Here is a 57,671-nt window from a genome sequence, read left to right as displayed (position 1 = left end):
GAAGGACTATATACCTGTTCAGGGCGTCTACGCCGCGGGCCGTCTGGACCGCGACAGCGAAGGCCTTCTGGTCTTAACCAACGACGGCGCCTTGCAGGCGAAGCTCACGCAGCCCGGGAAACGCACCGGTAAAATTTACTTCGTACAGGTCGAAGGCGAGCCGGACGAAGAAACGCTGGAAAAATTACGCAGCGGCGTGACGCTGAACGACGGCCCCACCCTGCCCGCAGGTATTGAACGCGTGAATGAACCGGAGTGGCTGTGGCCGCGCAACCCGCCGATTCGCGAACGCAAATCCATTCCGACAAGCTGGCTCAAAATTACCCTTTATGAAGGCCGCAACCGCCAGGTTCGCCGCATGACCGCGCACGTCGGCTTCCCTACCCTGCGTCTGATTCGCTACGCCATGGGCAGCTACACCCTGGAAACGCTGGCAAACGGCGAATGGCGCGACGTCACCCCTTAAGGAGTCACTATGTTTAAACCTCATGTCACGGTTGCCTGCGTGGTCCACGCTAAGGGTAAATTCCTTGTTGTCGAAGAGAGCATTAACGGCAAAGCGCTGTGGAACCAGCCTGCCGGGCATCTTGAAGCCAATGAAACCCTGCTGCAGGCCGCGAAACGCGAGCTGTGGGAAGAGACCGGCATTCACGCTGAACCCCAGCACTTCATCCGTATGCACCAGTGGATCGCGCCCGATCACACTCCGTTCCTGCGCTTTTTATTTGCCGTTGAGCTTAGCGAAACGTGCGCCACAGAGCCGCAGGATGACGATATCGACCGCTGTCTGTGGGTCACTGCCAACGAGATCCTGAACGCGCCAAACCTGCGCTCGCCGCTGGTTGCGGAAAGCATTCGCTGCTGGCAGTCTGCTGGCCGCTTACCGCTGGATGTCATCGGCGCATTTAACTGGCCGTTTACAGAGGGTGCCAATGGTGGGGGGGCGTGATAGAATACGCCGCCTTGAAGTTCAATGTCGTGAGTATTCCATGTCAGATAATAGCCAGAAAAAAGTGATCGTCGGCATGTCCGGCGGTGTCGATTCCTCCGTTTCCGCCTACCTGTTACAGCAACAGGGCTATAAGGTGGAGGGCCTGTTCATGAAGAACTGGGAGGAAGATGATGGCGAGGAATATTGCACTGCCGCTGCGGATCTCGCCGACGCGCAGGCCGTATGCGATAAGCTCGGGATTGAACTGCACACCGTTAACTTTGCCGCAGAATACTGGGACAACGTTTTTGAACTGTTCCTGGAAGAGTACAAAGCGGGCCGCACGCCGAACCCGGATATTCTGTGCAACAAAGAGATCAAATTTAAGGCCTTCCTGGAATTCGCCGCGGAAGATCTGGGCGCAGACTACATCGCGACCGGTCACTACGTGCGTCGTGCAGACGTGAATGGCAAAAGCCAGCTGCTGCGCGGTCTGGACGGCAATAAAGATCAAAGCTATTTCCTCTATACGCTGAGCCACGAGCAAATCGCCCAGAGCCTGTTCCCGGTCGGCGAGCTGGAAAAGCCGCAGGTGCGTAAAATCGCCGAAGAACTGGACCTCATCACCGCGAAGAAAAAAGACTCTACCGGCATCTGCTTCATTGGCGAGCGCAAATTCCGCGATTTCCTGGGACGTTACCTGCCCGCACAGCCGGGTAAAATTGTCACCGTCGACGGTGAAGAGATTGGCCAGCATCAGGGGCTGATGTACCACACGCTCGGCCAGCGTAAAGGCCTGGGTATCGGCGGAACCAAAGAAGGTAGCGAAGATCCGTGGTATGTTGTCGACAAAGACGTCGAAAACAATATTCTGGTTGTTGCCCAGGGTCACGATCATCCGCGTCTGATGTCCGTTGGCCTTATCGCCCAGCAGCTGCACTGGGTCGATCGTGAGCCGTTGAAAGGCACGCTGCGCTGCACGGTGAAAACCCGCTACCGTCAGACCGATATTCCTTGCACCATTACCGCGCTTAATGACGATCGCATTGACGTGCGCTTTGACGAGCCGGTCGCCGCCGTCACCCCGGGTCAGTCTGCTGTCTTCTACAGCGGTGAGATCTGCCTGGGCGGCGGGATCATTGAACAGCGCCTGCCGCTGCCTGCTGTTTAATACGATTGCACACATAAAGGAGACCGTGTGGCGAAGAACTACTATGACATCACCCTGGCACTGGCGGGAATTTGCCAGTCAGCCCGTCTGGTGCAACAGCTGGCGCATCAGGGTCATTGCGATGCTGACGCCCTGCACGTTTCACTCAACAGCGTTATCGATCTCAACCCCGGCTCGACCCTGGGTGTGTTCGGCGGCAGTGAAACCAATCTTCGTCTCGGTCTTGAAACCCTGCTTGGCGTGCTTAACGCCAGCAGCCGTCAGGGATTAAACGCGGAGCTGACCCGCTACACGTTGAGTCTGATGGTGCTGGAGCGTAAGCTGAGCGCAGCAAAAGGCGCGCTCAATACCCTGGGCGATCGTATTGCCGGGTTACAGCGTCAGCTCGACCATTTTGATCTGCAGTCCGACACGCTGCTCAGCGCCATGGCCGGCATTTATGTTGACGTCATCAGCCCGCTGGGCCCGCGTATTCAGGTCACCGGATCCCCTGCCGTGCTGCAAAGTCCGCAGGTACAGGCAAAAGTGCGTGCGTCCCTGCTGGCTGGGATCCGCGCCGCTGTGCTGTGGCACCAGGTTGGCGGTGGCCGCCTGCAGTTAATGTTTTCTCGTAATCGCCTGACCACTCAGGCAAAACAAATTCTTGCTCATTGTTAACCTCCCGGAGTTGCGAATTATGGAATTATCCTCACTGACCGCCGTATCCCCTGTCGATGGACGCTACGGCGATAAAGTCAGCGCGCTGCGCGGGATCTTCAGCGAATATGGTTTGCTGAAGTTCCGTGTTCAGGTTGAAGTACGCTGGCTGCAAAAGCTGGCCGCCCAGGCAGCAATCAAGGAAGTTCCTGCTTTTGACGAAAAGGCAAACGATTACCTTGATAAAATCGTTGCTGAGTTTAGCGAACAAGACGCCGCGCGCATTAAAACCATTGAACGCACCACCAACCACGACGTGAAAGCGGTTGAGTACTTCCTGAAAGAAAAAGTGGAAAGCGTCCCTGCGCTGCATGCCGTGTCTGAGTTCATTCACTTCGCCTGTACCTCTGAAGACATCAACAACCTGTCTCATGCGCTGATGCTCTCCACCGCGCGCAAAGAGGTGGTGCTGCCTTACTGGCGTAAAATCATCGACGCGGTAAAAGCGCTGTCCGTGGAATACCGCGACATTCCGCTGCTATCGCGTACCCACGGCCAGCCAGCCACGCCATCCACGATGGGTAAAGAGATGGCGAACGTCGCGTACCGTATGGAGCGCCAGTACCGTCAGCTGGAGCAGGTTGAGATCCTCGGCAAAATCAACGGCGCGGTCGGTAACTATAACGCCCACATCGCCGCTTACCCGGAAGTGGACTGGCATCAGTTCAGCGAAGAGTTCGTGACCTCTCTGGGCATTCAGTGGAACCCGTACACCACCCAGATTGAGCCGCACGACTATATCGCCGAGCTGTTTGACTGCATCGCGCGCTTCAACACCATCCTGATCGACTTCGATCGTGACGTGTGGGGCTATATCGCCCTGAACCACTTCAAGCAGAAAACCATCGCCGGTGAAATCGGCTCTTCCACCATGCCGCACAAAGTAAACCCAATCGACTTCGAAAACTCCGAAGGCAACCTGGGTCTGGCGAACGCCGTGCTGCAGCATATGGCGAGCAAACTGCCGGTATCCCGCTGGCAGCGCGACCTGACCGACTCCACCGTACTGCGTAACCTGGGCGTGGGCATTGGCTACGCGCTGATCGCGTATCAGTCCACCCTGAAAGGCGTAAGCAAACTGGAAGTAAACCGTGACCGTCTGCTGGACGAGCTGGATCACAACTGGGAAGTGCTGGCGGAGCCAATCCAGACCGTGATGCGCCGTTACGGTATCGAAAAACCGTACGAGAAGCTGAAAGAGCTGACCCGCGGCAAACGCGTTGACGCCGAAGGCATGAAGCAGTTTATCGACGGTCTGGCGCTGCCGGAAGAAGAGAAAACGCGCCTGAAGGCGATGACCCCGGCGAACTACATTGGCCGCGCCATCACCATGGTCGACGAGCTGAAGTAACGCCCCTCTCCCCCTTTTCGCCCGAAAAGGGGGATGCTTTTCCCCGGTTTACTCAATGTTTATCCCCACAACAACATAATCAGCGTTAAACTATTCATACCAATTATTTAGGGAGAAGAGATGATGCGCGTACTGGTTGTTGAGGATAACGCATTGCTACGTCATCACCTGAAGGTTCAGCTTCAGGAGATGGGACATCAGGTGGACGATGCTGAAGATGCAAAAGAAGCCGATTATTATCTCAATGAACACCTGCCGGATATCGCCATTGTCGATTTAGGGTTGCCTGACGAAGACGGTCTGTCGTTAATTCGCCGCTGGCGCAGCCATGATGTTTCTTTGCCGGTCCTGGTGCTGACCGCCCGTGAAGGCTGGCAGGATAAGGTCGAAGTGCTCAGCGCGGGTGCGGATGACTACGTCACCAAGCCGTTCCATATTGAAGAGGTGGCGGCGCGCATGCAGGCGCTGCTTCGTCGCAACAGCGGGCTGGCGTCTCAGGTTATCTCCATCCCGCCTTTCCAGGTCGACCTCTCCCGCCGGGAATTATCCATCAATGATGAAGTGATCAAGCTCACCGCCTTCGAATACACCATCATGGAGACGCTGATCCGTAACAACGGCAAGGTAGTGAGCAAAGACTCCTTGATGCTCCAGCTCTATCCTGATGCTGAGCTGCGCGAGAGCCATACTATTGACGTGTTGATGGGACGTTTACGTAAGAAAATTCAGGCGCAGTATCCACAGGATGTGATTACTACCGTCCGTGGCCAGGGCTACCTGTTCGAATTACGCTAAATGAGACGGATCTTGCGCCATATTTTGCCCCTCTCGCTGCGGGTGCGCTTTTTACTGGCAACGGCAGCCGTCGTGCTGGTGCTGTCGCTCTCCTACGGCATGGTCGCCCTGGTGGGCTACAGCGTCAGCTTTGATAAAACCACCTTTCGCCTGTTGCGTGGCGAAAGCAACCTGTTTTATACCCTGGCGAAGTGGGAAAACAATAAAATCACCGTCGAAATGCCGGAAAACCTCAATCAGCAGAGTCCCACGCTGGCCCTGATTTATAACGAAAAGGGGAAGCTACTGTGGGCGCAGCGGGACATCCCGTGGCTGGTCAAAAGTATTCGTCCGGACTGGCTCAAAACCAACGGTTTTCATGAAATTGAAGCCGATCTCAACACCACCAGCTCGCTGATCCGTGAAGATCGCTCCCTGCAGCAAAAGCTGAACGAGATCCGCGCCGACAACGCCGAAACGGAGATGACGCACTCCGTCGCGATTAACCTCTACCCGGCGACGCTGAACATGCCGCAGCTGACCATCGTGGTGATCGACACCATTCCGGTCGAGCTGAAGCGTTCTTATATGGTCTGGAGCTGGTTCATCTACGTTCTGGCGGCAAATCTGCTGCTGGTGATCCCGCTGCTGTGGGTGGCGGCGTGGTGGAGCTTGCGCCCCATCGAATCACTGGCGAAAGAGGTTCGGGAACTGGAAGAACATCATCGCGAAAAGCTTAACCCGGAAACCACCCGCGAGCTCACCAGCCTGGTGCGTAACCTCAACCGCCTGCTGAAAAGTGAACGCGAACGCTACGATAAATACCGTACCACCCTTACCGACCTGACCCACAGCCTGAAAACCCCGCTGGCCGTGATGCAAAGTACCCTGCGTTCAATGCGCAGTTCGAAGCTGAGCGTTGACGATGCCGAGCCGGTGATGCTGGAACAGATCAGCCGTATTTCACAGCAAATTGGCTATTACCTGCATCGCGCCAGCATGCGTTCAGGAAGCGCACTTCTGAGCCGCGAGCTGCATCCGGTAGCGCCGCTTCTGGATAACCTCACGTCCGCCCTCAACAAGGTGTATCAGCGTAAAGGGGTGAACATCAGCCTCGATATCTCGCCAGAGATAAGCTTTGTGGGTGAAAAAAATGACTTCATGGAAGTCATGGGTAACCTGCTGGATAACGCCTGCAAATACTGTCTGGAGTTCGTGGAAGTGTCTGCACGTCAGACGGAAACCGAGCTGCATATCATCGTTGAGGATGATGGCCCGGGGATCCCGCGCAATAAACGTGACGTGGTGTTCGATCGCGGTCAGCGCGCCGATACGCTACGTCCAGGCCAGGGCGTAGGATTAGCCGTCGCGCGCGAGATTGTCGATCAGTACGACGGAAAAATCGAAACCAGCGAAAGCCTGCTGGGCGGCGCCAGAATGGAGGTCATTTTTGGCCGCCAGCAGCCCACATCGAACGATAGTTAACCCGTTATGTGAAAAATGCGAGGATCTCGCAGCCGGGGGACTGAGCTTCCGTTATAATCCGAGTCAGTAAGAGCCTGCGGAATAAAAAAATTATGGATTATCACTTAACACTTAACTGGCCCGAGTTTATTGAACGTTACTGGCAGAAACGCCCGGTGGTTCTGAAGCGCGGGTTCAGCAACTTTGTCGACCCCATCTCGCCTGACGAACTGGCCGGCCTGGCCATGGAAAACGAAGTCGACAGCCGTCTGGTCAGCCACCAGGACGGGAAATGGCAGGTTAGCCACGGTCCTTTCGAAAGCTACGATCACCTCGGTGAAAACAACTGGTCTCTGCTGGTGCAGGCGGTCAACCACTGGCACGAGCCAACGGCCGCCTTAATGCGTCCGTTCCGCGCCCTGCCCGACTGGCGCATGGACGATCTGATGATCTCCTTCTCCGTTCCTGGCGGTGGCGTCGGTCCGCATCTGGACCAGTACGACGTGTTTATTATTCAGGGTACGGGCCGCCGCCGCTGGCGCGTGGGCGAAAAAGTGCCAATGAAGCAGCACTGCCCGCATCCGGACCTGCTTCAGGTTGACCCGTTTGAAGGGATTATCGACGAAGAGCTGGAGCCGGGTGACATTCTCTACATTCCGCCGGGATTCCCTCACGAGGGCTACTCGCTGGAAAACTCACTCAACTACTCCGTAGGATTCCGCGCGCCAAGCGGCCGCGAGATGATCAGCGGATTTGCCGACTACGTTCTGCAACGCGAGCTGGGCAGCTATCGTTACAGCGACCCTGATGTGCCTGCGCGCGAGCATCCGGCCGATATCCTGCCCGCAGAGCTGGATAAGCTGCGCGGCATGATGCTGGATCTGATTAACGAGCCGGAGCACTTCAAACAGTGGTTTGGCGAGTTTATCAGCCAGTCTCGTCACGAGCTGGACGTTGCGCCGCCGGAGCCGCCGTATCAGGCTGACGAGATTTATGATGCGCTCCAGCAGGGCGATAAGCTGGTACGTCTGGGCGGATTACGCGTGCTGCGCATTGGTGAGGACGTGTTCGTCAACGGCGAGAAGCTGGATTCACCGCACCGTCCGGCGCTGGAAGCCATTGCCAGCCATCTGGTGCTGACTGCCGACACCTTTGGTGATGCGCTGGAAGACCCATCCTTCCTCGCGATGCTTGCCGCGCTGGTCAACAGCGGGTACTGGTTCTTTGAGGACTGAGTCGCTGTAATGCCCGGTGGCGCTTCGCCACCGGGCTTTTTCTTACCGCTTCGCGGTCAACTCCGCTATCCGCACTATCACCTTCACCGCTTTTTCCATTCCTTCCAGCGTCACAAACTCATGCTTCCCATGGTAGTTATAGCCACCGGTAAACAGGTTCGGGCACGGCAGCCCCATAAACGACAGCTGAGAACCGTCGGTGCCGCCGCGAATCGGCTTCAGCTGCGGTTCAATATCGCAGTCGCGCATCGCCTGCTGGGCGATATCGAGAATATGCGGATGCGCCATCACCTTCTCGCGCATGTTGTAATAGCTGTCTTCGATGATGAGTTCAATGTAGCAATCAGGGTGTAATCCTTTACCCACCTTCTTGGCGATCTCCATCATCTTACGCTTGCGCGCCTCAAAGGCTTTGCGGTCGAAATCGCGGATGATGTAGTGCATCTGCGCGCTGTCCACGGTGCCTTTGATGCTGGTCAGGTGATAGAAACCTTCATACCCCTCGGTCTGTTCGGGGCTCTCTTCCACCGGGACTTCCGCATGAATTCGCGATGCCAGCGACAGCGCGTTCACCATGACACCTTTCGCCGAACCGGGGTGAACGTTGTTGCCAACAATTTTGATCGTCACTGAGGCAGCGTTGAAGTTTTCATACTCCAGCTCACCGACGCCGCCGCCGTCAACGGTATAGGCCCACTGCGCGTTAAAGGCCTCCACGTCGAAGTGCTTCGCCCCCTTGCCGACCTCTTCGTCCGGCGTAAAGGCCACGCGGATATCCCCGTGTGGGATGTTTTTATCCTTCAGTACCGCCAGCGCGGTCATGATCTCCGCAATACCCGCTTTGTCATCCGCCCCCAGCAGCGTTTTGCCGTCGGTGGTGATCAGCGTCTGGCCCAGCAGCTGGTGCAGCACCGGGAACATGACTGGCGAGAGCACTTCGTCGCCAATGCCCAGCGCAATGTCGCCGCCGCGGTAGTTTTCCACAATCTGCGGGTTCACATGTTTACCGCTAAAATCCGGAGAGGTGTCGACATGGGAGATAAAGCCAATCGCCGGAATGTCACCCTGGACATTCGCCGGCAGCGTTCCCATCACAGTGCCTTTCTCGCTTAACGTGACGTTGACCAGCCCCATGGCGTCAAGCTGCTCTTTGAGCAGGTTTAATAACTTCCACTGGCCTTCGGTGCTCGGCACCTGGCGAACACCCGGCTTAGATTGGGTATCCAGCGAAACGTACTGTAAAAAACGCTCAAGTAATTTATCCATGCAGTCACCCTCACTTTTTGTGACAACATTATCAATAAGCATCAAAACGCAAATATTGCGTCAGGTCACTTTTATCCCGCAAACGAGAATATTTTCCGTTTATATCGTTATGCGTTAGTAAATGTAGCTTATGAATCAGTGACAAGGATTGGCGATTGCAGGGGATTGCCGTAGAATGTCCGCCCTCATTACGAGTCACCAAGGTGGTTACACACAAACCCCGCTTCAGTCTGCTGCCTGAGGCGTCTATATGGGACAGCGCAAAAATTGAATACACAAACCCGTTCACCGCTGGTGAAACTGGAACGAATTCGTAAAAGTTTTGATGGCAAAGACGTCATTTCCGACCTCACTCTCACCATCAATGACGGTGAGTTTCTGACGCTGCTTGGCCCCTCCGGCTGCGGCAAAACAACCGTACTGCGCCTTATCGCCGGGCTGGAAAGCGTCGATAACGGCCATATCCATCTTGAGAACCAGGACATCACCCGGGTTCCCGCCGAAGATCGCCACGTCAATACTGTCTTTCAGAGCTATGCCCTCTTCCCGCACATGACCGTGTTTGAAAACGTGGCGTTTGGCCTGCGGATGCAAAAAACCCCGGCGAATGAAATCGAACCGCGCGTTACCGAAGCCCTGCGCATGGTGCAGCTTGAGACGTTTGCCCAGCGAAAACCGCATCAGCTTTCCGGCGGCCAGCAGCAGCGCGTGGCCATCGCCCGCGCCGTGGTCAACAAGCCGCGTCTGCTCCTGCTGGATGAATCCCTCTCGGCGCTGGATTACAAGCTGCGCAAGCAGATGCAGAACGAGCTCAAAGCCCTGCAGCGCAAGCTCGGCATTACCTTTGTCTTCGTCACCCACGATCAGGAAGAGGCCCTGACCATGTCCGACCGCATCGTGGTGATGCGTGACGGCAAAATCGAGCAGGACGGCACGCCGCGAGAAATCTACGAAGAGCCGAAGAATCTGTTTGTCGCCAGCTTCATTGGCGAGATCAATATCTTTGACGCCACGGTGATTGAGCGTTTGGACGACCAGCGCGTGCGCGCCAGCGTCGAAGGACGCGAGTGCAATATCACGGTGAATTTCCCCGTCGAAAAGGGACAAAAGCTCAACGTTCTGCTGCGCCCGGAAGATCTGCGCGTCGATGAAATTCACGGCAATACCGAGGCCGAAGGGTTAATCGGCTATATCCGCGAGCGCAACTACAAAGGGATGACGCTGGAGTCTGTCGTCGAGCTGGAGAACGGCAAAATGGTGATGGTCAGCGAATTCTTTAACGAAGACGACCCTGACTTCGACCACTCTCTCGACCAGAAAATGGTTATCAACTGGGTAGAAAGCTGGGAGGTTGTACTGGCTGATGAAGAACACAAGTAAGTTCCAGAATGTGGTGATTGCCACGATCGTCGGTTGGCTTGTGTTGTTTGTCTTTCTCCCCAACCTGATGATCATTGCCACCAGCTTCCTGACCCGCGACGACGCTAGCTTCGTTTCGCTGGTCTTTACGCTGGACAACTACGCGCGCCTGCTCGATCCGCTCTATTTTGACGTGCTGCTGCACTCGCTCAATATGGCGCTGGTTGCCACGATTGCCTGCCTGGTACTGGGATACCCCTTCGCGTGGTTCCTCGCGGGCCTGCCGCAAAAGGTGCGCCCCCTGCTGCTGTTTTTACTGATTGTTCCCTTCTGGACGAACTCGCTCATCCGTATTTATGGTCTGAAGATTTTCCTCAGCACAAAGGGTTACCTGAATGAGTTTCTGCTGTGGCTGGGGGTGATTGATACGCCGATACGCATCATGTTTACCCCGAGCGCGGTGATTGTCGGCCTGGTCTATATCCTGCTGCCGTTTATGGTGATGCCGCTCTACTCCAGCATTGAGAAGCTGGATAAACCGCTGCTGGAAGCGGCAAAAGATCTGGGCGCCAGTAAGCTGCAGACCTTTATCCGTATCATTGTTCCGCTGACGATGCCCGGTATTATTGCGGGCTGTCTGCTGGTGATGCTCCCGGCGATGGGCTTGTTCTACGTTTCTGATCTGATGGGTGGGGCGAAAAATCTGCTGATCGGTAACGTGATCAAGAGCCAGTTCCTGAACATTCGCGACTGGCCGTTCGGGTCCGCCACCAGCATCACGCTGACGGTGGTGATGGGTCTGATGCTGCTGGTCTACTGGCGCGCCTCACGGCTGCTGAACAAGAAGGTGGAACTCGAATGATCGGTCGACTGCTTCGCGGCGGTTTTATGACCGCCATTTACGCTTACCTGTATATCCCGATCGTTATTTTGATCGTGAACTCGTTTAACAGCTCGCGCTTTGGGATTAACTGGCAGGGCTTTACCACCGACTGGTACAGCCTGCTGATGAACAATGACAGCCTGCTGCAGGCCGCTCAGCACTCGCTGACGATGGCGATCTTCTCCGCCACCTTCGCCACGCTGATTGGCTCCCTGACCGCCGTGGCGCTCTACCGCTATCGCTTTCGCGGTAAGCCGTTCGTCAGCGGCATGCTGTTTGTGGTGATGATGTCGCCGGACATCGTGATGGCGATTTCGCTGCTGGTGCTGTTTATGCTGCTGGGCGTACAGCTTGGCTTCTGGTCGCTGCTGTTTTCCCATATCACCTTCTGCCTGCCGTTTGTGGTGGTGACCGTCTTTGCGCGCCTGAAAGGGTTCGACGTGCGCATGCTGGAGGCGGCGAAAGATCTGGGCGCCAGCGAGATGACCATCCTGCGCAAAATCATCCTGCCGCTGGCGATGCCCGCCGTGGCGGCCGGATGGCTGCTGAGCTTTACCCTGTCGATGGATGACGTGGTCGTCTCCTCCTTCGTGACCGGGCCGAGCTATGAAATTCTGCCGTTGAAAATCTATTCGATGGTGAAAGTCGGCGTTTCACCTGAGGTGAACGCGCTGGCGACCATTCTGCTGGTGTTTTCGCTGGTTCTGGTGATCGCCAGCCAGGTTATTGCTCGTGATAAAACAAAATCTCAGGGGACAATGAAATGAAAAAAATGCTCGCCGCTGCGGCGCTGGTGCTTGGCATGGGTGCCGCGCACGCTGATGACAGCAAAACGCTCTACTTCTACAACTGGACCGAGTATGTGCCGCCGGGCCTGCTGGAACAGTTCACCAAAGAGACGGGCATCAAGGTGATCTACTCGACCTACGAGTCGAATGAAACCATGTACGCCAAGCTCAAAACCTACAAAGACGGCGCGTACGATCTGGTGGTTCCTTCCACCTACTTTGTCGACAAAATGCGCAAAGAGGGCATGATCCAGAAGATCGATAAAACAAAGCTAACTCATTTTTCAAACCTCGATCCGGAGATGCTCAACAAGCCGTTCGACCCGAATAACGACTACTCCATTCCGTATATCTGGGGGGCAACCGCGATTGGCGTTAACAGCGAGGCCGTCGATCCGAAAACGGTGACGAGCTGGGCCGACCTGTGGAAACCGGAGTACAAAGGCAGCCTGTTGTTAACCGACGACGCGCGTGAAGTGTTCCAGGTGGCGCTGCGCAAGCTGGGCTACTCGGGCAACACGACGGATCCAAAAGAGATTGAAGCGGCGTATACCGAGCTGAAAAAGCTGATGCCTAATGTGGCGGCGTTCAACTCTGATAACCCGGCTAACCCGTATATGGAAGGCGAAGTGAATCTGGGGATGGTGTGGAACGGCTCCGCGTATGTGGCCCGCCAGGCCGGTACGCCGCTTGAGGTGGTCTGGCCGAAAGAAGGCGGGATCTTCTGGATGGATAGTCTGTCGATTCCGGCCAACGCGAAAAACGTTGAAGGGGCGCTGAAGCTGATTAACTTCCTGCTGCGCCCGGACGTAGCGAAACAGGTTGCCGAGACAATTGGCTACCCGACACCAAACCTCGCGGCACGCAAGCTGCTGAAGCCTGAAGTGGCTAACGATAAATCGCTCTACCCGGATGCCGAAACCATCAGCAAAGGTGAATGGCAGAACGATGTCGGCGACGCCAGCCGCCTCTACGAAGAGTATTACCAGAAGTTAAAAGCGGGCCGCTAACCGGTATCGCGCCCCTCCTCACGCCGCATGTACGGCGTGAGGAGGAATTAACTGACCGCATTCTCTCCTGCCCAGATCGTCGCCTTTCTCATCGCCTCCACCACCTCCTCATCCGACAGACCCAGCGCCTGACGAACCCGGGCCGCCTCGTCCCACTGCTGCTGTTCATAGTAACGGCAAAGGCTCACCATATCGGCTAGCCGTCCCTCCTGGTCGCACAGCGCGTTGCTCACGCTCTGCGGCACCGCAATTTGCTTCATTAACTCCGCCATCGGCAGCTCAAGGAGGGTATCGAGCAGAGAAAACAGGCCGCACATGAACGCATTTTCAGCCAGCGCCGGTTCTTTCATCGTCTCAGCTATCAGTTCACAGAACTTACCGCGCATCATACTCAACGGGTAAAGCTCGCTGACGGTATCATTGCCGGCACTGGCGAGGACCACGACGGCAACAAACCGCCTCAACTGGTTTTCCCCGAGGTATCTGAGCACCTCACTCAGGGTTAACTTGCTGAAATTACAGGCGCCCACATGCTTAAACGCCGTATGCTTCATGTAGCGCATGATTTTATAAGAGAGCGTGAGATCGGTTTTTATCAACGACTCGACGATCCGAAAATCAGGCTTATTGCGTCCGACCTCCATTTGCAGCCTAAAAATCGCCAGCTGATTTTGCGACAGCCGTTTATATTTGATGACCTCCGGACGGCAGAAAAAATAGCCCTGAAACAGCGAGAATCCCTCCTCCTTGTATTGGTTGAATTCCTCTTTAGTCTCAATTTTTTCAGCAAGATATTTAATATGTCCGGTCAGGTGTTTACGCGCTTTCAGATACGCTTTAATTTGCGCTAAGGTGTAATTTCTGACGTCGAATTTCAGGATTGAAATATAGGGTAAAAATGCATCCCATTCTGGTGCAAGGGTAAAATCATCAAGCGCAAACTGATAGCCATGCGCATTCATCTCCCTGACGGCCTGCAGCAGCTCGGCCCCTGGCACAGCATCTTCAAGGATCTCAATGACCACGCTCTCTTTATCCAGCGCTTCACCACTGCGGTCAATGACCATTCGCGACGGGAAATTAATAAACGACGTATGCGCCCCGGCGATGCGCTGGGACGGCACGCATAAAAACTGATCGGATATCATTCTGGACGTGGCATATTCCGCCGACACATCCGGAAAACGATTTGTCATCCCGTCTCTGAAGAGCAGCTCATAGGCCACCGTATTCATTTCAGGGTTAAAAATGGGTTGTCGCGCAATAAATCCGTACATATCCCATCCTCCTCTACCACTTTATATTTATTAGCATCCTCTTTCTACACGACGATAACGAGCATTATCGAGCACTATTTTGATTGAATGCACAAAATAAAAGCATCCACACTAATTAACGGGATTTACTATTCTGGAATTTAAATTAAATATACCCGGCCCTCTACAGAAAGAAGGAAATATATCCGATAAGGAATATGTGCCTGCCCGACACGCACAACATTACGGGAGATGAGAATGAAAGACGCCATGGTCCGAAGATCTAAAATAAGAGTCAAGACGTTGATGCTATTGTCCATTTTCCTCACCGTGACGGTGGGCTTTACGGCAACGATCGGGTTTATGATGTGGCAGTGGATGGCGCAGCAGGAGGTGCTGGCCAAAAAACATATCCGCCAGATTGCCGAGGTGCAAGCTTTACAGGTCAGCAAACAGCTGGATTCTGCCCTGACTGCCGCCCGGGACATGGGCAACAGCGCGCTGGCGCTGCGCGAGGCGGGGGTATTCGATCGCCAGAGCCTGAACCAGCTGCTCATCCACTATCTGTCGGCTCATCCCCAGTTTCTCTCTATGTCGATGGCCTTTGAGCCCAACGCGTTTGACGATAAAGATGCCGCCTTTGCCGGTCAGAGCGGTGAAGATCCTGCCGGACGCTACGCCCGCTACGTCGACCGCGACGCTACCGGCAAACCGGCCTTACACCTGCTGACGGACATCGAAACGCCCGGCAGCGGTGATTATTATCTGCTGCCGAAACAGCGGCATAAAGATGTGATCATCGAACCCTATATTTACCCCTACAACGGCGTGGACGTGATGCTCACCTCGATTGCCGCCCCCATCATGCGTGACGGTCAGTTTCTGGGCTCGGTCACCTCTGACTTCTCACTCGCCACGCTGCAATCGACGATCGGCGCGATTAAACCGTGGAACGGCACAGGCTACGCCCTGCTCCTCTCCGCGGGTAATAACGTGGTGTCCAGCCCGGACAAGCGCGCGGCAGGCAAGCCTTACGCCGGTCAGATTGCCGGTCATGACGTCACCCGGATAAACGATCCGCTGCTGAAGGAAGATGTGTTTATCACCTGGCAGGACATCGCCGTCGGCAACAGCCAGACGCCGTGGAAGCTCGCCATTATCACCCCGGTCAGCGAAGTGATGGCCGAAGCGCGCGCATTTTTGCTGAAAGCCATCATCCTGATGGTGTTAAGCATCATGGCGGTTAGCCTGGTGATGGCGCAGGTCTTTACCCGCAAAGTTGACCGTCCGGTGGGGGGAGAACCTTCGGAAGCCGCCGGGATCGCCCTGGCCGTCGCCCGGGGGGAGTTGAACAACACCATTCCGGTGCGCTCCGGAGATACCCACAGCATTTTTTATGCCCTGCACACCATGCAGATGCAGCTCAAGCGCATCGTCGATAATATCAGCGAAGCCAGCCATTCCGTGCACGGCGGGACCAGCGAAATTTCGGCGGGCAACCTTGATCTCGCCTCGCGAACCGAAGAACAGGCGGCGGCGATTGTTGAAACGGCAGCCAGCATGGAAGAGATTTCGGTCACGGTGAAGAATAACGCCGACAACGCCCACAAGGCGACGACGCTGACCGATCGCGCCGCGAGCCTCGCCGGGCATGGCGAAACGCTGGTGAACGACGTAGTCGTGGTGATTGGGGAGATTGACGAGAGCGCGCGTAAGATCGGTGAGATTAACAGCATCGTCGATGGCATCGCCTTCCAGACCAATATCCTGGCGCTAAATGCGGCCGTTGAAGCGGCGCGTGCCGGCGAACAGGGGCGCGGTTTCGCGGTAGTCGCAGGTGAAGTGCGCAATCTTGCCCAGCGAAGCGCTAACGCGGCCAAAGAAATTTCCCAGCTGATTGCCGAGTCCTCAGGCCGCGTCAGCAAAGGCGTTGAGCTGGTCAATGAGACCGGCGTAATGATGAAACAGGTGATTGAGGCGGTGTCGCACGTGCATCTGGTCATCAACGACATTGTTCAGGCGCTGGACGAGCAGAACCGCGGGATTAGCCAGGTCAGCACTGCCGTTAACCAGATGGACAGCACCACCCAGCAGAACGCCTCTCTGGTTCAGCAGATCTCAGCGGCGGCGCTCTCGCTGGACGAGCAGGCTAAATCGCTGGAGAAGACGCTGGCGTTCTTTCATTCTTAAATAAAAAGGCACCCGTCCAGCGGGTGCCTTTTCACGCGATTCGCGTTACAGACCTTTCAGCAGCTTGTCGACAAATTCCGGAACAACCGTGCTGGCCAGACCGTAGTGTTTCTCTTCAAACTCGCTGCCCACCTGGCTTGGCTCAAGGTTGAGTTCAACCGTATGCGCACCGTGCAGTCGCGCTTCGTGGACAAACCCCGCCGCCGGATAAACGTGGCCGGATGTGCCGATGGCGATAAACACGTCGGCCATCGCCAGCGCGCTGTAGATCTCATCCATTCCCAGCGGCATTTCGCCGAACCAGACCACGTGCGGTCGCAGGCGCGACGGGAACTGGCAGCAGTGGCACTTATCCTCCGGCAGCACGTCTTCTTTCCAGTCAAGCACCTGACCGCTCCAGGCGCAGCGAACCTTGAGCAGCTCACCGTGCATATGGATGATGTTCTTGTTGCCGGCCCGCTCGTGCAGGTTGTCGATATTCTGCGTTACCAGCAGAAAACGATCGCCCAGCGCCTCTTCCAGCTTCGCCAGCGCCAGATGCGCCGCATTAGGCGCAACGTCAGGCTGCTGAAGCTGACGACGGCGGGCGTTGTAAAACGCCTGCACGAGATCCGGGTCGCGGGCAAAACCTTCCGGCGTGGCGACATCCTCCACGCGGTGCTCTTCCCACAGCCCGTCCGCCGCGCGGAAGGTTCGAATTCCTGACTCGGCGGAGATCCCCGCCCCGGTCAGCACCACCACTCTGGGTTTATCCATCGCTTCTGGCATTATTCTGTCTCTGAAAAAGATCCGCTGGCGCAAGCGCTCACGCAAGCGGCGTTTGTTTTTGCGAAAACGGCTGAGTCGACCCTGGCGACGCGACAGCATAGAAACCTCGTAAACTAATCGGTGAGATGAAGGAATGCGGCTCCGCGCATCCCTCCTGCGTCCCCGTGTCGCGCGCGTTCAATACGCGGCACGCGGGCAACCGGCAATAAGTGTCGGGGCAAACGCCCGGACAACCGTTCCGTAATCGCGGTAAAGTTTGAGAGCCCTCCCCCGATCACCAGCAGATCCGGGTCGACGATGGTGAGAATATTTCCCAGACACACCGCCAGCAGATCCAGATAGCGCTCGACGTGCTCACGCGCCTGCGCATCCCCTTGCTCCCACAGGGTAATGATTTGAGGGGCCTCAAGTTTCTGATGATAGAAGTGTTCGTAAAGCCATGCAAACCCGCGGCCGGAAAGGTAGTTCTCAATACAGCCGTGCTGGCCACAGCCGCAGCGGGTCAGCGGGAAATCACGCCCCACCACCTCGAGAGCATCCACCGGCAGGCGGATATGGCCAAACTCACCGGTGATGTAGCTGCGGCCGGTGATGGGCTTACCGTTGACGACGATTCCTCCGCCGACGCCGGTACCGAGGATCAGTCCCATCACCAGCGGATAGCGACGGAATTCATCATCCCAGGCTTCAGAGAGCGCAAAGCAGTTGGCATCATTGTCTAAACGCACGTCGCGTTCAAGGAGAGCAGAGAGATCGGCGCGCAGCGGTTTACCGCTGGCGGCAGGCACGTTGGCCGCGTAAAGCGTACCGTCGTCGGTTTCGGGCATGCCCGGAATACCGATGCCGACGCTGCCTTTCACGCCGAAACGTTCATCCGCCTGCGCCACCAGCGAGGCAATGGCGGTTAAAAAATCGTCGTAGCTTTCGCGCGGCGTGGGAACGCGGGTTTCCCACTGCAGCTTGAGGTCTTTATCAAACGCGCCGAGCGCAATCTTGGTGCCGCCAATATCAAATCCATAATACATAACGCATTCCTCTTTCGATCTGGCGACCCGAAAGCCGCTAGATCATGACGTAATTACTGGCCACTTAATACCCTCGCCGGATCAATTCGGCTTGCGCGACGCGCCGGATACCAGCTTGCCAGCAGACTCAGTAAAAGTGCTGTAAGCAGCACATAAAAAACGTCCAGCCAGTGCAGTTCAGACGGCAGGAAGTCAATAAAATAGATATCACCCGACAGGAACTGGTGACCAATAAGTTTTTCAATCCCGTTGATAATCGGCGTCAGCTGCAGGGAAACCACCACGCCAATCACCACGCCGCACAGGCTGCCAAACAGCCCCGCCAGCAAACCGTACCAGACGAAGATGGCGCGAATAAGACCGTCTTTCGCCCCCAGCGTACGCAACACGGCGATGTCGCCGCTCTTGTCCTTGACCGCCATCACCAGCGTCGAGACGATATTAAAGCACGCCACACCAATCACCAGCACCATCGCCAGATACATAATGGCGCGGATCATCTGGATATCACGGTACATATACCCGTAAGTGCCGATCCAGCTTTTGATGTAGACATAGTTATTGGTCACGCTGCCCGCGTCGCGTACCAGCTTGTTGGCGTTAAAGACGTCGTTCACCTTAATGGCAATGCCCGTCACGCTGTCGCCCATGTCGAGATACTGGCGCGCATCTTCCATCGGCACCATCGCAAAGCTGTGGTCAAGCTGGCCGCTCAGCTGAAGAATACCGGTAACGTGCAGGCGCACGCGCTTAGGCTGCTGCAGTTTGTGGTCGGCGCTGGCGTTGGGGATCATGATTGACACCCAGTCGCCCTGCTTCACCTTCAGGGCATCGGCCACGCCTTTACCCATGATGATCTGCTGCTCGCCCGCCCTGAAGTTGGCCCACGCGCCGTTCTGCACATAGTTCGGCAGCGCGCTGAGACGCCCTTCCTGGACGGGGTTGACTCCTTTCACCTGAATGGCGCGCAGGTTTACCCCGCTCTCCACCAGCCCGGTAAAGTTAATATAGGGCGCGGCCGCGGCGATGCCCGGCACTTTTTCAACTTTGGCGAGCGCATCGCTCCAGTTCGTCCATGGCTGGTTAACCGGTTCGATCTCCCCGTGCGGCACCACCGCCAGAATGCGGTTATTCAGCTCGCGCTCGAAACCGTTCATCGCGCTTAAGCCGACAATCAGCACCGCCACGCCCAGCGCAATACCGATGGTCGAGATGACGGAGATCAGCGACACCATGCCGCCGCGACGGCGGCCGCGGCTAAAACGTAAACCGATGAGTAACGATAACGGTGACGCCATTACTCTGCTCCCATCAGGGTCAGTTCCGCGTTCAGATGACCGTCGCGCATCTCAAGCTGGCGCCCCATGCGTTTTGCCAGCTGCAGATCGTGGGTCACCACCAGAAACGCGGTACCCTGTGAAGCGTTTAGCTCGCCCAGAAGCTGGAAAATACTGTCAGCATTGCGGGCGTCCAGGTTACCGGTAGGCTCATCCGCCAGCACCAGACGCGGGTTGTTGACCAGCGCACGGGCAATCGCCACGCGCTGACGCTCGCCGCCGGAAAGCTCAGAGGGACGATGGTTGCCGCGATGACCCAGCCCTACCGCTTTCAGCATGTCGCTGGCGCGAGCGTTAATTTCTGCCGGTTTCTTTTTGCCAATCAGCAGCGGCATCGCCACGTTTTCCAGCGCCGTGAAATCCGGCAGCAGGTGGTGAAACTGGTAGATAAAGCCCAGCTCGCGGTTGCGCAGCTCGGCCTTCGCCGCGGAGGACATTTTGCTCATCGGCTGGCCGGAGAAAATCACGTCGCCTTCGGTTGGGGTATCCAGCCCGCCCAGCAGATGCAGCAGCGTACTTTTGCCCGAGCCGGAACTGCCGACAATCGCCATCATCTCGCCTTCACCCACGCTAAAGCTCACATTGTGCAGCACGTCGGTTTGCACAGTGCCTTCCTGATAGCGTTTGGACAGGTTGTCGCATTGCAACAGGATCTTATTCATAACGTAAAGCCTCAGCGGGTTGAGTGGCGGCGGCGCGCCAGGAAGGATAAAGCGTAGAAAGCAGCGCAATGGCCATCGCGGCCAGCGCAATACCGACCACCTGCAGCGGCTCGATAGCCACCGGCAACGCCGCGCCGTCAAGCAGCGCGCCGATGATCGGCATTAAGTTATTGAGCTGGCTGGCAAGCAGTGCCCCCAGCACGGCGCCGAGCAGCGCGCCGATGATACCGGCGCTGGCCCCCTGCACCATAAACACCGCCATGATCTGGCGCGGCGTGAGCCCCTGGGTTTGGAGGATGGCGACTTCGCCCTGCTTCTCCATCACCATCAGACCCAGCGAGGTAATGATGTTAAATGCGGCCACGGCCACGATCAGGCTCAGCAGCAGCCCCATCATGTTTTTTTCCATCCGCACGGCCTGGAACAATTCGCCTTTGCGCTCGCGCCAGTCCTGCCATTTAGTGCCGTCCGGCAGTTTTTGCTGGCTGAGGGTATCGACCTTCAGCGGTGCGTCGAGCCACAGGCGCCAGCCGGTGATATTCCCCGCCGGGTAGCGCATCAGGCGTGAAGCATCCTGAATGTTCACCAGCATCTGGTAGCCATCGACTTCGCTGTTGGCGGCAAAGGTACCAATCACGTTGAACAGGCGCTGGCTTGGCAGGCGCCCCATCGGCGTAAACTGGCTGGCAGAAGGTACCATCACCCGCAGCTGGTCACCACGGTTGACGCCAAGCTGGCCGGCAAGCTGTTCACCCAGAATCACGTTGTATTTTCCGGCTTCCAGATCGGTCTGCTTCACGTTAACCAGATACGGCGTCAGCGGATCGTTTTGCGCCGGGTCGATACCCAGCATCACGCCGACCGCCACGCTGCGGGCGCTTTGCAGCACCACGTCACCGGTGGTCAACGGCGCAACGCGCGTGACGCCCTGTAACTTCGCCGCGCTTTCCGGCAGTTGCTGTGGGTTAACCGAACCGTTAGTCGATGAGAGAACGGCCTGCGGCATCAGCCCCAGGATGTTGTTTTGCAGCTCGCGCTCAAAGCCATTCATGACGGAAAGCACCGTCACCAGTGCCATCACGCCAAGCGTAATGCCAATAGTCGAAAGCCAGGAGACAAAGCGACCGAAGCGGTCCGCGGCGCGCCCACGCATGTAGCGTAAGCCTATGAAGAGTGCGACAGGTTGATACATGAAATCCGTCTGTTTGCTGATAGCAGACCCACGAGTATATAAGCGAATCCGTTAAGCGTAAATGACTGAAACAGTAAGCTTTGGTAATCATTTTTCCGAAAAATTCAGATAAATCAGGGTGCTATTGTCTGAATACTCACCTCGCGACCTCCACCTTTTCCGAAAAACCTCCTGATACAGACTGTTACCCATTACATCCTGGTGTCGTTTTACAACAATTGCTCGTTCGTTTATGGCAATAAGGTAGTGGCGAACAATGAAGCAAAAAGCATTATGGATTAACCAGATAAAAGGGCTGTGTATCTGCCTGGTGGTTATCTATCATTCGGTTATCACGTTTTATCCGCATCTGATCGGGCTGCAACACCCGCTCTCCGGCCTTCTCGCCAAATGCTGGGTCTATTTTAACCTTTATCTCGCACCGTTTCGTATGCCGGTCTTCTTCTTTATCTCCGGCTACCTGATCCGTCGTTATATTGACGAGGTGGACTGGCGAACCAGTCTCGACAAGCGGATCTGGAGCATTGTCTGGGTGCTGGCGCTGTGGGGCGTCCTGCAATGGCAGGCGTTGACCCACCTGAACGCCTGGCTGGCGCCCGAGCGTGAGCTTGCCACCTCGTCGAACGCGGCCTACGCCGACTCGCTCTCAGGATTTGTGCAAGGCATGCTCACCGCCAGCACCAGCCTGTGGTATCTGTATGCTCTGGTAGTCTACTTCACGCTGTGTAAACTGCTGAGCCGCTGGAAGCTGCCGGTACTGGGGCTGCTGGCGCTGGCAAGCATCGCGATCAACTTCCTGCCGCTGCCGTGGTGGGGAATGAACAGCGTGGTACGCAACATGATCTACTACAGCCTCGGGGCGTGGTATGGCGCAGCGCTGATGGCGTGGATGAAAAGCGTCAACCTGCGCCGCATCTGGCTGGCAACCGGCGCTTTCGCCGCCGTCTCCGTGGTGCTGTGGTTTGCTAACGTTCCGCTGCTGCTCTCATTGCTGTCGATTGTGTTGATCATGAAGCTGTTCTATAGCCTTGAGCAGCGCTATGCCGTTCACCCGAACAATCTGCTGAACGTGATTGGCTCAAACACCATTGCGATTTATACCACCCACCGCATCCTGATTGAGACCTTTAGCCTGTTCCTGATCGGCGAGATGAATGCCGCTTACTGGCCGGTCTGGGCCGAGCTATCCCTAATTCTTGTCTATCCGTTTGCCAGCCTGCTGATCTGTACCCTGGCCGGACTCGGGGTGCGTAAGATCTCCACCGCGCTGTTTGGCGATGTTTTCTTCTCTCCTCCCGCTACGCTGACCCTGTCACCTTCAACGCGTTAATGCCCTCTCCGCCCCCGTTTCGGGGGCGTTTAGCCCTGCCGTGCGGTTACGATTTGCTTATGTAAAACGATCGAGGATAATAAAGACATTGCGTATCAGTGATATGCCCCAATACTGTTGGTATATCCATAAGAGACTCTGACATAGCCATGCCTGAACACTATCGTTATTCCTTACCTGTCAAAGCGGGCGACCAGCGCCAGCTGGGTGAACTCACGGGCGCGGCGTGCGCCACGCTGGTGGCGGAAATCGCCGAGCGTCATCCAGGCCCGGTGATTCTCGTTGCCCCGGATATGCAAAACGCCCTGCGCCTGCACGACGAAATTCGCCAGTTCACCGATAATCTGGTGTTCAGCCTGGCCGACTGGGAAACGCTGCCGTATGACAGCTTCTCTCCGCATCAGGAGATTATCTCCTCGCGCCTGTCGACGCTCTATCAACTCCCGACCATGCAGCGCGGCGTGCTGATTGTGCCGGTGAACACCCTGATGCAGCGCGTCTGTCCGCACAGCTATCTTCACGGTCACGCGCTGGTGATGAAAAAAGGCCAGCGACTGTCCCGTGATGCCCTGCGCGCGCAGCTTGACGGGGCCGGCTATCGCCACGTCGACCAGGTGATGGAGCACGGGGAATACGCGACCCGCGGCGCGCTGCTCGACCTTTACCCGATGGGCAGCGACCAGCCGTATCGTCTGGACTTTTTCGATGATGAAATCGACAGCCTGCGCGTCTTCGACGCCGACACGCAGCGCACGCTGGAAGAAGTGGAGTCCATCAATTTACTGCCCGCGCATGAGTTCCCCACGGACAAAACCGCTATCGAACTGTTTCGCAGCCAGTGGCGCGATAAGTTCGAGGTGAAGCGCGACGCGGAACATATTTATCAGCAGGTCAGCAAAGGCACGCTGCCTGCCGGGATCGAATACTGGCAGCCGCTGTTCTTCAGCGAGCCGCTCCCTGCCCTGTTCAGCTACTTCCCGGCGAATACGCTGATTGTTAATACCGGCGATATCGACGCCAGCGCCAGCCGCTTTGAAAGTGAAACCCGCGCGCGCTTCGAAAACCGGGGCGTTGACCCGATGCGCCCGCTGCTGCCGCCGGAAGCGCTGTGGCTGCGCACCGACGAGCTCAACGCCGAGCTGAAGCGCTGGCCGCGCATGCAGCTGAAAACCGATTCGCTTGCCGACAAGGCCGCCAACACCAACCTCGCCTTCCGAACGCTGCCGGACCTGGCCGTTCAGGCGCAGCAGAAATCCCCGCTGGATAGTCTGCGCAAGTTTCTGGAGTCCTTTACCGGCCCGGTGGTGTTCTCCGTTGAGAGTGAAGGCCGCCGCGAAGCGTTAGGTGAGCTGCTGGGACGCATTAAGGTGGCGCCGAAGCGCATCCTGCGCCTGAGCGAAGCGACCGGAAACGGTCGTTACCTGATGATTGGCGCCGCCGAGCACGGTTTTATCGACACGCTCAACAACCTGGCGCTGATTTGCGAAAGCGACCTGCTCGGCGAGCGCGTCGCACGCCGCCGTCAGGACAGCCGTCGGACCATCAACCCAGACACGCTGATCCGTAACCTGGCCGAGCTGCACCCGGGCCAGCCGATTGTTCACCTGGAGCATGGCGTTGGACGCTATCAGGGGATGACCACGCTGGAAGCGGGCGGCATTAAAGGTGAATACCTGATGCTCACCTACGCCAACGACGCCAAACTGTATGTTCCGGTGTCGTCCCTGCATCTGATCAGCCGCTACGCCGGCGGTGCCGAAGAGAACGCGCCGCTGCACAAGCTGGGCGGCGATGCCTGGGCGCGCGCGCGCCAGAAGGCCGCGGAAAAAGTGCGCGACGTGGCCGCCGAACTGCTGGATATTTACGCCCAGCGCGCGGCCAAAGAGGGCTTCGCGTTTAAGCATGATAAGGAACAGTACCAGCTGTTCTGTGACAGCTTCCCGTTTGAAACCACGCCGGATCAGGCTCAGGCTATTAACGCCGTGCTGAGCGACATGTGCCAGCCGCTGGCAATGGACCGCTTAGTCTGCGGCGACGTTGGCTTCGGCAAAACCGAAGTGGCGATGCGCGCCGCTTTCCTTGCGGTGGAAAACAACAAGCAGGTGGCGGTGCTGGTGCCGACCACCCTGCTCGCTCAGCAGCACTTCGACAACTTCCGCGACCGCTTCGCCAACTGGCCGGTTCGCATCGAGATGCTGTCGCGTTTTCGCAGCACCAAAGAGCAGACGCAGATCCTGGAGCAGGCAAGCGAAGGCAAGATCGATATTCTGATCGGCACCCATAAGCTGCTGCAAAGCGACGTGAAGTGGAAAGATTTGGGGCTGCTGATCGTCGATGAAGAGCACCGCTTCGGGGTGCGTCATAAAGAGCGCATCAAAGCGATGCGCGCCGACGTCGATATCCTGACCCTGACCGCAACGCCGATCCCGCGCACCCTGAACATGGCGATGAGCGGCATGCGCGATCTGTCGATTATTGCCACGCCGCCTGCGCGCCGTCTGGCGGTGAAAACCTTCGTCCGCGAGTACGATAATCTGGTGGTGCGTGAGGCCATTCTGCGTGAAGTGCTGCGCGGGGGTCAGGTCTATTACCTGTACAACGACGTGGAAAATATCCAGAAAGCGGCCGACAGGCTAGCGGAGCTGGTGCCGGAGGCGCGCATCGCTATCGGTCACGGGCAGATGCGCGAGCGCGAGCTGGAACGGGTGATGAACGACTTCCACCACCAGCGCTTTAACGTGCTGGTGTGCACCACCATCATCGAAACCGGGATCGACATTCCGACCGCGAACACCATCATCATTGAACGTGCGGATCACTTTGGCCTGGCGCAGCTTCACCAGCTGCGCGGTCGCGTCGGACGTTCGCACCATCAGGCCTACGCCTGGCTGCTGACGCCGCATCCGAAAGCGATGACCACCGACGCGCAAAAGCGTCTGGAAGCCATCGCCTCGCTGGAAGACCTCGGCGCAGGCTTTGCGCTGGCCACGCACGATCTCGAGATCCGCGGTGCCGGCGAACTGCTGGGTGAAGACCAGAGCGGCTCGATGGAAACCATCGGCTTCTCGCTCTATATGGAGCTGCTGGAGAACGCGGTTGATGCCCTGAAGGCCGGACGCGAGCCGTCGCTGGAAGACCTCACCAGCCAGCAGACCGAGGTCGAGCTGCGTATGCCTTCCCTGCTGCCGGATGATTTCATTCCGGACGTGAATACTCGACTCTCATTCTACAAACGCATCGCCAGCGCGAAGAAGGAGAACGAGCTGGAAGAGATCAAGGTTGAGCTGATCGACCGCTTTGGTCTGCTGCCCGATGCGGCGAGAAATTTGCTGGATATCGCGAGACTGCGCCAGCAGGCGCAGAAGCTGGGGATTCGCAAGCTCGAAGGCAATGAAAAAGGCGGCGTGATTGAATTCGCCGAGAAGAACCACGTCAACCCGATGTGGCTCATCGGTCTGCTGCAAAAACAGCCGCAGCATTTCCGTCTGGATGGCCCAACCCGTCTGAAATTTACCCAAGAGCTGACGGAGCGCAAAACCCGTATGGACTGGGTGCGTAACTTTATGCGTCAGCTGGAAGAGAACGCGATCGCATAACCTCCCTTCCCCCTGTTAGCCCAGCGCTACGGGGGGACAATTTACAAACTCTTTGCATTTCACCCGATCTTCCCGACACACCCATTCGTCATAATTATCATTAACGCCTTATAAAACAATAACCTTATCATTTGCATGGATTATGGTGATGATGACCTTTTCGCGTTTTACTCGCTGGTTAACCCTGTTTGCGCTGGCAGCCACCGTTGCGGTGGCGCTTCCCGCTCGCGCAAATACCTGGCCCCTTCCTCCGCCCGGCAGCAAGGTGGTGGGTGAAAACCGCTTTCATGTGGTTGAAAATAATGGCGGTTCGCTGGAAGCCATTGCCAAAAAATATAACGTCGGTTTACTGGCTCTGCTGCAGGCGAACCCCGGCGTCGACCCGTACGTTCCGCGAGCGGGCAGCGTGTTGACTATCCCGTTACAGACGATTCTGCCGGACGCCCCGCGCGAGGGGATGGTGATAAACCTGGCCGAGCTGCGTCTGTACTATTACCCGCCGGGTAAAAATGAGGTGACCGTCTACCCGATTGGTATTGGTCAGCTGGGCGGCGACACCCTGACGCCGACGATGGTCACCACCGTCTCGGATAAACGCGCGAATCCAACCTGGACCCCGACGGCCAATATTCGAGCCCGTTATAAAGCTCAGGGCATCGATCTTCCAGCCGTGGTGCCGGCAGGCCCGGATAACCCAATGGGACACCACGCGATCCGCCTGGCAGCCTACGGTGGTGTTTACCTGCTGCACGGCACGAATGCGGACTTTGGCATCGGCATGCGCGTCAGTTCCGGATGTATTCGTCTGCGCGATGACGATATCAAAACGCTGTTTAACGTCGTTACACCGGGAACCAAAGTGAATATTATCAATACGCCGATTAAGGTTTCTGAGGAGCCGGGCGGCGTGCGGCTGGTCGAAATTCACCAGCCGCTATCGAAAAACATTGGCGATGATCCACAGACGCTACCCATTAACCTGAATGCCGCGATGGTAAGCTTCAAAACGAATGCGAATACCAACAGCGTGGTGATGGAGCGCGCGATGGAGGCCCGCTCAGGCATGCCGACCGATGTCACCCGGTATCACGATGAAATCCAGCAATCGATGTAATTCAGAAAGAAAAACGCCCTGCACATGCGCAGTAATGCCGTTCACTTAAGGCTCGCGTGACTTAAAGCTGAACGGTTATTTAGGCGATACATTAAGCACTGAACGATCGTATCGTCGGTGCTTTTTTTTCTGGCCGGATAAAGGCTTTAACATTTTGCCTCATTCCTTTCAAATGATTAGGGATGTTTCGCGTCGCACCTTTTCCACAGCCCCGTACCTGGGACACCAGGATATCCCGGGTTCACAGTAGGTGGCAACGAGCTGCTGCTTAAACTCAAGAGAATAATCAGGGCAGCCTTTACGCCTGCCGGGAATCACATTTTTCTGCATATCTGACATTTTGATTCCCACCACTTATTTGGTGTACACCACGTTGTCGGATGCATCAGATTATGACCAGAAGCGAGATCCCAAACAGGCAGAAGCCGCACTAACGCTCATTCAAAAAATATCAAAGAACTGAAAGTTATTCACTCTACTATTTCAGACATGTAATGACAACGGGCACAAAGCCCGCTACATCTATCAATGATATATAACATAAGACATGGTTAAGACTGTACTCCCCAAATACATAGCCAATATCATTAAAAATGTCTTAAAGTCTGTAAAAAATTTCAGCGGCACACTAACAAAGTAATTCCGTCGAGAAGGGTTACGTATCGACATATATAACTGGTAGATTTCCGGAGAATCTTTCAATGACTGTAATTTATTGTGCGTACACCAGTGCTTTTTGTTTCTGTAATCAAAAGACAAATCAATATACACTGCCATTAACGCAAGCATCACACCTAAAGCCAAGCCATCATAATAAAATACAGCTTTGTGAGGTAAAATCAGAGCAATTAGTTCATTCATCATTACATTCCCATATGCTCACGAGCTTTATCACCATAAAACCAGGTAAAAAATGCCCCCACCACCAAAAACATAACTATACATAGAACAGCCATTATAATTAAAAACCAGCCGGATATAGATTTACCGCCATCACCAAAACTGCCAATGGTTATCATAATTCCAAAAAAGAACATCAACCCGGCGATCCCACAAACTTCCCACGGTGTCGTGTATCTTTTCTCCTGGGGATAATCAGGTTGGCGAGTTAACCGGGACGACAGAGCCGTCATTGAAAACCTGTTCTTTTCGGAAGCAGCCACCAGCTGATCGCCCTGCGCATACGTTACCGCATCGGCCGCCAGAGCCAGCATCAGCCAAGGATACCCGGCAGAATGCTCACCGAGCGACATTTCAAGCTCCAGCCGGTCCGGCACAGCTTTTTTCTCATCCAGCACTTCCAGCAGCGGGTACTTTTCTGTACGTGAAAGCCCGGTATACCAGATCTGTTTGGGTTTACTGACCGCTTCCGCACGCAGATAAACAGGTACTGTTTTTTCAACGTCCGTGACACCCGTCATCGGCTGATAAAGGTAAACCGGTTTTTCTCCTTCCGTTTTAACGTAGTAATTCGTGAGGAAAAGCGCGGTGACATTTTCCATCTGCTTCGACTCTTCTTCGTCAGAATGCAGATCGACACAGATAAGCAGGCGTTCAACGACGTATCCGTTCGTCTGCTTTATCCACTCCGTGATTTTCGTATAGTCCGGGCATTCAGGCAGAAATGTTATTTTCTTGGTAGCGATCGCTAAACGTTCAAGCACGCGCCTGAGCTCATCGCTACAGGATTCGTCCCCGTCTCGTACCCACACCAGCGCTTCAATCTGCCGGTACTGAGAAAGTTTTCCGACCATCGGCTCCAGGACGCGGATAATAGCCTGCCCGGCTCTCGTGAAATCGAAGGATTCTTCCAGTTCGATTTTCAACGGTATTTTAGCGGCCAGCGGAAACTCCCCCTCAAGTTTCAGCATACTCAGCGCCAGTTCCTTCGTTGCCTTTGGAGGCGTCAGTACAGACCAGCCAGCAAGGGTAATATTTCCCCTGGCGTAGCTGACAACCTTGTATTCCTGCTGGGCCGCAATCAGCAATCGCGTTTCCATGTAGTGCCTGAGCCCGTGATACACGGTAGAGAACACTTGTACGAACCCCGTCAGAAAAACAACCGGAATAACCACAGACTGGGCAAGAAAATCGAGATCGACATGCTTATTACCCGGCCATGTGACAGCCCGGACGCCCAGGCAGATAACCACGACGACCACATATAAGAGACATATCCACAGATAGGGGAAACGCTCTTCAAATTCATCCTGTTTGGAGAATAACCACCAGTTCATTAAACAACCCCCGCAGTGGGAAGCGTGGTGCGAATGGCACAGCCGCACGCCGCTTTACAACCATCCACGACCACACCGCGGCCGTTCATCGTCCAGGTCGGATGGCACTCGTTAATGGGGAACGTCCCCTTATGTTCGGGACACGTCACCTCATCCCCTTTCAGCGCGACAGGAAGGCCCATAAACTGCGCGCCTGACGCCTTAATTACCTTCCCACCGCTCACCAGCGGGTCATTCAGTCGAATTACGCCGTTCATCAGTATCCTTTCCTTCCTGCATCCATATCGCAGCGCATGTGATCCCAGCCCGTATAGCCCTTCACTTCCGGAACCTTATCGGGTTGATTCTGCCAATTGGTTTTAAGTTGCTCAGTAGAGCCTTCTAAACCTTGTTTGGTCATATACACCATTCCCCAAGGCCAGCCAGGTGAACGAGGTTCCACTTTCCCGCTTACCTTTTGCCCAGTTCCGTCGTCAACGGTATATTCAATCCCAGGACCACCAGCGGCAAGGCGCGGGTCGTCAAATGGCTTGGACGACATATACAGCCGGTGTTTGGTCTGCAAAAAACCCTGGTCGTTGACCACTGTGAAGGAAAGAACATCTTCCTGCTGTGGGGCATTCATTCCATTAAGATCATTTTCACCAGGAGAATACTGCGCAACCTGCCAGGTTTGTCCGTAATCTTTTGAAATCCGAAAACCACTTACATCCCAGGTCGGAAGCGCAATGTAACGCTCTGAAGGATGAACATATCTTTTGGTAAAAATCCGGTAAAACTGGCTAACAGATTCGGTATGAATACCCCGCTGAGTGTCTGTGTACCAGAGCTCCCCTTCGCAATTCCAGCCTTTCAATTCCAGATAACGATGGTCATCAAAGCGGTACACCACCTGCGTCGGCGGCTCTGAAGCCTTGCAACCTGCGACTACCAGCACTGACATCAGGGCAATACCTGCTGTACGTTTTATCTTCATGCTTGTCTCCCTGTCACGATTCCCACCACTCTTTAGCACCCGCAATCCCCAGCTCCCGGTTAGATTTTGCCTTCGGCATGTCCCATTGCAGATTTGCGACTTCCTGATTGCCCACGGCTAAATCACGGGACGGGATCACTTTTGTGGCATTGTTAAACTGGTTGACCACGCCAAAATCGCCTGTAGGTAACGCACCCTCTGGCTTGTTCATAAACCATTTAGTCGTCGCATCTGGTAAATTACCTGAACGATAATACTCTGCTGCTTGCTGGTTTTTATTCAAAGGATCACGCCAGTCAGCACGGTGCAACAGGCCTTCCCAGAATTTACCCGCCTGATAGTCAAAGGACTTACACTGACCAATTGCCAAGTCGAACGCCATCGCGTGCGACGGTGCAAATTCACTCGCAACGATAGAAGAGTGCTGGCTGTAGCCTACCGGATCGGTTTTCTGCCACTCCTTTTCAAGTTCATCACGGGATTTAAGCCAGGTCAGCTTCAACTGAGAAAAATCCCTCGTTCCCGTCACTTCACCGCGAATAACTTCATGCCCCCGATCAAAACTTTCCACCTGCAGCTCGTTAGGTGTTAATACATGGCCTGGTTGCCAGCTGATACGCTGATAGCTACTAAGTGCATAGGTAGCCGATGCCGTGCGCGAAATGGCACTGGCTTTAGCCGAATAGGAAATGTAAGCATCCGGGCTGTCCGGATCGATGTAAGCCGTGTACGGTTTATCACTGGTCTTCGGATCATTATCCGGATGGTTATCCTGCCCCATGAGCTTGAACATAAACGGCTCCGGCAGCTCTTCGCCGTTTATCACCACATCGCTGTACGAGTAACCCGCATTCATCACTGGCGTAGTACTGAAATCGCCTTTCCGCTCCGGTGCCATCTTAAACGGTTCCGTCTCCAGTCGCCCTACCCAGCGGTGCTGGCAGAATACACGCTGACGCAGGTTAGGAATGCCGGCAGCCAACTTATCAGGAATCCCCCGCCAGCCGAATCCCTGGATGTTTTGCAAAGACACAGTGCCATCCTGCGGACACCAGTAGTTATAAACCTTGCCGTTATTATCACGACGATATCTGGCGTCCTCGCGTAACGGGTTATCAGAAGACTTGCGTGATGCGCAGCTGGCTTCCATCGCCAGCATATCTGCCTCTGACAGCTCTCCGCCTTTGAACTGGGTTGCCATCAGTGCGCAAAAATGCTTAAACGTCTCCTGTCGGGCAAACGCCGTCTGGTGATGACCGGGCTGTGCGTCTTCACTAAGACGTCCTTCCAGAGAATAGGGTGAGTGATTCAGAATGACGCAGTTAACCGGCTCATATCCTGCCTGTTTAACCAGCATATTTGCCAGCATGGTGATGATGGTTCCCTGGCTATGTGCCACCACGTTAATCACATCATTTCGCGTCACCAGCGGTTCACGTATCTGAAGGATCAAATCCGCCAGCCGCTGGGCGGCAAAAAACTGATAGATGCGGTGCGGATTCTGGAATATCGGGTGCGTGTAATCGCCACCGTTCATGTGCAGCGAGGCAAAACCAGCGGCGGCCAGCGCAGCGCCACCAGCCCCCGGACCCAGCATATCGGGAATGTTGGTTGTCGCATTGGCAAACGTCCCTCCACCTTTGGCAAAATTCGTATCGAGGGCGTTTTTGAAATTATCGTTCTGGTACTTAAACGCACCTTTGCCGTCGTTACCCAGCTCCGCTTTTTTCTTCTCGTCATTCTCCTGATAAGCATCAAACGGTATATTCGCCTGGCTACCCAACTTCGCCACTTCATCCCGGTATCGCTTCTGGTCTGCCTGGTAGTCTTCATGCGTAACAGGCTTATACCCCCAGTAGAACGGGATAACAGGCGAACGGCCAGGATGGGTAATTCTGTAATCACCCCATTCATGCACGTAAAAATCCTGACGATTAAGACGCTTACTCAGTCCCACAAGAATGCCTTTTTCCTGGTTCTGGTAGGCCTCCCCGACGTCGTTTACCCCGTGAACGAGGATCACAATCCCCGGCATCGGACGCGGGACGCCCACACGGCGGGTCTGGGCCACCTCCCCCAGACTTTTGTGAACAGGAATATCACCTTCAGATATCACCCGTGGGGCATACGGGCTTTGTTTGGCTTCCGTCATTCCATTAACTCCATTTTGTAGGTATCCAGGTCGTCGGCATCGAGCAGCGATGAATGGCCGTTGCTGTCAGTTATGCCTTCCACCACTTTCCCGGCAGTACTGGTCAGCCTGAATTTTTTGTTTGCGAGAATCTGCTCCGGGTCGTCTCCGGCGTGCAGCTGGTAGCGGAGTTTAAACGCGCCCTGATTGAACGGCGGGACCGTGACCTGTGCGCTTTCCGGGCCGTCATACTTCAGATTTGGCCCTTTCAGTTCGATTCCCGTTGGCGAGAAGATGGTGACCAGTCCGTTCGGACTGACGCGTATTCCGCCACCGCCACAGACCAGCTGTATGCCCTGCTTGGCGCTGCCGTTCAGCTGTCCGTCGGTACTCGCCATCGTGAAATCCTTCAGCGAAAGCATATGCATTTCCCCGCGCTGGGCCTGCGTCGTGATATCCCCGGCACCGGCAATCATCTGAATGCCGAGCTTGCGGGCAAACAGCGAGAGTTTTTCCCCCACGGCCAGCGAGAACTTTTTCACCACGTTTACGCTGGTATCCTGGCCCGCCGTCACAATCACATCTTTCCCGGCAGACAGCTGCAAACTGTCCGGCGTGACGTGCGCCTGACCTTTGTCGGCATAGGTCAGCAGGCCCGCGCCGGTAAGGTTAGTCAGCGTCTGGCGCAGTTGACTTTGCTGATCGGTTTCCACATTACTGGCCCCGGCTGTCAGTGCGCTTTGTTGCAGCGTCATTGCCAGCGACAACGCTTTCTCCAGCTGCTCAATGGCGGCCGTCATATCCAGTTGCTTACCCGCAGCACGCGGTTGCGCCTCCGTGGTGATCATCACCCCTTTTGCGGCACGGAGCGCCATGTGATTGTCAGTGCGCGCTTCCACACCTTCACCGCGCTGCTTTCCCTCCGCGTCAACGAGGTGGCCAGCGCTGACCTGACTCTTGCCGTACTCCGTGGAAATCTTGATGTGTTCCTGACCGCGGCGGTCCTCCAGGCGGATTTTGTTCGAAGCAGCAGTGCGGATCACGTTGCGGGTGTCGTTGCGGTTTGTAACCAGATCAGGGTGTTTACCGTCATGCATGACATGCGCAATAAAGGGCCGGTCCGGATCGCCGCCTTCAAAGGCTACAGCCACCTCTGTGCCGTCCAGCAGCGGGAAATGAAAACCAAACACATCCCCGCCGTACGGTCTGCCCAGACGCATCAGCGCACTTTCAAATCCGTCACGTTTCTCGTCGAGGTCAAAATCAAACTTCACGCGGTATCGGCCCTGAGCATCGACTCCGGCGTACGTGTGATCCCGATTGATGGCCGCCACGCGACCGGGTACCGTACCGGCAATCACCGGTCGCGACAGATATTCCGGACGATAGCTGTAGCCGTTCAGATAAGGGATCCCCTTCAGGATGGCACGGTAGTGCTGTGCACGACTGCCGGAAAGCGTCATTGTGGTGACAAGAAAACCGTGTTTAAACCCGTCAGGAATATCCCCTGTCGGGTGGAACATCACACCCGGCAGCAGTGCCGGGTCACTGGTTGTCCCTCCCAGCACACTCTGTTTGTTCAGCAGGCGCTCATAGCGCAGGCGTGCGCAGAACGTGGCTGTTTCCGCCTCTTCACCGTAAAAATCGCCGTCCTCCAGATAATGATCGGCATAGTGATACTGTTTTCCGCTGGTTATCCCGTCGGGAATATCATTATCGAAAATGGTTTTATCCGCCTGTGGCGAAAATGGATTGCGGTAGTTATACGTACGCACCAGCACGCTTTCGGGAATGAGTTCGTATTGTTCTTCAAGCTCGGTAATGTATTCTTCATGGCTGGTCATGCCGGAATGGCGAACGTACGGCAGCTTCTTATCGTTGAAGATATAGCGGCAGCCACCGTCACCAAAGACAACCACCGTTTCGCCCTGTACCTTGTCATGGTTTTCAAAGCGGAACCAGATCCCCACCTCGGCCAGCAGACGGCGGATAAACTGGAGATCGGTTTCTTTCCACTGAATAATCATTTCGCGGCTGGGGTAGCTGTGGCTCAACTGATCAAAATCGATGTTGTAACCCTGAAAACGCCCGCTCTCCTTCATCAGCTTCGTGACGAGCTCTGGCACTGTCACATTCATGTATACGGCCGAACGGTAATTCCGGTCCAGCAGCGCCAGATCATGCTCCAGCACACACTCGTAAAGGGCTTCATCGGCAGATGACTTCAGACGGGCAAACGACGTGATCACTCCGTTAATCTGGCGCACCGGCAGCCAGGGCTCCTGATTGTGCCAGTCAGATTTCGGATTCGGGGCACGCAGAATAAATTCCGCCCTCTGATTGAGGACATCGTTGACGGCAATGTTTGATGCCGGGCTGGTAAAACGGATGGTGTAGCGATAGGGCTTACTGAGTTCTTCTTCCCCGGTAAAAGAGTGAACATCCGGTAAAACAGATTTGCCTCGTGGAATATACAGTAAATAACGGTTTAACGTATCCTGTTGCTGAACAATGCCTGACGGTCCTTTCATCGCAAAATATCCATAATAAAGAATGACTGTTTATTAAAAAACAATACTCTCACAGACCATTGAATAAAATGTCATTCCGTAACACATCACAGAATGTTACAAAATACATATCATTCAGTTTAAAAATAAATAAAACAACAATATTCACACCATAAATAAATATGACCCGGAATAATACCCGACCCGTATATAACAATTCAGTCGGTAACAACAATATGGACAACGCGCTTTTCCTGTGAACGCATCATCAGATATTCAAGAACCGCCGTTGAAGGGTTATTTGGCCCTTTTTTCCTGCTATAAATCGCTCTTCCCTGGCGAACAGCAATAAATATTAAACCGGTTCGCCGCCTGATAAGAATATACGGTAGTTTCCGTAAGCGGAATTTTATCTGCCACCAGTATATGAGGATAAAATCCGTCCCGGTATCCAGGGTTCGCAGGAGGAGGCAAAGAGCCGCTGCTTAAATTCAAGAGAATAATCAGGGCAACTTTTTCGCCTGCCGCGAGTCACTTTTTTCCGCATATCTGACACTTTGATACCCACCACCTATTTGGTAGACACCACTTTGTTGGTTGCATCAGATTATGGCCAGACGACTCTCGCTGGACGCATACAAAGAGCGGGAAAAGGTATCCACGGACGGGTAAGCATCCATAACGAAGTCCATATCGTGTTCAGACGAAAAAAAATCCGGGCTCAGAGGGGCTGAACCCGGATTGTCCCTTACTGGCAGGATCGTTCAAGTGTTCTTAAACGATCGGCATTACTGCACATGTGCAGGGCGTTTTTTATTGCAGTGGCATAAATGAGGGTTTATGCCCGGCTTATTTGTAGATGACAGCCGTGCCGTGCAGGGTGTTAGGACCGGTCACAGAGGTGATGCGGTAAGATTTTGCACCCATCTCTTGCGCTTTTTGCGCCAGCTGATCTTCCAGTGAACCCAGGTTAGTCCCGGCAGACGCAGAGATCGTCCCGACTTTATGCTGATCGACCGGAGTGGACTGTACCTGTACAGCAGCAAAGCTTGCGAAAGAGAGTGAACTCAGGACAGCAGCAGCGATGAGGGTTTTTACGTTTTTCATGATGTTTACCTTTAGCAGATGAATTTGGAGGTCGTTATCTATTTAGTTAACGATCGATAGGTAAATCATAAATGTGATCCAGGTCACGCGTCAACATAATTTTATAACGACCATTAACTTAATTTTAAAGTCGTTATTTTTCATATAGATATGATTAATATATTTTTAAGCATTCAGCACTGGTGGTGGGTTGCGTTTATTTTTATAATGGTTATTCACCAAACCAACAGAGGACCAACGGCACATGACAACCGACGTCACGAGTTGTGCGAAGAAAAGCCGTGGCCGACCAAAAGTGTTTGACAGGGATGCAGCGCTTGATAAGGCCATGACTCTCTTCTGGCAACATGGGTATGAAGCAACCTCGCTTTCCGATCTGGTAGAAGCCACCGGAGCCAAAGCGCCGACGCTGTATGCCGAATTTACCAATAAAGAGGGGCTGTTCAGGGCGGTGCTGGACAGATACATTTCGCGCTTTGCGGCGAAACACGAAGCCCAGCTGTTCTGTGAAGAGAAAAGCGTCGAACAGGCGCTTCGCGACTATTTCACCGCCGTCGCGACCTGCTTCACCAGTAAAGAGACGCCTGCGGGCTGCTTTATGATTAACACCTCTGCCACCCTGGCGGCGTCCTCGAAAGAGATTGCCAATACGGTGAAATCGCGGCATGCCATGCAGGAAGAGACGCTCAGCGCATTTCTGGCTCAGCGCCAGCAGCGCGGTGAAATCCCTGCGCAATGCAACCCTCAGCTGCTGGCGCAATACCTGAGCTGTATTTTGCAGGGGATGTCGATCAGCGCCCGTGAAGGGGCTACGCTGGAAAAACTGCAGAATATTAGCGAAACCACGCTGCGACTGTGGCCTGAGCTACTGAAAATCTGAAGCAAAAAAAAGCTCCTCAGCCTGAGCGCATGAGGAGCTAAATTCAGAGAACATCTTTTTTACACTTTGTTATTCAGAACCAGCTGGCCATTTCCATCCAGTGGAATTTGCGTGCCCGGGTCTTTATCCATGCGGATTTTGCCCTGCTGATCGCCAATTTTGTACGTCACGTCATAGCCCAGCATTTTTTCCGACTTGTCATAGACGGTTTTGCAGCGTTGCTGAGTCGTGGTGTAGGTATCATTATCCTGCATCGCGCCCTGTACCTGGTTACCGGCATAGCCGCCACCCAGCGCGCCGACCACGGTCGCCACATCTTTACCCCGGCCGCCGCCGAACTGGTGACCAATCACGCCCCCCGCTACCGCGCCCAGAACAGAACCGGCAATACGGTTTTCATCCTGCACCGGACGACGGTGCGTCACGGAGACGTTACGGCACTCCTGACGAGGCGTTTTTACCGTTTCTTTAATCGGTGTAGCAGAAACCACCTGCGCATACTGCGGGCCGCGATCTAATACGTTGAGACTGGCAACGGCAGCCACACCTAACGCAGCCGCGACGCCAATCCCTATACCCGCCAACATTGATTTATTCACGGGACTTCCTCCTTTGTTGCTATTGGTAACAATTTTGCAATGGAGGCATCGCTTCGCCAATAAGATAAAGGATCAAAAAAGGGGCGTTGAGAGGAGATATATTGTATTTAGGAGAACTCTTAAGCACTCAAACTGTGATCTACAGCATGAAATGCTAAAAACTCCCTCCGGAGGACCCGGAGGGAGTGAAAGATTAGTGCAGCTTCAGACGCGGACGGATCACGCGGTTGATTCTGCCCACCAGCATCATCAGCCCGGTTTTGAAGTAGCCGTGCAGCGCAATCTGGTGCATGCGGTACAGGGAGATATACACGAAGCGGGCAATGCGCCCTTCTACCATCATTGAGCCGCGCATCAGGTTGCCCATCAGGCTGCCGACGGTAGAGAAGTTTGACAGCGACACCAGTGAACCATGGTCTTTATAGACATAGGCTTTCATTGGCTTGCCTTTGTACTGCGCCAGAATGTTGTGCAGCACCAGGCTTGCCATCTGGTGAGCGGCCTGCGCGCGCGGCGGCACGAATCCACCTTCAGGACGCGCGCAGGAGGCACAGTCACCGATAGCAAAGATGTCAGGGTCGCGCGTGGTTTGCAGCGTTGGCTCGGTGACCAGCTGGTTAATGCGGTTCGTTTCCAGACCGCCGATCTCTTTCATAAAGTCAGGCGCTTTGATACCTGCCGCCCAGACCATCAGATCCGCTTTGATATACTCGCCGTCTTTGGTGTGCAGGCCGCCTTCGTCGGCGCTGGTCACCATGGTCTGCGTCAACACCCGCACGCCCAGCTTGGTGAGCTCATTGTGCGCCGCACCGGAAATACGCGGAGGCAGCGCAGGCAGGATGCGTTCACCGGCTTCGACCAGTGTGACGTTCAGCGCTTCGTTAGTTAACCCTTTGTAACCGTAGCTGTGCAGCTGTTTCACTGCATTGTGCAGCTCCGCAGACAGCTCAACGCCCGTCGCACCACCGCCGACAATGGCGATATTTACCTTACCGTTCGCACCCATATTGCTGGTGTACTTCAGGAACAGGTTCAGCATTTCCTGATGGAAACGACGCGCCTGGTGCGGGTTATCGAGGAAGATACAGTGCTCTTTCACGCCCGGCGTGTTGAAGTCGTTGGAGGTACTGCCCAGCGCCATGACCAGCGTGTCGTACGGCAGCTTGCGCTCAGGAACGAGCAGCTCCCCTTTTTCATCACGCAGTTCTGCCAGGGTGATGGTTTTGCTTTCACGGTTGATGTCCACCACCGAGCCCAGCTGGAACTGGAAATGGTGGTTGCGCGCGTGCGCCAGGTAGCTGAGCGCGTCCACGCCCTCGTCCAGAGAACCGGTCGCCACTTCGTGCAGCAGCGGTTTCCACAGGTGGCTGTGGTTACGATCCACCAGCGTAATTTTGGCTTTTTTACCGCGACCCAGCTTCTTGCCCAGCTGTGTAGCCAGCTCCAGCCCGCCAGCACCACCGCCTACAATAACTATCTTTTTCAATGGCGTAGTCAACGTGACCCCCTCAAATTATTAACCAATTGTTAATTAAAAGTTATAAAAATAACCCTTAATTAACAACAGGTTACAGCACTGAAACCATTCAGGTGCATTGAGAATACCACGTCAGGCGCATTGGTCATACCAAAATTGATATGCATCAAGTTTTGATGGCTTAAAAGTAGACAATTCTGGTCAAAAAGAAAGCCCGGTACGCTTTCGCGGCCGGGCTTTGATGCCTGCGGATAAGGGATTAACCCAGCGTTTTAAACGCTTTGATACGCTGCAGATGCGGGGAGATGTTCTTGAACTTGTGGGTCTGTTCTTCGTCCCAGACGATCTCATAGTAATGATGCAGCAGTTCTGCTGCCCGATGGCTGTTGAGCGCTTCATCATTACGTGAAAGGATCACCAGGCAGCGGTCGCGGTTTTTCTCACGAAAATTGCTGACGCACTTGGTCGCAATATCGACATACTCTTCCGGGCGGTCGATTTTGCCTTCCATGTTCTCGTTCGGGAACAGGTTAGGATTGAACACCACCTGGCGAATGTCGCACAGGAAGCCAATCCGCTCCGCCCAGTAGCCGCCCAGCCCCACGCCGCAAATCAGAGGGCGATCGTCGACGTTGAGCTGCAACATCTTGTCCACCTCTTTGAGCAGATGCTGCATATCATGCTTCGGATGGCGCGTGCTGTAGCTGATCAACCGTACATCCGGATCGATAAACTGCAGCTGCAGCACCTTCTCATGATTACCAGGACTGTTTGAGTCAAAACCGTGTAAATAGATGATCATCGTCTTCTCACCACGCTACGCCTTCCGGGAGGGTTTACAGGCTGGCTTTATGTGCCTGCCAGCGCTCATTCAGGTCTTCAAGCCGGGCGTTGACCGTCTTCCAGCGCGCCGAATCCATCAGCTCCTGACGGCTAAATGAACCTTTATGATACAATTGTGTAACACGCTCTGCATTGATCGGCGACAGGTTATCCAGCACGCTAACGGCACCTTTACGATTATTGCAGACCAGGATCATATCGCAACCTGCATCCAGCGACGCCTGACCGCGTTCAGCGTAGCTGCCCATAATCGCCGCCCCTTCCATCGATAAGTCGTCAGAGAAGATCACGCCATTGAAGCCCAGCTCCTGACGCAGAACGGTTTTCAGCCAGTGCGGAGAGCCGCTGGCAGGGCGCGGGTCAACGTCGCTGTAAATCACGTGCGCAGGCATAATGGCATCCAGCTTGTTGTCGGTGATCAGCGACCTGAACACCGACATATCTTTGGCGCGAATTTCCGCTTCCGGGCGCGGATCGCGCGGGGTCTCTTTGTGTGAGTCCGCCGTCACCGCGCCGTGACCCGGGAAGTGTTTCCCGGTGGTTTTCATTCCGGCATCGCGCATACCGTCGATAAACCGGGTCGCCATGGCCAGCGCAATACGCGGATCTTCATGGTATGAACGCTCGCCAATGGCGGCGCTGATATGCCCCACGTCCAGAACCGGGGCAAAACTGATGTCGATATCCATGGCGATCATTTCGCTGGCCATCAGCCAGCCGGCCTCCTGCGCCAGTTTCCCCCCCTCTTCCGTGCCTAACAGCGCGGCAAAAGACTGGGCAGCCGGCAGGCGGGTAAACCCTTCGCGAAAACGCTGCACGCGGCCGCCTTCCTGATCGACGGCGACCACCAGATGATTGCGCGACGCGGCGCGGATCTGACGCACCAGCTCACGCAGCTGCGCCGGATCGTGATAGTTGCGGGTAAACAGGATCAGGCCACCCACCAGCGGATGCGCCAGAATTTCACGCTCCTCCGCATCCAGCTCAAACCCTTCTACATCCAACATGACTGGACCCACATCCACCTCTCTTATCCTTTCGTTTGTAACTGACGCCAGGCATCGTCTGCCAGCGCAATAAAGTGTTTGTCTCTTGACTGCCGATAGCGCATTTCAAACCAGCCAGCCATTAACATGACGACCCAGGGTCGCCAGCATCTGACCTGACGCCTCAGCGCCTCGGGGTCAATATGTGCCACCTGGGCGTAGTCCCTGATGAGTATTTGCCGCGCGGCGTCACTCTCCGTCCAGACTGCCGCCAGCTCCAGCGCCACATCGCCATCTCCGGCATACTCCCAGTCGATAAGCCTGATGCCCGCTGGCGTATGAACAATATTCCCGGCATGAACATCCATGTGCAGCGGCGCGAGCCGAATCGGCTGCGGCTCGCCCGTTTTACGCAGCCGCTTGAGATGTGCCAGCCACATTGGGGTGCGTCTGTCAGGCTCGGCCTGCTGCCAGTAGCGTTCAAGCAGCGGGTATAACGTGATTCGCCATCCCAGACGTGGCTGCCGGTGCAGATGATACAGCATCGCCGCGAGCGCCGGCGTGTCCGGCAGCTCGCTTTTAACGTCACCGTCCAGATAGTCGACGGCCATCCAGCCCTGTCTGAAAAAACGGGGGGCTGGCACGAGATCTGACGGAAGACGTCTCAGGGCATGAAACTGACGACGAAAATGGGAGGCAGGCGCGTAGGGCTCGTGATTCTGCCGCAAGACCAGACGGTGTTCGCCCTGCGCTATAATGCAACTCGCGCCGCCAAGCCCGGAGTGGGCCTGCGGCGCGATAAGGCGGTACTGAGGAAAATAGCGCGTCAGAATCTCTTCACGCGTGCTGTCATTGTTGCGTAACCGCACCTTTACCTGACCAGATAATTTCGCCTGTCTGAACCAGCATCAGCTGCATCTGCAGGGCTGGGGTATTCACGTTACCGGTGGCGTTAGAGTAAAGCACATACTGTGCGCCAACGTTACGGGCAATGCCGATCGCCTTGCTGCGTGTGCCGAGACTATCCTGCGGCGACAGGCCCAGCTGCTGTTTGGCTACCGCGAGCTGCTGAGCCGAGACCAGCGTAAACTTGCCGTTGTTAGCCAGAGCATTGCGCAGGGTTTCTGTCGCTTCGCCCGCGTTCAGTGAACCGTTGGTACGGTTGTTGACGCTGTCGACCAGCAATACGCTGCCCGCCGTCACGCCCTGCGCCTGCAGCATTTTACCGACCATCGGCTGCATTGCCCCATTCCAGTCGTAGTGGCGCACGCGCGGTGCAGGCTGCGACGTCTGGTCCGGATGCTCAATCGGGCCTGGCTGCGCCGGTATAGACGGTACGGACGGCACGGTTGGCTGCGGCTGCGTTGGCTGCGTTGGCTGTTCTGTGCCCGGTTTCGCCTCTTCCACAGGCGCAGGCTGTTCAGTTCGGGTCACACACCCTGCCAGGAACAGCGCGAAAGCTGTCACGAGCGCATAGCGGCTCAAGTTTTTAATCAAGGTTCACCCCTCAGAGATAAAGATAAAGTCTCACCTTATGCGCACCCAGATAGTTGGCGCTGCCATAGAGCGTTACCGACGACCTGGCCGGAATGGTGACGCTGCGCGGCGCCTCCAGCGGATGCATTTCGAGACCTCTTACGTCATACCAGAAAAAACGGTAGTGGACCGTCACGGGTTCGTGTCTTTCATTAAAGAGCGTAGAGGAGGCAGATGAGTTGATTTCACTGATGGTCAGCGCGGGCTGTTGCGCCGTGATGCCCGCGGCAAGCACGGAGGATTCCATGACCAGCGTCTGTTCATCGTTCACGGGGATCGCCGGGCGCGTGCTGCACCCCACAATCATCATCGTCACTACCAGCGCTGCAATACGCCCTTTACGCATGTCAAAGACCTTTATGTGCCAGCATCGGCCCCAGAGGACGTCCACCCAGCAGATGCATGTGAATATGATACACTTCCTGGCCACCATGACGATTGCAGTTCATGATCAGACGGTAACCGTCTTCTGCAATCCCTTCCTGTTCAGCGATTTTCGCGGCCACCGTCAGCATACGACCTAACGCCACTTCATGCTCGGTTTTTACGTCGTTTACAGTCGGAATCAGAATATTGGGAATGATAAGGATGTGCGTCGGGGCCTGAGGGGAAATGTCCCGGAAAGCCGTCACCAGTTCATCCTGATAGACGATATCCGACGGAATTTCGCGGCGGATAATTTTACTGAAAATCGTTTCTTCAGCCATGACCTTTTCCTTTTTTGTTTAATCTGGCGCAATGCGTCCGCTGTAAACACACTCCCGGGATCGGTGTGTGACACAATTCAAGAGTATGAGCGAGTTTCTCCTGTCCTTTCAACCTCCTCCCTCGATTTCTTTCCTGAATGTTCATCAGCTGAGTGAAGAGTGACCGCTTGCGCGTCTCAGTGGCGTTTTTTACGACACAAATAAAAAAGGCAGCCATTCGGCTGCCTTAGTCTCCCCAGGTCACAACTTAGTTGCTGCGGATGTACTCATCCATTTCGGTTTTCAGGTTATCGGATTTGGTACCGAAGATTGCCTGTACACCAGAACCTGCAACAACTACGCCCGCTGCGCCCAGTTTTTTCAGACCCGGCTGGTCTACTTTCGCGACGTCGGCAACGCTCACACGCAGACGAGTGATGCACGCGTCCAGGTTAGTGATGTTCTCTTTACCACCGAACGCAGCAACCAGTGCAGGAGCCATTTCGCTGGTCGCGCCAGCTTTGCTGTCTTCTGTCGCATCTTCACGGCCTGGGGTTTTCAGGTCCAGTGCTTTAATCAGCACGCGGAAGATGGTGTAGTACACAACTGCGTAGCACGCACCGACAATTGGGAACAGCCACAGCTTGCTGCTGTTACCGGACAGAACGATGAAGTCGATCAGGCCGTGAGAGAAGGACGTACCGTCACGCATACCCAGCAGAATACAGATTGGGAACGCCAGGCCCGCCAGAATTGCGTGGATAACGTACAGGATCGGCGCAACGAACATGAAGGAGAACTCGATCGGCTCGGTGATACCGGTCAGGAACGAGGTCAGCGCTGCGGAGATCATGATACCGCCCACTTTTGCACGGTTCTCTGGCTTCGCAGAGTGCCAGATAGCAATCGCCGCTGCAGGCAGACCGTACATTTTGAACAGGAAGCCACCAGACAGTTTACCTGCAGTTGGGTCACCCGCCATGTAACGTGGGATATCGCCGTGGAATACCTGGCCTGCTGCGTTGGTGAATTCACCAATCTGCATCTGGAATGGAACGTTCCAGATGTGGTGCAGACCGAATGGCACCAGGCAACGCTCGATGAAGCCGTAGATACCAAACGCCACAACCGGGTTCTGGTAAGCAGCCCACTGAGAGAAGGTCTGGATAGCGGAGCCGATTGGTGGCCAGATGAAGGACAGGATCACGCCAGTGAAAATCGCTGCCAGACCAGAGATGATCGGAACGAAACGCTTGCCCGCGAAGAAGCCCAGATACTCAGGCAGCTTGATGCGATAGAAGCGGTTGAACATATACGCTGCAATCGCACCGGAGATGATACCGCCCAGAACACCGGTGTCCGCCAGGTGTTTCGCGGCAATCTCTTCTGCCGGTAAATGCAGAACCAGCGGCGCAACCACAGCCATGGTTTTCACCATGATGCCGTAGGCAACCACTGCAGCCAGCGCAGAAACGCCGTCGTTATTGGTGAAGCCCAGAGCCACACCGATCGCGAAGATCAGCGGCATGTTAGCAAAGACAGAACCGCCTGCTTCGGCCATCACGTGGGAGACTACGGCTGGCAGCCAGCTGAAGTTAGCAGAACCGACACCCAGCAGGATACCTGCAATAGGCAGTACGGATACTGGCAGCATCAGCGATTTACCGACCTTTTGCAGGTTAGCAAATGCATTCTTAAACATAATTGAGAGTGCTCCTGAGTATTTGTGCTTTTTTACGCTTTCACGCATTGGCCCGGGGGGAGTACCGTGCCGTGGACAGGACATCTAAGCGCCCTTTATTTATTACACAGAGTAAAATAATTCCCTCTGAGTTTGTTTGACGGCTATCACGTTTCAGCTTAAGGCGGTCGAAAAACTTTCAGTTATTTACAAAAAGCATGTCCGGATGTGTCTAAAAACACCCTCACCGCCCCAAATGAGGCGGTGAACTTTACTCGCTTTACTTATTAATTACGAGCCTAAAAAAAACAGGTGTATCAGACAGATTGCAGGCGGGCGGGGTCGATATGGAACAGCGTGGAGAAGTTTTCCGTCGTCACGCGGGCCAGCTCATCAATGCTGACGCCCTTCAGTACGGCCATGTACTCAGCCACATCTCTCGTCATAGCGGGCTGGTTCTCTTTACCGCGATGCGGTACCGGTGCGAGATACGGAGAATCGGTCTCCACCAGAATACGATCGAGCGGAACATAACGTGCAGCATCACGCAGCTGCTCAGCGTTACGGAACGTCACGATCCCCGAAAACGAGATATAAAACCCCAAATCAAGCAGCTTACCCGCCGTTTCTCTGTCTTCTGTGAAACAGTGTAGTACGCCACCGCAATCCGTCACGTTTTCTTCCCGGAGGATCGCCAGGGTATCCGCACGCGCGTCGCGGGTGTGGACGATAACCGGCTTGTTCAGCTCCCGGCCAATGCGAATATGGTTGCGGAAGGACTCCTGCTGACGCGGTTTGGTTTCCGGCGTGTAAAAATAGTCCAGCCCGGTTTCCCCCATCGCCACCACGCCCTCTTCTGCTGCCAGTTGGCGCAGATCCTCAACGTCGTACGCCTCGTCCTGATTCAGCGGATGCACGCCGCAGGAGAACACCACGTTATCGCGAACGCCCACCAGCTCACGCATGGAGCGGTAGCCCGGCAGCGTGGTTGCCACCGCAAGACAGAATTTCACATCGCGGGCAGCGGCTTTTGCCAGCACGTCATCCACGTTTTTATGCAGGGATTGATAATCCAGGCCATCAAGATGGCAGTGTGAGTCGACTAAAAACATAATGTCTCTCTCAGAGATGGGAAACCGGCGGTGTGACGCCGGGTTGCAGGTAATGTTCGATACGCAGTAACTGGTCGGTCAGTAAAAGCTCGCGATTAAGGCCCGTCACGGTTAAAAGCTGTTCTCGGCTCTGGCAAATTTCATGAAGCATCGCATGAAGAATCGTCCCTGAGAGGCGGTTCGCCAGCGTATTCACCAGCGACCACGCATCCGGGTTGGTCAGCAGCGTTGCCCCTTGCTGAGTTTTGAGTGCATCCAGCAGCAACGAGGCCAGCCAGTGCAGACGCTCAACGGCCCGATCGCTGTTAAGCGCAGGCAATACGCTTAGCCAGTCGTGGTTATTCAGTGCCGTTTCAACAGCCCGGCAGAGCGTTTCTCGCTCTGACCATACGTCAGGCTGCAGTAATGCCAGCGCCGCCGCGGGCGCGCCGCTGCTCAGGCGCAAGGCGGTCAGCGCACTCTCAGGTGACGTTGTCACCTCGCGCTCAAGCCAGCTCAGCGCCCACGATTCCTGGGGCACCGCCAGGTGATGAAGACGACAGCGGCTGCGCAGCGTCGCCAGTAATCGTCCCGGGTCACGACACGAGAGGAAAAACCACGTTTTAACCGGCGGCTCTTCCAGGGTTTTCAGCAGGGCGTTAGCCGCCGCCTCGGTAAGCTGTGTGGCGTCTTTGAGCCAGACCACTTTAGCGCCGCCCAGTCGCGCGTGCTCGTACAATTTTTCACTGACTTCCCGCACGGCATCAATACCGAGCGCGCTTTTGCCCTTCTCAGGCTCGAGGGTGTAGTAGTCAGGATGCGTGCCCGCCTGCATCAGCTGACAGCCACGGCATTTACCACAGCTCTTGTGCCCTTCCGGCTGCTGACACATCAGAAAACGGGTGATGGCATAAATCAACGCATCATCACCCATCCCTGGCAATGCCTGAATCAGTAACGCATGATGCCCCCGACCCGCCTGATAGCTGCCGATCAGCTGTTCAAAGTGTGGGCGCAACCATGGATACCATTTCATGCCTGCTGCTCCTGCACCCACTGCGTAATGGTATGCTGAATGTCACGCGTGACGTCGTCCAGGGACTGCGTCGCATCGATGGTACAAATTGAGCTGTCCTGTGCGGCAAGTTCAAGATAGCGCGCACGGGTGCGGTTAAAGAAATCAAACGACTCTTGTTCAATGCGGTCCAGCTCACCGCGCGCGCGGGCACGCTTGAGGCCCACTTCCGGAGTCACATCCAGATAGAGCGTCAGGTCGGGGCGAAAATCCCCCAGTACGGCATTACGCAGCGTGGCCAGCATGGTCTGGTCGATACCGCGTCCTCCGCCCTGATATGCCTGAGTCGACAGATCGTGACGGTCACCAATCACCCACTTGCCGCCGGCCAGGGCAGGTTTGATAACCGTCTCAACCAGCTGAACGCGCGCCGCGTAGAACATCAGCACTTCGGCTTTGTCAGTGATAACTTCGTCGCCGACGGATTTAATATCCAGCACCAGGCTGCGCAGCTTTTCAGCCAGCTGCGTGCCGCCCGGCTCGCGGGTAAATACCATGTCCGCCACGCCAAGCGCTTTTAGCGTATCCACCACCACGTTGCGGGCGGTAGTTTTACCCGCTCCTTCGAGTCCCTCAATGACAATGTATTTACTGCGCATTTTTTTCCTTAAGTGCCTTCAGATAGTCCTGAACAGAGCGATTGTGGCTGGCAAGGTTGGTGTTAAAGGTGTGTCCCCCTTTTCCATCAGCCACAAAATAGAGATACGGTGTTTTTGCCGGATGCGCAGCGGCTTTAAGCGACGCTTCGCTCGGCGTGGCAATCGGACCTGGCGGTAATCCGCTAATCACGTAGGTATTATACGCCGTTGGCGTCTCCAGATCTTTTCTTGAGATCTTGCCGGCATAGCTCTCGCCCATGCCGTAGATAACGGTAGGGTCGGTTTGCAGACGCATGCCGATGCGCAGACGGTTGATAAATACTGACGCCACTCGATCGCGCTCGGCGGCAACGGCGGTCTCTTTCTCGATAATTGAGGCCATGGTGACAAACTGGTTTTGATCTTTATACGGCAGCCCGTCCATTCGCCCTTCCCAGGCGGCATCCACGGCGGCGACCATTTTTTTGTGCGCCCGCTTAAGAATCGCCACATCAGTCGTGCCTGCGGTATACATCCAGGTATCCGGCCAGAACCAGCCTTCCACCCACTCAGGATGCTCAAACTTGAGCACGTCGGCCACCGTCTGATAGCTGTCATCCTTCAGGGTATGCTTAATATACGGCGCATCGCGCAGCTGTTTGAGGTAATCGCTCAGGCGCATCCCTTCCACAAATCGCAGGGGGAACTGGGCTTCCTTGCCGCTTTCCAGCAGCTGCAGCATCTCTCTGACGGTCATTCCCGGCGTAAAGCGATAGGTACCGGCTTTGAAATGTGACAGCTCAGGCTCCACGCGCAATAACCACTGGAATACCCGTGGACGATTGATAATCTTGTCGCCATAGAGCTGTTCCCCAAGCGCCTGGCGGCCGGTTCCCGCTTTCAGGGTAAAGATCGTTTCGTCTTTAACCAGGATCTTGCTGTCAGCCAGCTGGCGAACTTTCCATACGCCAGCTCCGCCAGCGACGCCCAGCGCAACGATGAGGATAAGGACAAAGCGCAACATTTTTTTCATGACTATCTGGTTTGCTCACATATCGGGGCTAAAAACTGAAACAGCTCGCGCGAAGACCAGCGTTGTTGGCCATACGCACGGACGGGTACAACAGGCATCAGCGCATTGCAGATGATGACTTCATCGGCAGTCTGTAGCGCGGCTTCTCCTGCGCTAACTTCGACAACGCGATAGCCAGAGCGTGCCAGCTGTTGCAGACAAAACTGACGCATTAACCCATTTACGCCAGCGTGTTCCAGCGACGGAGTGAACACCTCTCCCCCCTGCCGCCAGAGTAAATTAGCCGCACAGCATTCCGTAATGAACCCTTCGCTGTCAAGAACCAGCGCCTCATCGGCGTCCGTCTGTTCAAGATGAGTACGAATGAGCACCTGCTCGAGGCGATTGAGATGCTTAATCCCGGCCAGCATCGGGTTCCGTCCCAGTCGAACCGGGCTCAGCGTCAGCGTGACGCCGTCCTCTCGCCAGCGAGAATAATGCGCAGGATAAGCAGAAACGGAGAGAATACGCGTTGGGTTGATACACGATGCGGCGCTGTAACCCCGGCCACCACTGCCGCGGCTGATGATGACCTTGAGCACGCCGTTGTCCTTCCCGGTTGCCAGCTGGCACATTTCCTGGCGCAATGTGTCCCAGTGCGTAAAGGGGATCATTAACTTTTCACAGCCATACTGCAGACGTCGAATGTGCGCCTCCAGAAGGCAGACATCGCCATCCAGAATGCGCGCCGTCGTAAAGCAACCATCACCGAACTGTATCGCCCTGTCGCTGGCAGGCAGCGTGTCCTGCTCAAGGCCATTGATTAAAAACATGGTGGCTCCTTATGCGTGGGCATTTAGTCTGGCAGGATGTCATGCAGCCGACAAGAAGATTAGGCTTAATAAAAAAGGCCCGGCAAGCGGACCTTTTTAAAAGCTATCGGGACGTCAGGATCAGATCTTTTTGAAGATCAGAGAACCGTTGGTGCCGCCGAAGCCGAAAGAGTTACACAGGGTGTACTCCATACCGCTAACCTGACGCGCTTCGTGAGGAACGAAGTCCAGATCGCAACCTTCATCCGGGTTATCCAGGTTGATGGTTGGTGGAACAGCCTGATCGCGCAGCGCAAGGATGGAGTAGATTGACTCTACTGCACCCGCCGCACCCAGCAGGTGACCGGTCATGGATTTCGTGGAGCTCACCATTACGCGGCTGGCAGATTCGCCGAAGATAGACTTAACCGCCTGAGCTTCAGCTTTATCGCCTGCTGGCGTAGAGGTGCCGTGCGCGTTCACATAGCCAATTTGTGCTGGGGTAATACCCGCATCACGGATCGCGTTTTCCATCGCCAGCGCAGCACCCGCGCCGTTCTCAGGAGGAGACGTCATGTGGTAAGCATCGCTGCTCATGCCGAAACCAACGATTTCAGCATAAATTTTCGCACCGCGTTTTTTCGCGTGTTCGTACTCTTCCAGTACGATCATGCCCGCCCCGTCGCCCAGCACGAAGCCGTCACGGTCTTTATCCCACGGACGGCTCGCCGCCTGCGGGTTATCATTACGGGTAGACAGCGCACGCGCCGCACCAAAACCGCCGACACCCAGTGGGGTACTGGCTTTTTCAGCACCGCCCGCAACCATAGCATCTGCATCGCCGTACGCAATAATGCGCGCGGCCTGGCCGATGTTATGTACGCCAGACGTACAGGCGGTGGCGATAGAAATGCTTGGCCCACGCAGGCCAAACATGATGGTCAGGTGACCTGCCACCATGTTAACAATCGTGGACGGAACGAAGAACGGGCTGATCTTACGCGGGCCGCCATTCATCAGAGATGTATGGTTTTCCTCGATCAGGCCAAGACCGCCAATCCCGGAGCCGATAGCGGCGCCGATACGGGTTGCGTTCTCTTCCGTAATCACAAGGCCAGAATCCTGCATGGCCTGAACGCCAGCGACAATTCCATATTGAATGAAGGCATCCATCTTGCGCTGTTCTTTGCGCGAGATGATCTCTTCACAGTTAAAATCCTTTACTAAGCCAGCAAATTTCGTTGCATAGGCGCTAGTATCGAAATGGTCGATTAGGCTGATGCCGCTCTGACCGGCAAGGAGAGCTTTCCAGGTGGACTCTACGGTATTGCCGACAGGAGACAACATGCCAAGTCCGGTCACAACTACACGACGCTTAGACACGTTTGTCCTCCAGGGAGGGATAAAAAAAGAGATTCGTGGGACTAAAAAAGATAAAACTCAGGCGGTCGAATGACCGCCTGGAGATGTTCACTTACGCCTGGTGACCGTTGATGTAATCAATGGCAGCCTGAACGGTGGTGATCTTCTCAGCTTCTTCGTCCGGAATCTCAGTATCAAACTCTTCTTCCAGAGCCATTACCAGCTCAACGGTGTCAAGAGAATCTGCGCCCAGGTCTTCAACGAAGGAAGCGGAGTTCACAACTTCTTCCTGCTTAACGCCCAGCTGTTCGCCGATAATTTTCTTAACGCGTTCTTCGATAGTGCTCATACTCTTAAATTTCCTATCAAAACTCGCTTTCGCGATGGTTTTCGTAGTGTATAAAATGTTGAAAAATTTGCAACTAAATCCCGGCAGTTCGTACCACGATTTTACGTTATTTTGAGGCCATTCGCCCTAATAACGCAAATATTTTTCATCGTGGTTAAACCATATACATCCCGCCGTTGACGTGGAGGGTCTCACCAGTGATGTAACCCGCTTCGTCAGAGGCTAAAAATGCAACCGCACTGGCGATTTCTTTAGGGTCGCCAAGACGACCCGCCGGAACTGCCGCCAGCGTACCCGCACGCTGCTCATCAGTCAGCGCACGCGTCATGTCCGTTTCAATAAAGCCCGGAGCAACAACGTTTACCGTAATACCGCGGGACGCAACTTCACGTGCCAGCGACTTACTGAAACCAATCAGACCTGCTTTCGCCGCAGCGTAGTTAGCCTGACCAGCATTTCCCATGGTACCAACCACAGAACCGACAGTGATAATACGACCATGACGCTTTTTCATCATAGCGCGCATTACCGCTTTTGACAGACGGAATACAGATGACAGGTTGGTTTCGATGATATCGTTCCACTCGTCGTCTTTCATTCGCATTAACAGGTTATCGCGAGTGATCCCGGCATTGTTTACCAGAATATCCACTTCGCCAAACTCTGCGCGAATATTTTCCAGAACAGATTCGATAGATGCAGGTTCAGTCACATTCAGTACCAGACCTTTACCGTTTGCACCCAGATACTCGCTGATGGCCTGAGCGCCATTCTCGCTGGTTGCTGTTCCAATCACCTTCGCGCCGCGCGCAACCAGTGTTTCAGCAATTGCACGCCCGATACCGCGGCTTGCGCCAGTGACCAGGGCGATTTTTCCTTCAAAACTCATGGTATTCCTCTTTTATTGCGAGAGTGCCGCTGACATCGCTTCCGGCTCGTTAATCGCCGAGGCTGTCAGGGTGTCAACAATACGTTTTGTCAGACCGGTGAGGACCTTACCTGGGCCGACTTCATACAGATGCTCAACGCCCTGAGAGGCCATAAACTCAACGGTTTTGGTCCACTGTACCGGGCTGTAGAGCTGGCGAACCAGCGCGTCGCGGATAGCTTCCGGCGTGGTTTCGCATTTCACATCGACGTTGTTCACAACGGAAATCGTCGGTGCGTTAAACGTAATTTTTTCCAGCTCAACCGCCAGTTTCTCGGCGGCAGGCTTCATCAACGCACAGTGAGACGGCACGCTGACCGGCAGCGGCAGCGCACGTTTAGCACCCGCCGCTTTACAGGCCGCACCTGCACGTTCAACCGCTTCTTTATGGCCGGCAATAACCACCTGGCCCGGCGAGTTGAAGTTAACCGGAGAGACCACCTGGCCTTCTGCAGATTCTTCACATGCTTTTGCAATTGCAGCGTCATCCAGACCGATGATGGCAGACATACCGCCCGTGCCTTCCGGCACAGCTTCCTGCATGAATTTGCCGCGCAGTTCCACCAGACGTACCGCGTCAGCAAACGCGATCACACCGGCACACACCAGCGCAGAGTATTCGCCCAGGCTGTGACCCGCGAGCAGCGCGGGTGCTTTACCGCCCTGCTGCTGCCAGACACGCCACAGCGCAACGGACGCGGTCAGCAGCGCGGGCTGGGTCTGCCAGGTTTTGTTCAGCTCTTCGGCCGGCCCCTGCTGGGTCAGCGCCCATAAATCATAACCCAGTGCATCAGAAGCTTCACGGAAAGTCTCTTCAATGACCGGATAGGTTGCTGCCATTTCAGACAACATCCCAACGGTTTGAGAGCCCTGGCCCGGGAACACAAAAGCAAATTGCGTCATTTTTTATTCCTTATCCTAGAAACGAACCAGCGCGGAACCCCAGGTGAACCCGCCACCGAAGGCTTCAAGCAAGACCAGCTGGCCCCGTTTGATTCGTCCATCGCGTACCGCTTCATCAAATGCGCACGGTACCGACGCCGCAGAGGTGTTGCCGTGACGATCCAGCGTCACCACAACGTTATCCATCGACATGCCCAGCTTTTTCGCGGTCGCGCTGATGATACGCAGGTTCGCCTGATGCGGCACCAGCCAGTCGAGCGCGGAGCGTTCAAGGTTATTCGCTTCCAGCGTTTCATCAACGATGTGCGCAAGCTCAGTCACCGCCACCTTGAACACCTCGTTCCCTGCCATCGTCAGGTAAATCGAGTTGTCCGGATTAACGCGATCGGCGTTAGGCAGGGTCAACAGTTCGCCGTAGCTGCCATCAGCATGCAGATGCGTCGAGATGATACCCGGCTCTTCGGACTGCCCCAGCAGCACCGCGCCCGCACCATCACCAAAAATAATGATCGTTCCACGATCGGTTGGATCGCAGGTGCGCGCCAGCACGTCAGCACCGATCACCAGCGCATATTTAACAGCACCGGACTTCACGTACTGATCGGCAACGCTCAGCGCATAGGTGAAACCTGCGCACGCGGCAGCGACGTCAAACGCCGGACAGCCTTTAATGCCGAGCATGTTTTGCACCTGGCACGCCGCGCTTGGGAAAGCATGCGTAGCAGACGTCGTGGCGACCACGATCAAACCAATCTGTTCTTTATCAATGCCCGCCATTTCGATAGCACGCTGTGCGGCTTCGTAACCCATGGTCGACACGGTTTCGTCTGGCGCGGCAATACGACGCTCACGGATACCTGTGCGCGTGACAATCCACTCGTCAGACGTATCTACCATTTTTTCCAGATCGGCGTTGGTACGCACCTGTTTTGGCAGGTAGCTGCCGGTACCTAAAATCTTCGTATACATGTACGCTCAGTCACTTTTAGCTAATACAGATTCCAGGCGAGCGGCAATCCGCTGAGGGACTTGTCGCTGCACCGCCTGCACTGCCTGTTCAATCGCGACAGCAAATGCTCGCTGATTGGCGGCGCCATGACTCTTAATCACGATGCCGCGCAATCCTAACAGACAGGCGCCATTATACTGGTCGGGGTTGAGGTGACTGAATCGCCGCGTCAGGCTCTTTTGTAACCAACGCTTCAATAAAATCAGCCACCAGGCGCTTTTTTTGCCTTCTCCCTGAGATTTCAGCAGAGAAAGAAACATGCGCACGACCCCTTCCATGGTCTTCAACGTTACGTTTCCGGTGAAGCCATCGCACACCAGAACATCCGTTTTCCCCGTCAACAACTCATTGGCTTCGAGATAACCAATATAGTTGATGGAGGGAACCTGTTTGAGCAATTCAGCCGCTTCGCGAATGCTGTCCAGGCCTTTGGTCTCTTCTTCACCAATGTTCAGTAACGCAACACGGGGAGTGTTGATCCCGACGACTTCTTCTGCCAGCACCGATCCCATCACGGCAAACTGAGCCAGCATAGTACTATCACAATCGACGTTAGCGCCCAAATCGAGCACTACCGTTTTGCCCTTCTGCTGATGCGGTAACACCGTCACCAGCGCCGGACGCTCAATACCTTCTATAGGTTTGAGCAGTAATTTCGACAGCCCCATCAGCGCGCCGGTATTCCCCGCGCTGACGCAAGCCTGAGCTCGCCCTTCTTTCACCAGCTCCAGCGCTACCCGCATAGAGCTGCCACGACTATTGCGAATAGCCTGCGAAGGTCGGGCATCACTGGCAATAACTGACTGCGCAGGAATAATCTGCAGACGCGAACGTTGTTCAAAGTCAGCTTTTGCGAGTAATGGCGTGATTGCGTCGGGATTGCCGACTAAAAGAAGTGTGAGTTGCGAATTAGAATTCAGTGCCTGCAATGCTGCAGGCACTGTCACGGAAGGGCCAAAATCTCCCCCCATGACATCTAACGCCAGGGTTAGACGTGTCAAGGTATCGTCGCAGCCTGGTTCGGTAAATTCCCCGTTTGCACGGGGAAATCCTCACTAAGCCTAATCACGCTTGCGCGTGATTACTTAGTGATAACCTTGCGGCCGCGGTAGAAACCGTCAGCGGTGATGTGGTGACGCAGGTGTTTCTCACCAGAAGTCTTGTCTACAGACAGGCTGGTAACTGCAGTCAGCGCGTCATGGGAACGACGCATGCCACGTTTGGAACGGGTTGGTTTATTCTGTTGTACGGCCATGGACCTTACTCCTCAATTACTTACGCTTTAAGCTGGCTAATACGGCAAATGGGTTTGGTTTTTGCGCTTCATCAGGCAGTTCCCCAAAGACCATGTCCGCCTCGGACACTTCACAGTGTTCAGAATCATGCACCGGAACCACTGGCAAGGTGAGGATGATTTCATCTTCAACCAGAGCCAGAAGATCGATTTCACCGAATTCGTTAACCTCAATCGGCTCATACGCTTCCGGGAGTGCTTCAGCCTGTTCGTCAGAACGAACCGGACTGAAACAATACGTTGTGTGAACATGCTGTACAAACGGTTTCCCGCAACGCTGACACTCGAGCGTTACCGTCACCTTTGCATCACCGGTTAAAACGGCGAGACGCTGGTTGTCGATAGCGAACGACATGGAGCATTCTACATCACTGTCCACACTGACTACGGATTCGGCAATACGCTCAGCCTGATCGGAAGTATAGATACCTTCGTAATCGAGGCGTTTTTGAGCCGTACGAACCGGATCAAGAGTCAGGGGTAATTTTACCTTTTGCATAGGGCGCGCATATTAACTTTGTAACGTCATAGAGTCAAAGAAAAAGGCAACCAGAGCTGCCTTTTGCCAATTATTCGCACACATTGCGGCCTGTAGTTTAAAATGGCTGGCATCGATACGCTATATCTGGTGATAAAAATATGCCAAATCTCGTCCTTGCTTCCACGTCTCCCTACCGCCGAATGCTGCTGGAAAAGCTCGGGATCCCGTTTGAATGCGCCGCGCCAGAGGTTGATGAGACGCCACAGCCGGGCGAGTCACCGCGCCATCTGGTAACGCGTCTTGCTAAAGAGAAAGCGCAGTCGCTGGCCGCACGCTATCCTTCGCATTTGATTATAGGCTCCGATCAGGTTTGCGTGCTGGACGGCGAAATCACCGGCAAGCCCCATACGGAGGAGAACGCCTGCCAGCAGCTTCTGCGCGCGCGAGGCACTATCGTGACCTTTTACACGGGCCTGGCGCTCTATAACTCCGCCACCGGTCATCTGCAAACGGAGTGTGAACCGTTCGACGTACACTTCCGCCATCTCAGCGAGCAAGAGATTGTGGATTATGTGCGTCGGGAACGTCCGCTGAACTGTGCGGGGAGCTTTAAAAGTGAAGGATTGGGGATTGCGCTGTTCGACAAGCTGGACGGTCGCGATCCCAACACGCTGGTGGGGTTACCGCTGATTGCCTTGTGTCAGATGTTAAGACGAGAAGAGTGTAATCCGTTGACGGTGTGACCTTCGCCGGGTGGCGCTGCGCTTGCATGGGCCTACTACACTGCGGCCTGCTGCCCTCACCCCGGCCCTCTCCCACAGGAAGAGGGCGCAAACATTAAAAACGGCAACATTCGTTGCCGTTTTACGTTTACCTTAGCCGCGCAGAACCTTAAGACAGCGTTTCAACTGCTCATCCAGCGGCGCTTCAATACGGATGACTTCACCGGTATTCGGATGGGTAAACTTCAGCGCTGCCGCATGCAGGAACAGACGCGACAGTCCCGTCCCCGCCAGCTGCTTATCAAACTCGCGGTCGCCATAGCGGTCATCAAAGGCGATGGGGTGCCCTGCAAACTGCGTATGCACGCGGATCTGGTGGGTACGACCGGTCACCGGACTGCAGCGCACCAGCGTGGCAAACTCATAGCGCTCTTCAACCTTAAAGCGCGTCTCAGACGGTTTCCCTTCCTGGCTCACGCGGACAATACGTTCACCGCTTTGCAGAATGTTCTTCAGCAGCGGCGCCTGCACCACTTTTACATGGGACTGCCACTGGCCGCGAACCAGCGCCAGGTAGTCTTTCTGCATCCCTTTTTCACGCAGCTGTTCATGCAGCGAACGCAGCGCGGAACGCTTTTTCGCCACCAGCAGTACGCCTGAAGTGTCACGGTCAAGACGGTGCACCAGCTCAAGGAAGCGCGCTTCCGGGCGCAGGGCACGCAGCCCTTCAATCACGCCGAAGCTCAGACCGCTACCGCCATGGACTGCCGTTCCTGACGGTTTATTGAGCACCAGAATGTGGTCATCTTCGTAAAGGATGACATCGCTCAGGGCCGCCACTTTCTGCAGCTTTGGTGAAACGGTCTCTTCTTCGCGCTCAGCCACGCGCACCGGCGGAATACGCACTTCGTCACCGGCTTCGAGTTTGTACTCGGGCTTCACGCGTTTTTTGTTAACCCGCACCTCGCCCTTACGCAGGATGCGATAAATCATACTCTTTGGCACACC

The 57,671-nt window shown here is 55.1% G+C and carries 55 protein-coding genes (2 of these 55 cut by a window edge); 18 read left to right on the top strand and 37 right to left on the bottom strand.

Translation table 11 applies throughout. From position 1 onward, the window contains the following. From rluE to GXP72_RS08920, 8 genes are all read left to right on the top strand, one after another. Positions 1-466, top strand: partial view of a 23S rRNA pseudouridine(2457) synthase RluE gene (gene rluE / locus GXP72_RS08955; protein ID WP_032650888.1) — the 3' portion only. It extends 188 nt beyond the left edge of the window; only the last 466 of its 654 coding nucleotides appear in the window; its start codon lies off the left edge, out of view; it ends in the stop codon at positions 464-466. 9 nt (positions 467-475) lie between these two features. Next, complete coding sequence (locus GXP72_RS08950; RefSeq protein WP_148769612.1) at positions 476-949, top strand: NUDIX hydrolase; 474 nt, start codon at positions 476-478, stop codon at positions 947-949. A gap of 40 nt (positions 950-989) precedes the next feature. Further along, the gene (gene mnmA / locus GXP72_RS08945; protein WP_208763770.1) at positions 990-2,102 is read left to right on the top strand and encodes a tRNA 2-thiouridine(34) synthase MnmA; all 1,113 of its coding nucleotides are present in this window, start codon (positions 990-992) and stop codon (positions 2,100-2,102) included. A 27-nt stretch (positions 2,103-2,129) separates the two neighbouring features. After that, a complete protein-coding gene (gene hflD, locus GXP72_RS08940) occupies positions 2,130-2,759 on the top strand; it encodes a high frequency lysogenization protein HflD (protein WP_008500756.1) in 630 nt (209 codons plus the stop codon). A 19-nt stretch (positions 2,760-2,778) separates the two neighbouring features. Next, on the top strand, positions 2,779-4,149 hold the full coding sequence (gene purB, locus GXP72_RS08935) for an adenylosuccinate lyase (protein WP_008500757.1): 1,371 nt from the start codon (positions 2,779-2,781) through the stop codon (positions 4,147-4,149). Between the two features lie 123 nt (positions 4,150-4,272). Beyond that, positions 4,273-4,944 (top strand): two-component system response regulator PhoP, encoded by a 672-nt coding sequence (gene phoP / locus GXP72_RS08930; RefSeq protein WP_024908594.1) that lies wholly within the window; start codon positions 4,273-4,275, stop codon positions 4,942-4,944. Next, positions 4,945-6,408 carry a two-component system sensor histidine kinase PhoQ gene (phoQ, locus tag GXP72_RS08925; RefSeq protein ID WP_024908595.1) on the top strand — a complete coding sequence of 488 codons (1,464 nt, stop codon included), beginning with the start codon at positions 4,945-4,947 and terminating at the stop codon, positions 6,406-6,408. A gap of 92 nt (positions 6,409-6,500) precedes the next feature. Then, positions 6,501-7,622 carry a cupin domain-containing protein gene (locus GXP72_RS08920; RefSeq protein WP_024908596.1) on the top strand — a complete coding sequence of 374 codons (1,122 nt, stop codon included), beginning with the start codon at positions 6,501-6,503 and terminating at the stop codon, positions 7,620-7,622. A gap of 42 nt (positions 7,623-7,664) precedes the next feature. On the opposite strand, the gene pepT is transcribed toward GXP72_RS08920, so the two are convergent. Further along, positions 7,665-8,888: a peptidase T gene (gene pepT, locus GXP72_RS08915; protein WP_208763769.1), complete on the bottom strand. Its 1,224-nt coding sequence runs from the start codon at positions 8,886-8,888 to the stop codon at positions 7,665-7,667. Between the two features lie 237 nt (positions 8,889-9,125). Between pepT and potA the strand changes: the two genes are divergently transcribed. Genes potA through potD form a run of 4 tightly spaced genes read left to right on the top strand, consistent with a single transcriptional unit; the run spans position 9,126 to position 12,928 of the window. Then, a complete protein-coding gene (gene potA / locus GXP72_RS08910) occupies positions 9,126-10,268 on the top strand; it encodes a spermidine/putrescine ABC transporter ATP-binding protein PotA (RefSeq protein WP_208763907.1) in 1,143 nt (380 codons plus the stop codon). Next, positions 10,252-11,109, top strand: coding sequence for a spermidine/putrescine ABC transporter permease PotB (gene potB, locus GXP72_RS08905; RefSeq protein ID WP_208763768.1), 858 nt, complete (start codon positions 10,252-10,254; stop codon positions 11,107-11,109). The genes potA and potB overlap by 17 nt, the downstream gene beginning before the upstream one ends. After that, a complete protein-coding gene (potC, locus tag GXP72_RS08900) occupies positions 11,106-11,897 on the top strand; it encodes a spermidine/putrescine ABC transporter permease PotC (protein ID WP_023617893.1) in 792 nt (263 codons plus the stop codon). Before potB ends, potC begins: the two co-directional genes overlap by 4 nt. Beyond that, positions 11,894-12,928: a spermidine/putrescine ABC transporter substrate-binding protein PotD gene (gene potD, locus GXP72_RS08895; protein ID WP_024908601.1), complete on the top strand. Its 1,035-nt coding sequence runs from the start codon at positions 11,894-11,896 to the stop codon at positions 12,926-12,928. The genes potC and potD overlap by 4 nt, the downstream gene beginning before the upstream one ends. A 47-nt stretch (positions 12,929-12,975) precedes the next feature. Here the strand turns inward: potD and GXP72_RS08890 are convergent, their stop codons facing one another. Continuing rightward, positions 12,976-14,205, bottom strand: coding sequence for an HDOD domain-containing protein (locus GXP72_RS08890; protein WP_048989594.1), 1,230 nt, complete (start codon positions 14,203-14,205; stop codon positions 12,976-12,978). 237 nt (positions 14,206-14,442) lie between these two features. Here GXP72_RS08890 and GXP72_RS08885 point away from each other — a divergent pair, with 237 nt between their 5' ends. After that, positions 14,443-16,374: a methyl-accepting chemotaxis protein gene (locus tag GXP72_RS08885; protein WP_208763767.1), complete on the top strand. Its 1,932-nt coding sequence runs from the start codon at positions 14,443-14,445 to the stop codon at positions 16,372-16,374. 45 nt (positions 16,375-16,419) lie between these two features. On the opposite strand, the gene cobB is transcribed toward GXP72_RS08885, so the two are convergent. The 5 genes from cobB to lolC are packed head-to-tail and all read right to left on the bottom strand — an operon-like array spanning position 16,420 to position 21,358. Further along, complete coding sequence (cobB, locus tag GXP72_RS08880) at positions 16,420-17,241, bottom strand: Sir2 family NAD+-dependent deacetylase (RefSeq protein WP_032650873.1); 822 nt, start codon at positions 17,239-17,241, stop codon at positions 16,420-16,422. Between the two features lie 14 nt (positions 17,242-17,255). Continuing rightward, the gene (nagK, locus tag GXP72_RS08875; RefSeq protein ID WP_032650871.1) at positions 17,256-18,167 is read right to left on the bottom strand and encodes an N-acetylglucosamine kinase; all 912 of its coding nucleotides are present in this window, start codon (positions 18,165-18,167) and stop codon (positions 17,256-17,258) included. 53 nt (positions 18,168-18,220) lie between these two features. Beyond that, on the bottom strand, positions 18,221-19,465 hold the full coding sequence (gene lolE, locus GXP72_RS08870) for a lipoprotein-releasing ABC transporter permease subunit LolE (RefSeq protein ID WP_208763766.1): 1,245 nt from the start codon (positions 19,463-19,465) through the stop codon (positions 18,221-18,223). Beyond that, positions 19,465-20,166 (bottom strand): lipoprotein-releasing ABC transporter ATP-binding protein LolD, encoded by a 702-nt coding sequence (gene lolD / locus GXP72_RS08865; RefSeq protein ID WP_010429765.1) that lies wholly within the window; start codon positions 20,164-20,166, stop codon positions 19,465-19,467. The genes lolE and lolD overlap by 1 nt, the downstream gene beginning before the upstream one ends. After that, positions 20,159-21,358, bottom strand: coding sequence for a lipoprotein-releasing ABC transporter permease subunit LolC (gene lolC / locus GXP72_RS08860; protein ID WP_024908607.1), 1,200 nt, complete (start codon positions 21,356-21,358; stop codon positions 20,159-20,161). Before lolC ends, lolD begins: the two co-directional genes overlap by 8 nt. Positions 21,359-21,614: 256 nt before the next feature. Between lolC and GXP72_RS08855 the strand changes: the two genes are divergently transcribed. The 3 genes from GXP72_RS08855 (at position 21,615) to GXP72_RS08845 (ending at position 27,398) form a co-directional block, all read left to right on the top strand. After that, positions 21,615-22,688, top strand: a complete 1,074-nt coding sequence (locus GXP72_RS08855) for an acyltransferase family protein (protein WP_024908608.1) — start codon at positions 21,615-21,617, stop codon at positions 22,686-22,688. Between the two features lie 149 nt (positions 22,689-22,837). Further along, positions 22,838-26,284: a transcription-repair coupling factor gene (gene mfd, locus GXP72_RS08850; RefSeq protein ID WP_208763765.1), complete on the top strand. Its 3,447-nt coding sequence runs from the start codon at positions 22,838-22,840 to the stop codon at positions 26,282-26,284. 148 nt (positions 26,285-26,432) lie between these two features. Continuing rightward, the gene (locus GXP72_RS08845; RefSeq protein ID WP_208763764.1) at positions 26,433-27,398 is read left to right on the top strand and encodes a L,D-transpeptidase family protein; all 966 of its coding nucleotides are present in this window, start codon (positions 26,433-26,435) and stop codon (positions 27,396-27,398) included. 525 nt (positions 27,399-27,923) lie between these two features. Here GXP72_RS08845 and GXP72_RS08840 read toward each other — a convergent pair. The 7 genes from GXP72_RS08840 to bhsA form a co-directional block, all read right to left on the bottom strand. Next, positions 27,924-28,262, bottom strand: coding sequence for a hypothetical protein (locus GXP72_RS08840; RefSeq protein WP_208763763.1), 339 nt, complete (start codon positions 28,260-28,262; stop codon positions 27,924-27,926). Continuing rightward, positions 28,262-29,635, bottom strand: a complete 1,374-nt coding sequence (locus tag GXP72_RS08835) for a hypothetical protein (RefSeq protein WP_208763762.1) — start codon at positions 29,633-29,635, stop codon at positions 28,262-28,264. The genes GXP72_RS08840 and GXP72_RS08835 overlap by 1 nt, the downstream gene beginning before the upstream one ends. Next, the gene (locus tag GXP72_RS08830) at positions 29,635-29,892 is read right to left on the bottom strand and encodes a PAAR domain-containing protein (protein WP_157188939.1); all 258 of its coding nucleotides are present in this window, start codon (positions 29,890-29,892) and stop codon (positions 29,635-29,637) included. The genes GXP72_RS08835 and GXP72_RS08830 overlap by 1 nt, the downstream gene beginning before the upstream one ends. After that, entirely contained in the window at positions 29,892-30,611 is a 720-nt protein-coding gene (locus GXP72_RS08825) for a hypothetical protein (RefSeq protein ID WP_208763761.1), read from the bottom strand. The genes GXP72_RS08830 and GXP72_RS08825 overlap by 1 nt, the downstream gene beginning before the upstream one ends. 13 nt (positions 30,612-30,624) lie before the next feature. Further along, positions 30,625-32,763, bottom strand: a complete 2,139-nt coding sequence (locus tag GXP72_RS08820; RefSeq protein WP_208763760.1) for a DUF3274 domain-containing protein — start codon at positions 32,761-32,763, stop codon at positions 30,625-30,627. Then, positions 32,760-35,273: a type VI secretion system tip protein VgrG gene (vgrG, locus tag GXP72_RS08815; protein ID WP_208763759.1), complete on the bottom strand. Its 2,514-nt coding sequence runs from the start codon at positions 35,271-35,273 to the stop codon at positions 32,760-32,762. The genes GXP72_RS08820 and vgrG overlap by 4 nt, the downstream gene beginning before the upstream one ends. 828 nt (positions 35,274-36,101) lie before the next feature. Next, the gene (bhsA, locus tag GXP72_RS08810) at positions 36,102-36,359 is read right to left on the bottom strand and encodes a multiple stress resistance protein BhsA (protein WP_008500777.1); all 258 of its coding nucleotides are present in this window, start codon (positions 36,357-36,359) and stop codon (positions 36,102-36,104) included. A gap of 244 nt (positions 36,360-36,603) precedes the next feature. Between bhsA and GXP72_RS08805 the strand changes: the two genes are divergently transcribed. Further along, positions 36,604-37,239 carry a TetR/AcrR family transcriptional regulator gene (locus tag GXP72_RS08805; protein ID WP_024909039.1) on the top strand — a complete coding sequence of 212 codons (636 nt, stop codon included), beginning with the start codon at positions 36,604-36,606 and terminating at the stop codon, positions 37,237-37,239. Positions 37,240-37,298: 59 nt separating this feature from the next. On the opposite strand, the gene GXP72_RS08800 is transcribed toward GXP72_RS08805, so the two are convergent. The 22 genes from GXP72_RS08800 to yceD form a co-directional block, all read right to left on the bottom strand. After that, positions 37,299-37,838: a glycine zipper 2TM domain-containing protein gene (locus GXP72_RS08800; RefSeq protein ID WP_008500779.1), complete on the bottom strand. Its 540-nt coding sequence runs from the start codon at positions 37,836-37,838 to the stop codon at positions 37,299-37,301. A gap of 193 nt (positions 37,839-38,031) precedes the next feature. Next, positions 38,032-39,336 (bottom strand): NAD(P)/FAD-dependent oxidoreductase, encoded by a 1,305-nt coding sequence (locus GXP72_RS08795; protein WP_061715538.1) that lies wholly within the window; start codon positions 39,334-39,336, stop codon positions 38,032-38,034. Positions 39,337-39,574: 238 nt separating this feature from the next. Beyond that, the gene (gene ycfP, locus GXP72_RS08790; protein ID WP_008500781.1) at positions 39,575-40,117 is read right to left on the bottom strand and encodes an alpha/beta hydrolase YcfP; all 543 of its coding nucleotides are present in this window, start codon (positions 40,115-40,117) and stop codon (positions 39,575-39,577) included. Between the two features lie 34 nt (positions 40,118-40,151). Further along, a complete protein-coding gene (gene nagZ / locus GXP72_RS08785) occupies positions 40,152-41,177 on the bottom strand; it encodes a beta-N-acetylhexosaminidase (RefSeq protein ID WP_208763906.1) in 1,026 nt (341 codons plus the stop codon). A gap of 11 nt (positions 41,178-41,188) precedes the next feature. Next, the gene (thiK, locus tag GXP72_RS08780; RefSeq protein ID WP_208763758.1) at positions 41,189-42,013 is read right to left on the bottom strand and encodes a thiamine kinase; all 825 of its coding nucleotides are present in this window, start codon (positions 42,011-42,013) and stop codon (positions 41,189-41,191) included. Next, positions 41,994-42,641 carry a penicillin-binding protein activator LpoB gene (gene lpoB / locus GXP72_RS08775; RefSeq protein WP_024909035.1) on the bottom strand — a complete coding sequence of 216 codons (648 nt, stop codon included), beginning with the start codon at positions 42,639-42,641 and terminating at the stop codon, positions 41,994-41,996. The genes thiK and lpoB overlap by 20 nt, the downstream gene beginning before the upstream one ends. 10 nt (positions 42,642-42,651) lie before the next feature. Further along, positions 42,652-43,026 (bottom strand): YcfL family protein, encoded by a 375-nt coding sequence (locus tag GXP72_RS08770; RefSeq protein WP_024909034.1) that lies wholly within the window; start codon positions 43,024-43,026, stop codon positions 42,652-42,654. 1 nt (position 43,027) lies between these two features. Further along, positions 43,028-43,387 (bottom strand): purine nucleoside phosphoramidase, encoded by a 360-nt coding sequence (gene hinT, locus GXP72_RS08765; protein WP_006809243.1) that lies wholly within the window; start codon positions 43,385-43,387, stop codon positions 43,028-43,030. 247 nt (positions 43,388-43,634) lie between these two features. Beyond that, positions 43,635-45,068 (bottom strand): PTS glucose transporter subunit IIBC, encoded by a 1,434-nt coding sequence (gene ptsG / locus GXP72_RS08760; protein ID WP_023311158.1) that lies wholly within the window; start codon positions 45,066-45,068, stop codon positions 43,635-43,637. Between the two features lie 296 nt (positions 45,069-45,364). Next, on the bottom strand, positions 45,365-46,159 hold the full coding sequence (locus GXP72_RS08755; protein WP_032650858.1) for a metal-dependent hydrolase: 795 nt from the start codon (positions 46,157-46,159) through the stop codon (positions 45,365-45,367). Positions 46,160-46,169: 10 nt separating this feature from the next. Then, positions 46,170-47,174, bottom strand: a complete 1,005-nt coding sequence (gene holB / locus GXP72_RS08750; RefSeq protein WP_090417355.1) for a DNA polymerase III subunit delta' — start codon at positions 47,172-47,174, stop codon at positions 46,170-46,172. After that, positions 47,171-47,812, bottom strand: a complete 642-nt coding sequence (gene tmk, locus GXP72_RS08745) for a dTMP kinase (protein WP_024909031.1) — start codon at positions 47,810-47,812, stop codon at positions 47,171-47,173. The genes holB and tmk overlap by 4 nt, the downstream gene beginning before the upstream one ends. Beyond that, positions 47,802-48,824: a cell division protein YceG gene (gene yceG / locus GXP72_RS08740; protein WP_032650855.1), complete on the bottom strand. Its 1,023-nt coding sequence runs from the start codon at positions 48,822-48,824 to the stop codon at positions 47,802-47,804. The genes tmk and yceG overlap by 11 nt, the downstream gene beginning before the upstream one ends. Before the next feature lie 2 nt (positions 48,825-48,826). Then, on the bottom strand, positions 48,827-49,636 hold the full coding sequence (gene pabC, locus GXP72_RS08735; RefSeq protein ID WP_090417357.1) for an aminodeoxychorismate lyase: 810 nt from the start codon (positions 49,634-49,636) through the stop codon (positions 48,827-48,829). A gap of 120 nt (positions 49,637-49,756) precedes the next feature. Continuing rightward, a complete protein-coding gene (gene fabF / locus GXP72_RS08730) occupies positions 49,757-50,998 on the bottom strand; it encodes a beta-ketoacyl-ACP synthase II (protein ID WP_024909028.1) in 1,242 nt (413 codons plus the stop codon). 91 nt (positions 50,999-51,089) lie between these two features. After that, a complete protein-coding gene (gene acpP / locus GXP72_RS08725) occupies positions 51,090-51,326 on the bottom strand; it encodes an acyl carrier protein (protein WP_003857954.1) in 237 nt (78 codons plus the stop codon). A gap of 154 nt (positions 51,327-51,480) precedes the next feature. After that, a complete protein-coding gene (gene fabG / locus GXP72_RS08720) occupies positions 51,481-52,215 on the bottom strand; it encodes a 3-oxoacyl-ACP reductase FabG (protein WP_008500795.1) in 735 nt (244 codons plus the stop codon). 12 nt (positions 52,216-52,227) lie between these two features. Further along, the gene (gene fabD / locus GXP72_RS08715) at positions 52,228-53,157 is read right to left on the bottom strand and encodes an ACP S-malonyltransferase (RefSeq protein WP_024909026.1); all 930 of its coding nucleotides are present in this window, start codon (positions 53,155-53,157) and stop codon (positions 52,228-52,230) included. Positions 53,158-53,172: 15 nt separating this feature from the next. Further along, positions 53,173-54,126, bottom strand: a complete 954-nt coding sequence (locus tag GXP72_RS08710; RefSeq protein WP_008500797.1) for a beta-ketoacyl-ACP synthase III — start codon at positions 54,124-54,126, stop codon at positions 53,173-53,175. Positions 54,127-54,132: 6 nt separating this feature from the next. Beyond that, complete coding sequence (gene plsX / locus GXP72_RS08705) at positions 54,133-55,167, bottom strand: phosphate acyltransferase PlsX (RefSeq protein ID WP_024909025.1); 1,035 nt, start codon at positions 55,165-55,167, stop codon at positions 54,133-54,135. An 80-nt stretch (positions 55,168-55,247) separates the two neighbouring features. After that, complete coding sequence (gene rpmF, locus GXP72_RS08700; RefSeq protein ID WP_003857964.1) at positions 55,248-55,421, bottom strand: 50S ribosomal protein L32; 174 nt, start codon at positions 55,419-55,421, stop codon at positions 55,248-55,250. A 16-nt stretch (positions 55,422-55,437) separates the two neighbouring features. Then, the gene (yceD, locus tag GXP72_RS08695) at positions 55,438-55,959 is read right to left on the bottom strand and encodes a 23S rRNA accumulation protein YceD (protein WP_014883375.1); all 522 of its coding nucleotides are present in this window, start codon (positions 55,957-55,959) and stop codon (positions 55,438-55,440) included. A gap of 140 nt (positions 55,960-56,099) precedes the next feature. Between yceD and GXP72_RS08690 the strand changes: the two genes are divergently transcribed. Then, positions 56,100-56,684, top strand: coding sequence for a nucleoside triphosphate pyrophosphatase (locus tag GXP72_RS08690; RefSeq protein WP_024909024.1), 585 nt, complete (start codon positions 56,100-56,102; stop codon positions 56,682-56,684). Positions 56,685-56,816: 132 nt separating this feature from the next. Here the strand turns inward: GXP72_RS08690 and rluC are convergent, their stop codons facing one another. Continuing rightward, positions 56,817-57,671 carry the 3' portion of a 23S rRNA pseudouridine(955/2504/2580) synthase RluC gene (gene rluC / locus GXP72_RS08685; protein ID WP_024909023.1) on the bottom strand. 93 nt of this gene lie beyond the right edge of the window, so only the last 855 of its 948 coding nucleotides appear in the window; its start codon lies off the right edge, out of view; its stop codon occupies positions 56,817-56,819.

Origin of the sequence: Enterobacter sp. SES19 (assembly GCF_011765665.1) — a bacterium.
Taxonomy (GTDB): domain Bacteria; phylum Pseudomonadota; class Gammaproteobacteria; order Enterobacterales; family Enterobacteriaceae; genus Enterobacter; species Enterobacter pseudoroggenkampii.
Note: the sequence above shows the minus strand (reverse complement) of the source record. Positions and strands in the feature narration are given on the sequence as shown.

Bases quoted from the DNA above. Each gene is read 5' to 3' on its own strand.
- vgrG (WP_208763759.1), bottom strand. From the start codon at position 35,273: ATGAAAGGACCGTCAGGCATTGTTCAGCAACAGGATACGTTAAACCGT.
- GXP72_RS08770 (WP_024909034.1), bottom strand. From the start codon at position 43,026: ATGCGTAAAGGGCGTATTGCAGCGCTGGTAGTGACGATGATGATTGTG.
- potD (WP_024908601.1), top strand. From the start codon at position 11,894: ATGAAAAAAATGCTCGCCGCTGCGGCGCTGGTGCTTGGCATGGGTGCC.
- yceG (WP_032650855.1), bottom strand. From the start codon at position 48,824: ATGAAAAAAATGTTGCGCTTTGTCCTTATCCTCATCGTTGCGCTGGGC.
- fabG (WP_008500795.1), bottom strand. From the start codon at position 52,215: ATGAGTTTTGAAGGAAAAATCGCCCTGGTCACTGGCGCAAGCCGCGGT.
- GXP72_RS08840 (WP_208763763.1), bottom strand. From the start codon at position 28,262: ATGATGAATGAACTAATTGCTCTGATTTTACCTCACAAAGCTGTATTT.
- GXP72_RS08825 (WP_208763761.1), bottom strand. From the start codon at position 30,611: ATGAAGATAAAACGTACAGCAGGTATTGCCCTGATGTCAGTGCTGGTA.
- rpmF (WP_003857964.1), bottom strand. From the start codon at position 55,421: ATGGCCGTACAACAGAATAAACCAACCCGTTCCAAACGTGGCATGCGT.
- tmk (WP_024909031.1), bottom strand. From the start codon at position 47,812: ATGCGCAGTAAATACATTGTCATTGAGGGACTCGAAGGAGCGGGTAAA.
- phoP (WP_024908594.1), top strand. From the start codon at position 4,273: ATGCGCGTACTGGTTGTTGAGGATAACGCATTGCTACGTCATCACCTG.
- fabD (WP_024909026.1), bottom strand. From the start codon at position 53,157: ATGACGCAATTTGCTTTTGTGTTCCCGGGCCAGGGCTCTCAAACCGTT.
- lolE (WP_208763766.1), bottom strand. From the start codon at position 19,465: ATGGCGTCACCGTTATCGTTACTCATCGGTTTACGTTTTAGCCGCGGC.
- GXP72_RS08835 (WP_208763762.1), bottom strand. From the start codon at position 29,635: ATGAACTGGTGGTTATTCTCCAAACAGGATGAATTTGAAGAGCGTTTC.
- ycfP (WP_008500781.1), bottom strand. From the start codon at position 40,117: ATGATCATCTATTTACACGGTTTTGACTCAAACAGTCCTGGTAATCAT.
- phoQ (WP_024908595.1), top strand. From the start codon at position 4,945: ATGAGACGGATCTTGCGCCATATTTTGCCCCTCTCGCTGCGGGTGCGC.
- GXP72_RS08855 (WP_024908608.1), top strand. From the start codon at position 21,615: ATGAAGCAAAAAGCATTATGGATTAACCAGATAAAAGGGCTGTGTATC.
- GXP72_RS08920 (WP_024908596.1), top strand. From the start codon at position 6,501: ATGGATTATCACTTAACACTTAACTGGCCCGAGTTTATTGAACGTTAC.
- GXP72_RS08830 (WP_157188939.1), bottom strand. From the start codon at position 29,892: ATGAACGGCGTAATTCGACTGAATGACCCGCTGGTGAGCGGTGGGAAG.
- pepT (WP_208763769.1), bottom strand. From the start codon at position 8,888: ATGGATAAATTACTTGAGCGTTTTTTACAGTACGTTTCGCTGGATACC.
- cobB (WP_032650873.1), bottom strand. From the start codon at position 17,241: ATGCTGTCGCGTCGCCAGGGTCGACTCAGCCGTTTTCGCAAAAACAAA.
- GXP72_RS08805 (WP_024909039.1), top strand. From the start codon at position 36,604: ATGACAACCGACGTCACGAGTTGTGCGAAGAAAAGCCGTGGCCGACCA.
- mnmA (WP_208763770.1), top strand. From the start codon at position 990: ATGTCAGATAATAGCCAGAAAAAAGTGATCGTCGGCATGTCCGGCGGT.
- potC (WP_023617893.1), top strand. From the start codon at position 11,106: ATGATCGGTCGACTGCTTCGCGGCGGTTTTATGACCGCCATTTACGCT.
- GXP72_RS08845 (WP_208763764.1), top strand. From the start codon at position 26,433: ATGATGACCTTTTCGCGTTTTACTCGCTGGTTAACCCTGTTTGCGCTG.
- acpP (WP_003857954.1), bottom strand. From the start codon at position 51,326: ATGAGCACTATCGAAGAACGCGTTAAGAAAATTATCGGCGAACAGCTG.
- yceD (WP_014883375.1), bottom strand. From the start codon at position 55,959: ATGCAAAAGGTAAAATTACCCCTGACTCTTGATCCGGTTCGTACGGCT.
- ptsG (WP_023311158.1), bottom strand. From the start codon at position 45,068: ATGTTTAAGAATGCATTTGCTAACCTGCAAAAGGTCGGTAAATCGCTG.
- GXP72_RS08820 (WP_208763760.1), bottom strand. From the start codon at position 32,763: ATGACGGAAGCCAAACAAAGCCCGTATGCCCCACGGGTGATATCTGAA.
- nagK (WP_032650871.1), bottom strand. From the start codon at position 18,167: ATGTATTATGGATTTGATATTGGCGGCACCAAGATTGCGCTCGGCGCG.
- GXP72_RS08710 (WP_008500797.1), bottom strand. From the start codon at position 54,126: ATGTATACGAAGATTTTAGGTACCGGCAGCTACCTGCCAAAACAGGTG.
- GXP72_RS08885 (WP_208763767.1), top strand. From the start codon at position 14,443: ATGAAAGACGCCATGGTCCGAAGATCTAAAATAAGAGTCAAGACGTTG.
- lolC (WP_024908607.1), bottom strand. From the start codon at position 21,358: ATGTATCAACCTGTCGCACTCTTCATAGGCTTACGCTACATGCGTGGG.
- holB (WP_090417355.1), bottom strand. From the start codon at position 47,174: ATGAAATGGTATCCATGGTTGCGCCCACACTTTGAACAGCTGATCGGC.
- hinT (WP_006809243.1), bottom strand. From the start codon at position 43,387: ATGGCTGAAGAAACGATTTTCAGTAAAATTATCCGCCGCGAAATTCCG.
- GXP72_RS08755 (WP_032650858.1), bottom strand. From the start codon at position 46,159: ATGTTTTTAGTCGACTCACACTGCCATCTTGATGGCCTGGATTATCAA.
- GXP72_RS08950 (WP_148769612.1), top strand. From the start codon at position 476: ATGTTTAAACCTCATGTCACGGTTGCCTGCGTGGTCCACGCTAAGGGT.
- potB (WP_208763768.1), top strand. From the start codon at position 10,252: ATGAAGAACACAAGTAAGTTCCAGAATGTGGTGATTGCCACGATCGTC.
- GXP72_RS08690 (WP_024909024.1), top strand. From the start codon at position 56,100: ATGCCAAATCTCGTCCTTGCTTCCACGTCTCCCTACCGCCGAATGCTG.
- GXP72_RS08890 (WP_048989594.1), bottom strand. From the start codon at position 14,205: ATGTACGGATTTATTGCGCGACAACCCATTTTTAACCCTGAAATGAAT.
- lolD (WP_010429765.1), bottom strand. From the start codon at position 20,166: ATGAATAAGATCCTGTTGCAATGCGACAACCTGTCCAAACGCTATCAG.
- bhsA (WP_008500777.1), bottom strand. From the start codon at position 36,359: ATGAAAAACGTAAAAACCCTCATCGCTGCTGCTGTCCTGAGTTCACTC.
- mfd (WP_208763765.1), top strand. From the start codon at position 22,838: ATGCCTGAACACTATCGTTATTCCTTACCTGTCAAAGCGGGCGACCAG.
- purB (WP_008500757.1), top strand. From the start codon at position 2,779: ATGGAATTATCCTCACTGACCGCCGTATCCCCTGTCGATGGACGCTAC.
- pabC (WP_090417357.1), bottom strand. From the start codon at position 49,636: ATGTTTTTAATCAATGGCCTTGAGCAGGACACGCTGCCTGCCAGCGAC.